The 51,789-nt window shown below is 45.7% G+C and carries 48 protein-coding genes, 1 tRNA gene and 3 other annotated features; of the genes, 40 read left to right on the forward strand and 9 right to left on the reverse strand.

Translation table 11 applies throughout. The features are described from left to right. The 6 genes from ffh to trmD all read left to right on the forward strand — a co-directional run. Positions 1-1,279: signal recognition particle protein (gene ffh / locus ACJMLT_RS04715; RefSeq protein WP_405727338.1), on the forward strand; the 1,279-nt coding region annotated here is incomplete at its 5' end. Between the two features lie 86 nt (positions 1,280-1,365). Beyond that, positions 1,366-1,614 (forward strand): 30S ribosomal protein S16, encoded by a 249-nt coding sequence (rpsP, locus tag ACJMLT_RS04720; RefSeq protein WP_405727341.1) that lies wholly within the window; start codon positions 1,366-1,368, stop codon positions 1,612-1,614. A gap of 25 nt (positions 1,615-1,639) precedes the next feature. Then, positions 1,640-1,870 (forward strand): KH domain-containing protein, encoded by a 231-nt coding sequence (locus ACJMLT_RS04725; RefSeq protein ID WP_405727344.1) that lies wholly within the window; start codon positions 1,640-1,642, stop codon positions 1,868-1,870. 116 nt (positions 1,871-1,986) lie between these two features. Then, the gene (locus ACJMLT_RS04730) at positions 1,987-2,199 is read left to right on the forward strand and encodes a hypothetical protein (protein ID WP_405727347.1); all 213 of its coding nucleotides are present in this window, start codon (positions 1,987-1,989) and stop codon (positions 2,197-2,199) included. Between the two features lie 12 nt (positions 2,200-2,211). Then, positions 2,212-2,721, forward strand: a complete 510-nt coding sequence (gene rimM, locus ACJMLT_RS04735; RefSeq protein WP_405727350.1) for a ribosome maturation factor RimM — start codon at positions 2,212-2,214, stop codon at positions 2,719-2,721. Then, complete coding sequence (trmD, locus tag ACJMLT_RS04740) at positions 2,722-3,462, forward strand: tRNA (guanosine(37)-N1)-methyltransferase TrmD (RefSeq protein WP_405727353.1); 741 nt, start codon at positions 2,722-2,724, stop codon at positions 3,460-3,462. A 9-nt stretch (positions 3,463-3,471) separates the two neighbouring features. Here the strand turns inward: trmD and ACJMLT_RS04745 are convergent, their stop codons facing one another. Beyond that, positions 3,472-4,044 (reverse strand): TetR/AcrR family transcriptional regulator, encoded by a 573-nt coding sequence (locus ACJMLT_RS04745; protein WP_405727356.1) that lies wholly within the window; start codon positions 4,042-4,044, stop codon positions 3,472-3,474. Positions 4,045-4,190: 146 nt separating this feature from the next. Here ACJMLT_RS04745 and ACJMLT_RS04750 point away from each other — a divergent pair, with 146 nt between their 5' ends. Continuing rightward, positions 4,191-5,039, forward strand: a complete 849-nt coding sequence (locus ACJMLT_RS04750) for a DegV family protein (RefSeq protein WP_405727359.1) — start codon at positions 4,191-4,193, stop codon at positions 5,037-5,039. A gap of 72 nt (positions 5,040-5,111) precedes the next feature. Here the strand turns inward: ACJMLT_RS04750 and ACJMLT_RS04755 are convergent, their stop codons facing one another. Continuing rightward, the gene (locus ACJMLT_RS04755; protein ID WP_405727362.1) at positions 5,112-5,774 is read right to left on the reverse strand and encodes a helix-turn-helix transcriptional regulator; all 663 of its coding nucleotides are present in this window, start codon (positions 5,772-5,774) and stop codon (positions 5,112-5,114) included. A gap of 334 nt (positions 5,775-6,108) precedes the next feature. On the opposite strand from ACJMLT_RS04755, the gene ACJMLT_RS04760 reads away from it, so the two are divergent. The 17 genes from ACJMLT_RS04760 to rbr all read left to right on the forward strand — a co-directional run bounded on the left by ACJMLT_RS04760 (position 6,109) and on the right by rbr (position 25,914). Further along, a complete protein-coding gene (locus tag ACJMLT_RS04760) occupies positions 6,109-6,426 on the forward strand; it encodes a DUF6514 family protein (protein WP_405727365.1) in 318 nt (105 codons plus the stop codon). Positions 6,427-6,657: 231 nt separating this feature from the next. Then, complete coding sequence (locus ACJMLT_RS04765) at positions 6,658-8,766, forward strand: glutamine synthetase III family protein (RefSeq protein WP_405727368.1); 2,109 nt, start codon at positions 6,658-6,660, stop codon at positions 8,764-8,766. 487 nt (positions 8,767-9,253) lie between these two features. After that, positions 9,254-9,934 (forward strand): hypothetical protein, encoded by a 681-nt coding sequence (locus ACJMLT_RS04770; protein ID WP_405727371.1) that lies wholly within the window; start codon positions 9,254-9,256, stop codon positions 9,932-9,934. A 29-nt stretch (positions 9,935-9,963) separates the two neighbouring features. After that, on the forward strand, positions 9,964-10,179 hold the full coding sequence (locus ACJMLT_RS04775; RefSeq protein ID WP_405727374.1) for a 4Fe-4S dicluster domain-containing protein: 216 nt from the start codon (positions 9,964-9,966) through the stop codon (positions 10,177-10,179). A 19-nt stretch (positions 10,180-10,198) separates the two neighbouring features. Then, positions 10,199-11,257, forward strand: coding sequence for a 3-methyl-2-oxobutanoate dehydrogenase subunit VorB (locus ACJMLT_RS04780; RefSeq protein ID WP_405727377.1), 1,059 nt, complete (start codon positions 10,199-10,201; stop codon positions 11,255-11,257). Continuing rightward, the gene (locus tag ACJMLT_RS04785; protein WP_405727380.1) at positions 11,257-12,009 is read left to right on the forward strand and encodes a thiamine pyrophosphate-dependent enzyme; all 753 of its coding nucleotides are present in this window, start codon (positions 11,257-11,259) and stop codon (positions 12,007-12,009) included. The genes ACJMLT_RS04780 and ACJMLT_RS04785 overlap by 1 nt, the downstream gene beginning before the upstream one ends. Position 12,010: 1 nt before the next feature. Beyond that, a complete protein-coding gene (locus ACJMLT_RS04790; RefSeq protein ID WP_405727383.1) occupies positions 12,011-12,562 on the forward strand; it encodes a 2-oxoacid:acceptor oxidoreductase family protein in 552 nt (183 codons plus the stop codon). Positions 12,563-12,719: 157 nt separating this feature from the next. Continuing rightward, the gene (locus ACJMLT_RS04795; protein WP_405727386.1) at positions 12,720-13,121 is read left to right on the forward strand and encodes a cell division protein ZapA; all 402 of its coding nucleotides are present in this window, start codon (positions 12,720-12,722) and stop codon (positions 13,119-13,121) included. 96 nt (positions 13,122-13,217) lie between these two features. Further along, on the forward strand, positions 13,218-15,644 hold the full coding sequence (locus ACJMLT_RS04800; RefSeq protein ID WP_405727389.1) for a U32 family peptidase: 2,427 nt from the start codon (positions 13,218-13,220) through the stop codon (positions 15,642-15,644). Between the two features lie 5 nt (positions 15,645-15,649). After that, entirely contained in the window at positions 15,650-17,041 is a 1,392-nt protein-coding gene (locus ACJMLT_RS04805; protein WP_405727392.1) for an FtsW/RodA/SpoVE family cell cycle protein, read from the forward strand. Further along, on the forward strand, positions 17,034-18,434 hold the full coding sequence (locus ACJMLT_RS04810) for a peptidoglycan D,D-transpeptidase FtsI family protein (protein WP_405727395.1): 1,401 nt from the start codon (positions 17,034-17,036) through the stop codon (positions 18,432-18,434). Before ACJMLT_RS04805 ends, ACJMLT_RS04810 begins: the two co-directional genes overlap by 8 nt. A gap of 11 nt (positions 18,435-18,445) precedes the next feature. Continuing rightward, positions 18,446-19,531 carry a patatin-like phospholipase family protein gene (locus tag ACJMLT_RS04815; protein ID WP_405727398.1) on the forward strand — a complete coding sequence of 362 codons (1,086 nt, stop codon included), beginning with the start codon at positions 18,446-18,448 and terminating at the stop codon, positions 19,529-19,531. Positions 19,532-20,242: 711 nt separating this feature from the next. Beyond that, a complete protein-coding gene (locus ACJMLT_RS04820) occupies positions 20,243-21,019 on the forward strand; it encodes an acyl-CoA dehydratase activase (protein WP_405727401.1) in 777 nt (258 codons plus the stop codon). A 17-nt stretch (positions 21,020-21,036) separates the two neighbouring features. Further along, positions 21,037-22,302 carry a 2-hydroxyacyl-CoA dehydratase subunit D gene (locus ACJMLT_RS04825; RefSeq protein WP_405727404.1) on the forward strand — a complete coding sequence of 422 codons (1,266 nt, stop codon included), beginning with the start codon at positions 21,037-21,039 and terminating at the stop codon, positions 22,300-22,302. An 18-nt stretch (positions 22,303-22,320) separates the two neighbouring features. After that, complete coding sequence (locus tag ACJMLT_RS04830) at positions 22,321-23,451, forward strand: 2-hydroxyacyl-CoA dehydratase subunit D (protein WP_405727406.1); 1,131 nt, start codon at positions 22,321-22,323, stop codon at positions 23,449-23,451. 115 nt (positions 23,452-23,566) lie between these two features. After that, on the forward strand, positions 23,567-25,147 hold the full coding sequence (locus tag ACJMLT_RS04835; RefSeq protein ID WP_405727409.1) for an acyl CoA:acetate/3-ketoacid CoA transferase: 1,581 nt from the start codon (positions 23,567-23,569) through the stop codon (positions 25,145-25,147). 167 nt (positions 25,148-25,314) lie between these two features. Further along, positions 25,315-25,914, forward strand: a complete 600-nt coding sequence (rbr, locus tag ACJMLT_RS04840; protein ID WP_405727412.1) for a rubrerythrin — start codon at positions 25,315-25,317, stop codon at positions 25,912-25,914. Between the two features lie 29 nt (positions 25,915-25,943). Here rbr and ACJMLT_RS04845 read toward each other — a convergent pair whose 3' ends face one another. Next, the gene (locus ACJMLT_RS04845; protein WP_405727415.1) at positions 25,944-27,173 is read right to left on the reverse strand and encodes a DUF4317 domain-containing protein; all 1,230 of its coding nucleotides are present in this window, start codon (positions 27,171-27,173) and stop codon (positions 25,944-25,946) included. 155 nt (positions 27,174-27,328) lie between these two features. Between ACJMLT_RS04845 and ACJMLT_RS04850 the strand changes: the two genes are divergently transcribed. The 4 genes from ACJMLT_RS04850 to ACJMLT_RS04865 all read left to right on the forward strand — a co-directional run bounded on the left by ACJMLT_RS04850 (position 27,329) and on the right by ACJMLT_RS04865 (position 31,547). Beyond that, positions 27,329-27,401: transfer RNA gene (locus tag ACJMLT_RS04850), tRNA-Thr, on the forward strand. 229 nt (positions 27,402-27,630) lie between these two features. Beyond that, a complete protein-coding gene (locus tag ACJMLT_RS04855) occupies positions 27,631-28,500 on the forward strand; it encodes a DMT family transporter (protein WP_405727418.1) in 870 nt (289 codons plus the stop codon). A 96-nt stretch (positions 28,501-28,596) separates the two neighbouring features. Then, positions 28,597-29,481 carry a DMT family transporter gene (locus tag ACJMLT_RS04860; protein WP_405727421.1) on the forward strand — a complete coding sequence of 295 codons (885 nt, stop codon included), beginning with the start codon at positions 28,597-28,599 and terminating at the stop codon, positions 29,479-29,481. Between the two features lie 245 nt (positions 29,482-29,726). Next, the gene (locus tag ACJMLT_RS04865) at positions 29,727-31,547 is read left to right on the forward strand and encodes a choice-of-anchor I family protein (protein ID WP_405727424.1); all 1,821 of its coding nucleotides are present in this window, start codon (positions 29,727-29,729) and stop codon (positions 31,545-31,547) included. 50 nt (positions 31,548-31,597) lie between these two features. On the opposite strand, the gene proS is transcribed toward ACJMLT_RS04865, so the two are convergent. After that, on the reverse strand, positions 31,598-33,034 hold the full coding sequence (gene proS, locus ACJMLT_RS04870; RefSeq protein ID WP_405727427.1) for a proline--tRNA ligase: 1,437 nt from the start codon (positions 33,032-33,034) through the stop codon (positions 31,598-31,600). A 198-nt stretch (positions 33,035-33,232) separates the two neighbouring features. Then, positions 33,233-33,435 (reverse strand) — a binding site (T-box leader). 177 nt (positions 33,436-33,612) lie between these two features. On the opposite strand from proS, the gene ACJMLT_RS04875 reads away from it, so the two are divergent. The 4 genes from ACJMLT_RS04875 to ACJMLT_RS04890 all read left to right on the forward strand — a co-directional run bounded on the left by ACJMLT_RS04875 (position 33,613) and on the right by ACJMLT_RS04890 (position 37,816). Next, positions 33,613-34,710 carry a hypothetical protein gene (locus ACJMLT_RS04875; protein WP_405727430.1) on the forward strand — a complete coding sequence of 366 codons (1,098 nt, stop codon included), beginning with the start codon at positions 33,613-33,615 and terminating at the stop codon, positions 34,708-34,710. 82 nt (positions 34,711-34,792) lie between these two features. Then, positions 34,793-35,323, forward strand: a complete 531-nt coding sequence (locus ACJMLT_RS04880) for a cysteine hydrolase family protein (protein ID WP_405727432.1) — start codon at positions 34,793-34,795, stop codon at positions 35,321-35,323. A 10-nt stretch (positions 35,324-35,333) separates the two neighbouring features. After that, complete coding sequence (locus tag ACJMLT_RS04885; protein WP_405727435.1) at positions 35,334-36,452, forward strand: aminopeptidase; 1,119 nt, start codon at positions 35,334-35,336, stop codon at positions 36,450-36,452. 251 nt (positions 36,453-36,703) lie between these two features. Next, positions 36,704-37,816, forward strand: coding sequence for a C40 family peptidase (locus tag ACJMLT_RS04890; RefSeq protein WP_405727438.1), 1,113 nt, complete (start codon positions 36,704-36,706; stop codon positions 37,814-37,816). Positions 37,817-37,888: 72 nt separating this feature from the next. Here ACJMLT_RS04890 and leuB read toward each other — a convergent pair whose 3' ends face one another. Genes leuB through leuA form a run of 4 tightly spaced genes read right to left on the reverse strand, consistent with a single transcriptional unit; the run spans position 37,889 to position 42,428 of the window. Beyond that, positions 37,889-38,965 (reverse strand): 3-isopropylmalate dehydrogenase, encoded by a 1,077-nt coding sequence (gene leuB / locus ACJMLT_RS04895; RefSeq protein ID WP_405727440.1) that lies wholly within the window; start codon positions 38,963-38,965, stop codon positions 37,889-37,891. A gap of 11 nt (positions 38,966-38,976) precedes the next feature. Next, complete coding sequence (leuD, locus tag ACJMLT_RS04900) at positions 38,977-39,474, reverse strand: 3-isopropylmalate dehydratase small subunit (protein ID WP_405727443.1); 498 nt, start codon at positions 39,472-39,474, stop codon at positions 38,977-38,979. Beyond that, complete coding sequence (gene leuC / locus ACJMLT_RS04905) at positions 39,474-40,748, reverse strand: 3-isopropylmalate dehydratase large subunit (RefSeq protein ID WP_405727446.1); 1,275 nt, start codon at positions 40,746-40,748, stop codon at positions 39,474-39,476. The genes leuD and leuC overlap by 1 nt, the downstream gene beginning before the upstream one ends. Positions 40,749-40,769: 21 nt before the next feature. Then, positions 40,770-42,428, reverse strand: a complete 1,659-nt coding sequence (gene leuA, locus ACJMLT_RS04910; RefSeq protein WP_405727449.1) for a 2-isopropylmalate synthase — start codon at positions 42,426-42,428, stop codon at positions 40,770-40,772. A gap of 86 nt (positions 42,429-42,514) precedes the next feature. Next, positions 42,515-42,771: a binding site (T-box leader), on the reverse strand. A 197-nt stretch (positions 42,772-42,968) separates the two neighbouring features. Between leuA and ACJMLT_RS04915 the strand changes: the two genes are divergently transcribed. Genes ACJMLT_RS04915 through queA form a run of 5 tightly spaced genes read left to right on the forward strand, consistent with a single transcriptional unit; the run spans position 42,969 to position 46,460 of the window. Beyond that, positions 42,969-44,570, forward strand: a complete 1,602-nt coding sequence (locus ACJMLT_RS04915) for a SpoIID/LytB domain-containing protein (RefSeq protein ID WP_405727452.1) — start codon at positions 42,969-42,971, stop codon at positions 44,568-44,570. Positions 44,571-44,572: 2 nt separating this feature from the next. Continuing rightward, positions 44,573-44,833 carry a hypothetical protein gene (locus tag ACJMLT_RS04920; protein ID WP_405727455.1) on the forward strand — a complete coding sequence of 87 codons (261 nt, stop codon included), beginning with the start codon at positions 44,573-44,575 and terminating at the stop codon, positions 44,831-44,833. A gap of 3 nt (positions 44,834-44,836) precedes the next feature. After that, positions 44,837-45,139: a hypothetical protein gene (locus ACJMLT_RS04925; protein WP_405727458.1), complete on the forward strand. Its 303-nt coding sequence runs from the start codon at positions 44,837-44,839 to the stop codon at positions 45,137-45,139. 14 nt (positions 45,140-45,153) lie between these two features. Next, complete coding sequence (locus ACJMLT_RS04930) at positions 45,154-45,429, forward strand: hypothetical protein (RefSeq protein ID WP_405727461.1); 276 nt, start codon at positions 45,154-45,156, stop codon at positions 45,427-45,429. Continuing rightward, complete coding sequence (queA, locus tag ACJMLT_RS04935) at positions 45,426-46,460, forward strand: tRNA preQ1(34) S-adenosylmethionine ribosyltransferase-isomerase QueA (RefSeq protein WP_405727464.1); 1,035 nt, start codon at positions 45,426-45,428, stop codon at positions 46,458-46,460. Before ACJMLT_RS04930 ends, queA begins: the two co-directional genes overlap by 4 nt. Positions 46,461-46,511: 51 nt before the next feature. On the opposite strand, the gene ACJMLT_RS04940 is transcribed toward queA, so the two are convergent. Further along, positions 46,512-47,834 carry a sodium-dependent transporter gene (locus tag ACJMLT_RS04940; RefSeq protein ID WP_405727467.1) on the reverse strand — a complete coding sequence of 441 codons (1,323 nt, stop codon included), beginning with the start codon at positions 47,832-47,834 and terminating at the stop codon, positions 46,512-46,514. Between the two features lie 197 nt (positions 47,835-48,031). Here ACJMLT_RS04940 and ACJMLT_RS04945 point away from each other — a divergent pair, with 197 nt between their 5' ends. The 3 genes from ACJMLT_RS04945 to pheT all read left to right on the forward strand — a co-directional run. Next, positions 48,032-49,351, forward strand: a complete 1,320-nt coding sequence (locus tag ACJMLT_RS04945) for an AAA family ATPase (RefSeq protein WP_405727470.1) — start codon at positions 48,032-48,034, stop codon at positions 49,349-49,351. 66 nt (positions 49,352-49,417) lie between these two features. Continuing rightward, positions 49,418-49,630, forward strand: a binding site (T-box leader). Positions 49,631-49,693: 63 nt separating this feature from the next. Beyond that, on the forward strand, positions 49,694-50,713 hold the full coding sequence (pheS, locus tag ACJMLT_RS04950) for a phenylalanine--tRNA ligase subunit alpha (protein ID WP_405727473.1): 1,020 nt from the start codon (positions 49,694-49,696) through the stop codon (positions 50,711-50,713). 36 nt (positions 50,714-50,749) lie between these two features. Further along, on the forward strand, positions 50,750-51,789 hold a 1,040-nt coding region (gene pheT, locus ACJMLT_RS04955), incomplete at its 3' end, for a phenylalanine--tRNA ligase subunit beta (protein ID WP_405727476.1).

The raw sequence follows: 51,789 nt of genomic DNA on the forward strand, positions 1-51,789 counted from the left end.
GACAGAAGCAGATGTTAAGGCTGCCATGCGAGAAGTAAAGATCGCTCTTCTGGAGGCCGATGTTAACTTCAAAATCGTAAAAGATTTTATCAAAAAAGTAACTGAACGTGCAGTAGGTACGGAAGTGCTGCAGGGTCTGAATCCCGGTCAGCAGGTGATCAAGATCGTAAATGAAGAACTGATCGCGCTGATGGGTTCCACACAGGCACAGCTGACATTTTCCAGAAAACCACCCACCGTATTTATGATGGTTGGTCTGCAGGGTGCCGGTAAAACAACAACCAGTGGTAAACTGGCAGGTCAGCTGCGTAAGCAGGGCAGAAATCCTCTGCTGGTAGCCTGTGACGTTTACAGACCTGCTGCTATCAAACAGCTGCAGGTGGTTGGTAAAAACTATAACATTCCCGTGTTTGAAATGGGCACAGAAGTAAGTCCCGTTGAGATCTCTAAAAAAGCACTGGAATACGCTGCGGAAAAACACCACGACGTAATCCTGATCGATACCGCAGGCCGACTGCACATCAACGAAGAGCTGATGCAGGAACTGCAGGATATCAAAGCGACAGTCAAACCACAGGAAATCCTGCTGGTTGTAGACGCTATGACAGGTCAGGACGCGGTAACCGTTGCGGAAAGCTTTGACGGTCAGCTGGGTGTTGACGGTATCATCCTGACAAAACTGGATGGTGACGCACGAGGCGGTGCGGCTCTTTCCGTAAGAAGCGTAACAAACAAACCCATCAAATACATCGGTATGGGCGAAAAAATGGAAGACCTTGAGCCTTTCTATCCCGACCGTATGGCATCCAGAATCCTGGGTATGGGCGATGTGCTTTCCTTGATCGATAAGGTACAGTCCAACATCGACGAACAGGAAGCCATCGAAATGGCAAAGAAAATGCGTTCCAACGACTTCACGCTGGAAGATTTCCTTGCACAGATGCAGCAGATCAAGAAAATGGGCCCTCTGAAAGACCTGCTCGGTATGCTGCCCGGTATTCCCGGTGTGGGCAAACTGGATATGGACGCACTGGGCGGTGTGGATCCTCAGAAGGAAATGGCAAAAACAGAAGCCATCATCCAGTCCATGACGAAGGAAGAAAGACAGAACCCTTCCATTCTGAACGGCCCCAGAAAGAAAAGAATCGCTGCAGGCTGCGGCCGCAGTATTGCTGATGTAAACCGTCTGCTGAAACAGTTCGAAGATATGAAGAAAATGATGAAGCAGATGAACAATATGACAAAAGGCAAGAAAGGCAAGATGCCCTTTTTCCGCTAAAAATGGATTTTATTCCGCAAGGAATCAATAGATAAATCAAAACTAATAACCAATAAACATTTTTAAACATTTAGGAGGACAAAATCATGGCAGTAAGAATCAGACTGAAAAGACTGGGCGCAAAAAAAGCACCTTTTTACAGAATCGTAGTAGCAGATTCCAGAACATCCAGAAACGGTAAATCCATCGACGAAATCGGTATCTACGATCCTACAAAAGAACCCGCTGTTCTGAAAGTAGACGCAGAAGCAGCTAACAAATGGCTGACAAACGGTGCACAGCCTTCCGATACAGTAAAAGCTCTGCTGAAAAAAGCTGGCGTAATCGCTGAATAATTCCGAGTAAGCGGAGGCCTCGATTATGAAAGAACTTTTGGAAGTTATTGCAAAAAGACTTGTAGAACATCCCGAGCAGGTAGTTGTGACAGAAACAAACAACGAACGCGCTTTGGTTCTGGAACTGAAGGTTGCTCCTGAGGATATGGGTAAAGTGATCGGCAAACAGGGCAGAATCGCAAAGGCGATCAGAACTGTTGTGAAGGCTGCTGGTATCCATGAAGACAAGAAAATCATCGTAGAAATCGTGCAGTAAGCAAGACGGCTACGAAACAGGCGGTGGGAGTTCTCCTGCCGCCTTTTTTATCTGTAATATAAAGATTGAATTTGAAAATACAAACAGTTTTGTTTTTGAAATAAAGGAGCAAAAGCATGAAAAAAGGATTCATTTTAATGTGCATCATCATGAGCCTTGTCTGTATGATGGCCTGTGCGATGACACTGGCAATGAAAACACAGGGGATCTCTGTGATGGTGTTTGGCGTCTCTGCAAATCCTTCTCTGGTAGGCGGTCTGATGATGCTGTTCGCTGTGCTTTTCCTTCTGCTGGCAGCAAGAGTGGCAATGAAAATGAGAAAGAAATAATGGAGGCGGAATATGGAAAATTATTTTGAAATCGGTAAGATCACAGGCACCCACGGCATCCGCGGCACTATGCGTGTATTCCCCACCACACAGGATCCTACACGTTTTGAAAAACTGAAAGAGATCATTGTGGAAGTACGCAACAAACAGGAAGTGTTCCACATCAAAAAAGTGGCATATCAGAAAAACATGATCCTGCTGACAGTGAAGGAAATCGATGATATCAACGTAGCAGAACTGTACAAAAACGGCAGAATCCTGATTCCCGATGCAGTGGCAATCCCTCTGGAAGAGGATGAATACTATACCCGCGATCTGTACGGCATGAAAGTTGTGACAGATGAAGGGGAAGAACTGGGTGAACTGGTGAAAATCTACGAAACGGGCGCAAATGATGTGTATGCAGTGAAAAAAGCAGAAGATAAAAAAGAACTGCTGATCCCTGCCATCAAGGACTGTATCCTGAAGGTAGATATCAAAGAAAACACCATGACTGTACATCTGCTGGAAGGATTGAGATAAATGAAGCAGTTTTTCGTATTAACATTGTTCCCTGAAATGATCGAACAGACCCTTTCCCACAGCATTATGGGCAGAGCCCAGAAGGAAGGGCATATCTCTGTGGAAGCAGTCAATATCCGTGATTTTACGCTGAATAAGCATAAACATGTAGATGATTACCCCTATGGCGGCGGCGCAGGTCTGGTTATGCAGGGACAGCCCATTTATGACGCCTACCAGAGCCTGATGCCCAGAGCGGAAGGGGCAAGGGTAGTCTTTATGACCCCGCAGGGCAGACCCTTTACCCAGCGTATTGCGGAAGAACTGGCCCAGGAGGAAAATCTGGTGTTCCTTTGTGGCCATTATGAAGGGATCGATGAACGCCTGATCGAAGAGATCGTAACAGATGAAATTTCTTTGGGGGACTTCGTTCTGACCGGCGGCGAACTGGCGGCCATCACCATCATCGATGCGGTGTCCCGTCTGGTGCCCGGTGTATTGGGCAAAGAGGAATCCTTCGAGGATGAAAGCTTTTCCGATGGTCTGCTGGAATACCCTCAATATACCCGACCTCCTGTTTTTATGGGCAGGGAAGTGCCGGAGGTGCTTCTGAGCGGTCACCATGGAAATGTGGCGAAGTGGAGAAGAGAACAGGCTCTCCTGAGAACAGCAAAAAAACGTCCGGATCTTTTGAAAACGGCGGAGCTGACAAAAAAAGACCTGAAATTCCTGCAGGAGCAGGGCATCGAAATAGAAAAATAAAAAGACCCATCAGGGTCTTTTTTCTTTTTCGTATGGAAGCTGGGAATGAGGGAACATGATGCGGAAGGTGATCTCTGCCATATTTTCTTCGCTTTCCTGCATGCCGTCCTTCAGCCATTGGATATACAGATTATAGAGCGCTCCGGCATAGGCGTAGGTTTTGCATCGTTTGGAAAATTCTGCGTTGGGCGGCAGGATATACATATCCATATATTTATTCAGCCCATCCAGCAGAATGGAAGAAAGATTGGCGCTATGCAGGCAAAGGGCAAAGCGGCTGTGGTTGCGGAAAAAGCGAAAGGCATAAAGCAGCTGCTCATAGCCATGGTCTTTTCCCAGATAGCCTTTCTTTTCTCCTTCGATGCGAAAACGACGCACGATGGTCTGCAGGTGTTCTTCCAGAATATTTTGCTTGGAGGTGAAACTGCGATAATAGCTCATGCGGGAAACCCCCGCTTTTTTGGTTAATTCGGTGATAGAGATTTCTTCCAGAGGCTTTTTTTCCATCAGATCCATCAGAGCATAAGCCAGATAAGCCCCAGCGGTATCTGGCAGAGAAACTCTTTTTTTATTGATATACATAGGATTCCTCCTTGGAATATCGACGAAATGTGACACTTCAATTGGTTTTGTAAATTGTAACATAAATTTGCAAATGGTACAATATCATGTGGTAATTGAAACTATGTATTTCGGTGAAGAAACTTTCCTTGGAGGGACATATAATTATGAAGAAAAAGATCCTGGTTGACTCCAGCTGCTGTATGATGTCTATTGAAAATCTGGCAGAAGGTATCGAATTTGCAAAAGCGCCCCTGAAGATCATGGTGGGGGAGAAAGAATTTGTAGATGATGAAAATCTGGATGTGGCGCAGATGATCGACGAAATGTATGCATACCCCGGCAAAACAAGCTCTGCCTGCCCCAGCCCTGAGGAATATGCAGCCCATTTCCGTGAAGCAGACGAATGTTATGTGGTCACCATCATCAGCACATTGTCCGGCAGCCATAACGCGGCAGAAGTGGCAAAGCAGATGGTTCTGGAAGAATGTCCCGATAAAAAGATCTATATTCTGGATTCCTGGTCTGCCGGCATGCAGCTGACGCTGATGGTGCAGAAGCTCCATGAACTGATCGCATCCGGTCTGCCCTTTGAAGAAGTGTGCAAACAGTCTGATGACTATGCAAAAAACCACACAAAGCTGGTGGCAGTGCTTTACAGCATTGAAAATCTGGTGAAAAATGGCCGTGTTCCAAAAATTGTCGGTATGGCAGCAAACCTTCTGAATCTGCACCTGATCGTGAATGTCAGCGAAGATGGTCAGATCGTACCCATTGCAAAATCCAGAAACAGAAAGAAGGGCGCAGGTCTTGTGCTGGCAGAAATGGAAAGTAAGGGCTACAAAGGCGGGAAGGTTATCATTTCCCATTGTCAGAACCCAGCAGGCGTGGAACTTTTGAAAGATACGATTTCTGCAAAATACGAAAATGTTGTATTTGAATCCATGGAAACCAGAGGCCTCTGCAGTTATTATGCAGAAAGAGGCGGTCTGATGATCGGTTATGAAATCGACTGAGAAAGAAAAAGAAAGACGGACGGAAATCCGTCTTTTTTTATGCAAAGAAAAAAGAGCCGTAAGGCTCTTTTCTTATTTGTTCATATTTCTAATATGCATGTAAACCGTGTTTTTGGAAATACCCAGGTGGTTTGCAATGGTGATGACAGAATCCTTCAGGTTGAAAATACCTTTCTGATACAGGATCGCCACGATTTCCTTGTTTTTGTTGGAAGAAGAAATGGCAAGGTTATCATAAACGGATTTCTTTGCTTCTTCTAGTGCATTCAGCATCAGTTCTTCTGCATTTTCTACAAATGTTTCAGAGATGTTTTCGGTTTCTGTTTTGGTGTTGGGGGTAAAGTTCTGCAACAGGGACAATAGGGAAGCTGTCAGATAAAAATTGATACAGAACAGACCGATGATATTGCCGTTTTCCCCTTCGATGGCGGAAATAGAAGCCTTGAATGCCTCTCCGCGTTTGTTTTTGGCAAAATAAGTTACATGGCGCAAACCGGGATTTGCCAGCATTTTGTTGGCAAAGGACAGTGTTACTTCGGAAATGGGGGAACCTGCCTGTCTGCCGGAAAGATGTCCGTTGACGATCTTCATAACGGAAGCATCCAGTCGGGAAAGGTTATGAATAACAATTTCACAGTTTTCTCCCATGAATTCCGCAGTGCCGTCGGCCACAGGGAGATAAGAATTTAAAATCGCCTTGTCCTTTTCGGTCAGGATGGTGATCGCGTTTTCCATAATGTACCTCCAGAAATCAAAATAGGTGCATGGTGTCATAAGATCAATTTATACTATATATAGTATAAATGACAGACAAGATATTTTTCAAGAGAAAAACAGTAAATGAGTGAAAAATTTTTCATCGATTTATGGATTTTGAACACTAAGTGTAAAAAAATGGAAGAAGTGGGTGCGAAATCCAATAAAATTGATGTTAAGAAAGTACGGAGTAAACCATCTTAACACCACCTTTATACAATTTGCCCGTATAATTTTATCAGGTAATATGGTGCGAATAATTTTCAGGGGATGGAAAACAGGCAGACAAAAAGAAGGAAGAGGGGGAGCATGAATGGAAAAACTGAAATATGATACAGAACGTTTTATAGATGAAAGGGATGTGCTGTATCGATTGGAATATTTTTTATTGATTCATTCTGTGGGATCAGGATGTGTATATGGCGTTGAGGTTCGGAAAATCGACGTTGCAGGCAATGTGGAAAAAGATGTGGTGGAAGGCTTGTGCGAAAGCAGGGACGAGGCAGAGGACTTTCTGCGCAGACTGGCAAAAGGACGGGCACTTCCGGTTGAATTGGCCGCATTATGTGATGATCATATTTTCTGGAGAGAGTCTGAAAAAAAGCATAAAATGGTACAGGCGGCATCCTGAGTTTGGATTTGATTTTGCTTAAGTCTTGAATCGAAAGATTCGAGACTTTTTTGTATGAATTGGTAAAAAAAATAGACAATTGTTCTCAGATTTCTCCAATTCGCCAAGGGCAAAATCGTTGCAAAGAAAAGTTCCGACCGTTATAATGAGAACATGAATGGATATAAAAAATGCAGTGATGCATATAGAATTAAGGAAGAGATTCAGTTTTACAAAAGAAAGGAATAATTTATGAAGGAAAAGATTTCTGTACCCGAAATCTTCGGGATGAATGTATTTAATGATGCCATGATGCGTGAGCATCTTCCTAAAAAAGTATATGAAGAATTAAGAAGTACTATTGAGCAGGGCGCGATGCTGAATTCCGAGATCGCAGATATCATTGCAAATGCAATGAAAGACTGGGCGATTGAACGTGGTGCGACTCATTATACCCATTGGTTCCAGCCCATGACAGGGATCACAGCGGAAAAACACGATTCCTTTCTGGCGCCTCCTTCCAACGGCAAAGCCATCATGGAATTTTCCGGCAAGGAACTGATCAAAGGGGAATCCGATGCTTCTTCTTTCCCCTCCGGCGGTCTGCGTGCTACTTTTGAAGCCCGCGGCTACACTGCATGGGACTGTACTTCTCCTGCATTCCTGCGTGAAGATGCCGGCGGTATTACATTATATATCCCTACAGCCTTCTATTCCTATACAGGGGAGTCTCTGGATAAAAAAACACCTCTGCTGCGTTCCTGTGAAGCAGTCAGCAGACAGGCTATGCGTATCGTTCGCCTGTTCGGCAATTATAATGCGAAAAAGATCACGGTCAGCTGTGGTGCGGAACAGGAATATTTCCTGATCGACAAAGAACTGTATCAGCAGAGAAAAGACCTGATCTTTGCAGGCCGTACATTGTTTGGTGCTGCTCCTCCCAAAGGGCAGGAAATGGATGACCATTATTTCGGCAGCATCAAAGAAAGAATTGCATGCTTCATGCATGAACTGAATGTAGAACTGTGGAAACTGGGTGTGCCTGCCAAAACACAGCATAACGAAGTTGCACCTGCCCAGCATGAACTGGCGCCTATTTTCGAAGACTGCAATCAGGCGACAGACCATAACCAGCTGATCATGGAAGCGATGAAACGTATCGCCAGCCACCACGGTCTGGCATGTCTGCTCCATGAAAAACCCTTTGCAGGGGTAAACGGCAGTGGTAAGCATAACAACTGGTCTCTGAGCACAGATGATGGCCAGAATCTGCTGGATCCCGGTAAAACACCCCATGAAAATGCTCAGTTCCTGGTATTCCTCAGTGCCATCATCAAAGGTGTGGATGAATACCCTGAATTGCTGAGACTCTCTGCTTCCAACCCTGGCAATGACCACCGTCTGGGTTCTCAGGAAGCGCCTCCTGCTATCGTTTCTATTTTCCTTGGCGACCAGTTGCAGGATATTTTCGACCAGATCGAACATGGGGAAGCAACCAGCTCCCTGCAGGGCGGCAGAATGCGTGTCGGCGTAAACACACTGCCCGCACTGAAAAAGGACGCAACAGACAGAAACAGAACTTCTCCCTTTGCTTTTACAGGGAATAAGTTTGAATTCCGTATGCCTCCTTCCAGCGGTTCTATCTCCGGTCCAAACTTTGCGCTGAATACCATCGTTGCGGAAGAACTGAGAAAATTTGCCGATGAGCTGGAACAGGCGGAAGATTTCAGTGCGGCTGTTCATGAACTGGTTCGCAGAACCTATGTGGAACATAAGCGTATCATCTTTGATGGTAATGGTTATTCCGATGAATGGGTACAGGAAGCAAAACGCAGAGGTCTGCCCAATATCACAAATTCCATCGATGCGGTAGATGCTTTCCTGGAGGATAAGGTAGTAGAACTGTTCGGCAGACATGGCGTACTGAATAAACTGGAACTGCAGTCCCGTGCAGAGATCAGATACGAAAACTACGTAAAACAGATCAATATTGAAGCAAAAACAATGATCGATATTGCTTCCAGACAGATCAGACCTGCTGTGGTGAAATATGCAGGGGAAGTTGCAAAATCCGTTGCGGCGGTGAAAGCCATCGGTGTGGATGCTTCTGCGGAAGAAGAACTGATGAATGAAATTGCGGAAAATCTGAATCAGTTCCATGAACGCCTGAAAATTCTGACAGAGGTGACAGAACAGGCAAACCAGCTGCAGGGTGACAGCAAATCTCAGGCGATCTTCTGCCGTGATTATGTATTTGCTGCCATGAAGGAACTGAGAGAACCTGCGGATAAACTGGAAATGCTGGTAGATGAAAACAGCTGGCCTTTCCCTACTTACGGCGAACTGCTGTATAACATCTGATAGATGTATGACAAATAAATAAAGGTAAAATAAAGCCTCCTTTCGTATGACGGTGAATGTTGTCGGAAGGGGGCATTTTTTCGGCCTTTCTGGATGGTTTTGGCATGGACAAAAGAGGGGGTTCTTGTAAGACAAATAGCGGAATTTTAGAAAAGTGGGGCAAATTCGATCAAAAAACTATAAAATTCATACAAAGAGAATTTTGGCTCATTAGAATAGTTTTCGAATTTCATGGCAAAAAATGTGTTTTTTTTGAAATACAAAATAAAAAATTTATATAATTTCTTGCAACGGTGGAAAAGTTGCGCTATAATGTATTGGAGTTGTAATGTGGAATTTTCAAAAAAATATCTAAAATCTGATTAAAATGGATTCCTGTTTTATTGAAAGTATCCATAACTGATTTCTCACCATTTCATATTTGTTTGCTATATATAACAAAATGGGGGTGGGGAAAGCAACAAAAACTGTATGGAGGCGAAAACATATGGTAACTGATGATAAAAGAATCAGAATTATTACAGGTCACTACGGCAGCGGCAAGACAGAATTTTCTGTCAATTACATCAAAAAACTGCGTGAAAGCGTAGAAGGTAAAGTCGCAATTGCCGATTTGGATATCGTAAACGTTTATTTCCGTTCCCGTGAAAAGAAGGCAGAAATGGAAGAGATGGGCATTCAGGTGATTGCATCCAATCTGGATACTGCAGTTGCTGACGTACCTGCTGTTTCCGGCGCAATGACAATGCCTGTTCAGAACAAGGAATATCAGTATCTGATTGACCTTGGCGGCAACGATGTAGGTACATTGGTGCTGGGCAGAATCAAGCCTTTGATCGACCATTCGGAAACAGACTTTTTTATGGTAGTCAATGCATATCGTCCCAATACCTCTACACCTGAGGGTATCATTGAACAGATGGAAATTCTGGAATATGCTGCAGGGATGAAGGTGACTGGCTTCGTCAATAACACAAACCTGGTAAGAGAAACGACAGCAGAATGTCTGCTCCACGGGGATGAAGTGTTAAAAGAAGTAACAAAACGCACAGGTGTACCTGTGAAGTACGTAGCCTATGTCAAAGAACTTTTGACAGAGGATGTACCCGAAGGACTTTCTGGGGAACTGTTCCCTATGGAGTTTAATATGAGGAAAACCTGGATGTAAATTCAAATATTTATGGAGGTGTATTTTGAATGGCAAAAGGTAAAGTAACTATCAATGAAGTAATCTGTAAGGGTTGCGGACTGTGTGTATCTGTTTGTCCTAAAAAGGTACTGGAACTGTCCAAAACAAAAATCAACCCCGCAGGTTACAATCCCGCAGAAATGATCAGCGACGACTGTATCGCATGCACAAGCTGTGCGAAAATGTGTCCTGACTGCGCGATCGTAGTAGAAAAACTGGACTAATAGAGAGGAGGAAATTTCAATGGCAAAAGTTTTGATGAAAGGCAACGAAGCAGTTGGTAAAGCGGCTATTGAGGCAGGTTGCAGATATTTCTTTGGCTACCCCATCACTCCTCAGTCCGAAGTACCTGAATATTTATCCAATGAATTACCTAAAGTAGGCGGCACATTCGTTCAGGCTGAATCTGAAGTAGCTGCTATCAACATGGTATACGGCGCAGCAGCAGCCGGCGCAAGAGTTCTGACAAGCTCTTCTTCCCCCGGTATCGCTCTGAAACAGGAAGGTATTGGTTACATCTCCAACGCATCCCTGCCCGCAGTTATCATCAACATGATGAGAGGTGGCCCGGGCCTGGGTACAATTCAGCCCGGTCAGGCAGACTATAACATGGCAGTTAAAGGCGGCTCCAACGGTGACTACCATGACATCGTTCTGGCTCCCGCATCCGTACAGGAAGCTGTAAACATGGTTATGGAAGCATTTGATATCGCTGATATCTATGGTGTACCCGTAATCGTTCTGGCTGACGGTCTGATCGGTCAGATGATGGAACCCGTAGAATTCAACTATGTTCCTAGACCCAACGTTCCTGAAAAACCTTGGGCACTGGTTGGTAACTGGGGCGCAGAAAGATCCAACATCAAAAACCTGGTAATCGATCCCGACGATTGCGAAGCTTGGAACCACGACCACTTCAAAGTATACGCTGAAGTAGAAGAAAAAGAACAGGCTTGGGAAGAATACCTGCTGGATGACGCTGAATATGCATTCGTAGCATACGGCACAGCTTCCAGAGTTGTTAGAACAGCTATCGGCTACCTGAGAGCTGAAGGTTACAAAGTAGGTATGCTGAGACCTAAAACACTGTGGCCTTTCCCTCAGAAAGCATTTGATAAAGTTAACGACAAAATCAAAAAATTCCTGGATGTAGAAATGTCCATGGGTCAGATGGTACCCGACGTTGCATTTGCATGTAACGATAGAAACAAAGTAGTATTCCACGGCAGAACAGGCGGTAACGTTCCTACTGTTGATGAAATCGTAGCATTCGGTAAAGAAGTAATGGGAGGTGACAAATAATGGCAGTTGTATTTGAAAAAACAAAAGGTCTGACAGACGCTAAATTGCATTATTGTCCCGGTTGTGGTCACGGTATCGTACACAGACTGGTAGCAGAAGTACTGGAAGAAATGGGCGAACTGGGTAACTCCATCACATGTGTACCCGTAGGTTGTGCTGTATTTGCTAACAACTACTTCAACATCGACGCAATCCAGTGTGCACACGGTCGTGCTCCCGCAACAGCAACAGGTATCAAGAGAGTTCGTCCTGAACAGCTGGTATTTACATATCAGGGCGATGGTGACCTGGCTTCCATCGGTACATGTGAAATCGTTCACGCAGCAGCTCGTGGCGAAAAAATCACAACAATCTTCATCAACAACGGTATCTACGGTATGACAGGCGGCCAGATGGCTCCTACAACACTGCCCGGCATGAAAGCTACAACAGCTCAGAAAGGCCGTGACCCCAAAGTAAACGGTAACCCTATCCGTGTTTCCGAAATGCTGGCTACACTGACAGGTCCCGCATACATCGAACGTGTATCCATCTCTACACCTGCTCAGGTTGCTGGTGCAAAAAAAGCAATCAGAAAAGCATTTGAAATCCAGAAACAGGGTCTGGGCTTCACATTTGTTGAAGTTGTATCCACATGCCCTACAAACTGGGGTGTAACACCTGTTAAAGCTATGGAATTTGTAAGAGAATCCATGATCCCTTACTATCCTCTGGGCGTATATAAAGATATCACAGTAGAGGAGGGCAAATAATATGAGTAACTTTTCTTCTATCATCGCAGGCTTTGGTGGTCAGGGCTCTCTGCTGATGGGTAAAATTATGGCATATGCTGGCATGCTGGAAGGCAAACAGGTTTCCTGGTGCCCTTCCTACGGTCCTGAAATGCGTGGTGGTACAGCTAACGTAAACGTTATCATCTCCGACGAAACAGTAGGTTCTCCTGTTGTTACAAAAGATGCTGACTGTATCGTAGCTCTGAACCAGCCTTCCCTGGACAAATTCGCTCCTGTTGTTAAAGTTGGCGGTTCTCTGGTTATCAACTCCGACCTGTGCACAGCTGGCGAAGTAAAAGAAGGCGTTAAAGTATACAACATCCCTGCTAACACAATCGCTACAGACAACTTTGGTGGTTCCAAACTGGCTAACCTGGTTATGCTGGGTGCTGTAGTTTTCGCTACAGGCGCTATTGATGTTGCTGGTATGGACGATACATTCGCTCATGTATTCGAAGGCGGCAAAGCAAAATTCATTCCCGATAACAAAAAAGCTTTTGAACTGGGTTATGAATTCGCTAAAAACCTGTAATCTAAATTAGAATTGATTTAAATTACATTATCCCTCTGAAGATTTTCCTTCAGAGGGATTTTTTCGTTGTAAACCTATTCCTTATAAAAAGCATTTGTGGTATACTTACAGATAAGTATGTAACCGTGAAAAAATTCCGTGAAGGGGCGTGCAGTATATGAAAAACAGAGTGAAGATCTCCATTGATGGCAAGAGCTTTACGCTGGTAGGCGAAGAAACAGAAGAACACATGCGTCAGGTGGCAGAATATATTGACCTGAAGATGACAGAGATCCGTCAGAAGGCTGTCGCTGTTACGCTGGACTCCAGCCTTGCCTATGTGCTGACTTCTATCAATGTGGCTGATGATTATTTTAAGGAAAAGGCATATACTGCAGAACTGGAAGGCAGACTGCTTGGTTTGACAACAAGAATGCAGGAACTGGCAAACAGACTGGAAGAAGCGGAAAAAGCGAAGGAAGAAGCAGAAGCAAAGTTGGATGAATATGCACTTGCCATGGAAGACGGCATGGGCGTGCAGTTGCAGATGACTTCTGCAAAAACAAAAAAAGGTAAATAAAAACGAGAGTACATAAAAAGAGTGGAACGTCGGGCATACGCTTGAAATCTGCTCTTTTCTTTCAATGTAAAAGTTTGGAAAAGGAAGGGGAATATTATGACGATGATGAAACCGGAACTGCTTTCTCCCGCAGGCTCTATGGATAGCCTGAGGGCGGCGGTGAACAGTGGCTGCGATGCCGTTTATCTGGGTGGGAAACAATTCAGCGCCAGAGCGTATGCAGGCAATTTCGATCTGCAGGAACTGGAAGACGCCTGTGATTACTGCCATCTGAGAGGCGTAAAAGTATATGTAACGGTAAATACCGTATATAAGGATGAAGAACTGAAAGGTTTGCTGACATACATCAAGGCTCTTTATGAAATGGGGGTAGATGCCCTCATCATGCAGGATGCTGGCGCTGCAAAACTGGTGAAGGAACATTTTCCCGATTTCCCTCTCCATGCCAGTACACAGATGACCTGTAATTCGCTGGCGGACGTAAAATACTGGGAAAGTCAGGGGTTCAACAAAATCGTTCTGAGCCGTGAACTTTCTGTGGAAGAAATCAAGCACATCACAGAAAATGTGGATGCGGAAATTGAAACCTTCGTTCATGGCGCCCTGTGTGTCTGCTATTCCGGTCAGTGTATCATGAGCAGTATCCTTGGGGGTAGAAGCGGTAACCGCGGTCGCTGCGCCCAGACCTGCCGCCTGCCTTATACCTTATATAAAGGGTATGAAAATATCGAAGAAGGTCATCTGCTTTCTCCCAAAGATGTGATGACAGTCAACATTCTGCCGGAACTGATCGAAGCGGGGATCGCTTCTCTGAAGATCGAAGGCAGAATGAAGAGCCCCGAATATGTAGCCGGTGTAACAGGCATTTACAGAAAGTATATCGACCTGTATTTCGAAGATCCCGAAAACTACGAAGTGGACAAGGAAGATATCAAAGCGCTGAATCAGCTGTTTAACCGCGGCGGTTTTACAGAGGGTTATTACACTTCTTTTGCCGGCAGAGATATGATGAGTATCGAACGTCCCAAGCCTTGGGGGCTGAAGGTGGGGATCGTTGACAAATATCTGCCCAAGCATAAGAAAGTAACGATCCGCACCAGAGAACCTCTGGTGCCCGGGGATGGTCTGGAAGTATGGACACAGGAAGAACCCCATGTTGGTACCAATGTTTCCAAACATTCCAAGGCCGGTGAAGTGATCACCATCACCATGGAAGGGGAAATCAATAAAAACGATGTGGTTTATCGTACCTTTGGCAAGGCTCTGAATGATGAACTGAAAAAATTCTATGAAAGAGATACCAGAAAAATGCCCATTTCCGGCATGCTGCGTGTAAAAGAAGGGGAACCTATTTCCCTGCAGCTGTGGGATAACGGCGGCAACAGCGTATTTGTCAGCGGTGCGGTGGTGGAACCTGCAGGTTCTTCCCCTATGCTGCCCATGAAGCTGAGAGAACTGGTGAATAAAATGGGTGCAACGCCTTTTGTACTGGAAAATCTGGAAACAGAGATCGATCAGTATATTTTTGTCAGTGTCAGCGAAGTGAACCGTGTACGCCGTGAAGCCTGTGAAGCTTTGGAAGCATCTATTCTGAAAAAATCCAAACGCAAGGCAAAATCCGAAGCAGTTTACGCAAAAGCAGAAAAAAGACCTTTCCAGCTGCGGAAAAAACTGACTGCACTGGTGATGAATCTGGGTCAGCTGGATGCAGTGCTGAATGCAAAGGGCATTGTACGTGTTTATTATGAATGTTCTTCCGAACTGGAAAAGAATCTGGATAAGATCATCGAAAGATGCCAGAAAGCGGGCGTAGGTCTGTATATCGCTCTGCCCAGAGTGGCAAGAGAATGGAATGCGGAAAAAGAACAACCCATGATCGATATGCTGAAAAACAGTGCCATCGATGGTTTTTTGGTACGTTCCGCAGGTCAGTTCGATCAGGTAAAGGACAGCGGTAAGAAGATCGTTGTGGATTATAACCTGAATGCCATGAACCGTCAGACAGTGGAATACTGGAAGGAACAGGGCGCAGACAATGTCTGCCTGTCCGTAGAAGCAAATCTGCAGGAAATCAATCAGATGGGTGACAGGGACTGCGAAATGGTGGTTTACGGCTATCTGCCACTGATGAAAACCCAGCAGTGCCCTATCGGTAACTATACCGGCGGCAAGGACGGTCATAAATACTGTTCCGAAAGAAACAACGAAGACCTGTACTTTCTGAGAGACAGAAAAGGCGTGAAATTCCCTCTGATGACAGACTGCGAACGCTGTGTCTGCACGATTCTGAATGGGAAACCTCTGTTTACACTGAAATTCTACGATGAAATTCTGGAAAGTACGACAGGTTATGTTCGTCTGGACTTTACAAAGGAAGGCCCCGGCAGAACAGAAAAAATTGCCAGAGCTTATGGGGAAATGACAGCCGATGTGGAACGCATCAGCCCTGCGACCCGTAACCTTTTGGGAGAAATGAGCGAAAAAGGCAATACGAAAGGACATTTCTTCCGCGGAGTGGAGTGATTTGAATGTTTGATCTGATCATTATGCTGAGCCGATATGCATTTATCGTCTATATCGTTCTGTTCTTATGGCAGGGCATCGTTTACGTTGCCTATGAACAGGGCGGTTATCTGGGTAACCCCTATACGGCGGTATCCATTCAGCGTCGTCTGGTGGTGCTGATGCATATCACAGCGTTTTTGATTCTTTCCTATAATAGAGAGACCCATTTGTATGATATCCCGACGCTGATTTTCGCGGCGGTATCGCTGGTATTTATATTGTTTGCGGTCAAGCTGCTGGACAGATTCTTTTACGAAGGCTGTCCGCTGATCTGGACGGGGATGCTGTTTCTGATGGATCTGAGTCTGATCATGCTGCAGAGAGTGGAACCTTATCTGGCTCACAGACAGCTGATGTGGATGTGTGTCGGGTTGGCGGGGATGTCCTTTTTGCCCACCTTCTTTCGATTTATTCCACGGTTTGAAGTATTTGAATGGGTCTATATCATCGTCTGCTACGGGCTGCTCCTCTGCACCAGATTGTTTGGCATTGCAAAGGGCGGTTCTACCAACTGGCTGTCTTTTGGTATCGGTTCTATCGATATCACCTTTCAGCCTTCGGAAATTGCGAAATTCCTGTTTATCTTCTACCTGGCCAGCGTGTTCCGCAAAAGGGTGGAATGGAAACAGTTTCTGACAACAGCGATTTTAAGTGCAGGTCTGGTTTTTCTGCTGGTACTGCAGAAAGACTTAGGCAGTGCGCTGATCTTCTTTATGACTTATATGGTCATGCTGTATATTGCCACATCCAATGAATTTCTGTTCTTTCTGGGGATGGGGGCAGCCAGCGGGGCTGCTATGGTTGCCTATAAGCTGTTTTCCCATGTCCGTGTCCGTGTGGCAGCATGGCAGAATCCATGGGCAGATATCGATACCGGCGGTTATCAGATCGTCAGTTCCTTGTTTGCCATTACCACTTGGGGGCTGTTTGGCAGCGGCCTAACCAAAGGGATGCCCAAAAGTATCCCTGTTGTGGAAAGTGATATGATCTTTGCGGCTATCTGCGAAGAATTTGGCGTGATTTTCGGTGCAGGGGTCATCAGTATCTTTATTATGATCCTGTATCGCGGGGTTCGCATTGCGCTGGACTGCAACCGCAGATATTACAGCATCCTTGCGGCAGGGGTGACAACGATGATCTCCTTCCAGACCTTTGTGATCCTTGGCGGCGTCATCAAACTGATCCCACTGACCGGGGTAACGCTTCCCTTTGTCAGCTACGGCGGCAGTTCTGTTCTGGTCAGCCTGATGATGATCGGACTTTTGCAGTGGGTATGTGTTTACTGCGAACAGCAGAGCCGTGAGGAAGAAGAACGGATGATGACACTGCAGATGGGAGGTGGCCGGAATGAGTAATATGAAGCGGAGCATGCGCCGTGTGTTCTGGCTGCTGGCGCTGTGTTTTTTCCTTTTGCTGGGCTATCTGGGAAAACTGGTTCTGGTGGATCGGGATGAGATATCGGGCAATGCTTACAATCATCGCCTGCGCTATGTGGATGAAACCATCCGCCGCGGAGATATTCTGGACAGGGACGGCGAAGTTCTGGCGACCAGTGTTCTGCAGAACGACGGCACCTACAGCAGAGAATACCCCCGTGCCCGCATGGCAGCTCATATCACAGGCTACAGCAGTGTAGGGAAAAGCGGTGTGGAAGCGGCAGAAAACTTTACGCTGATGGCTCTGAAAAATGAACTGTTTCAGCGTGTCAGTGGTATTATCAGAAAAACGGAATTGATGGGCAATAGTGTTGCCCTGACTGTAGATATGGATATCCAAAGTACTGCGGGAAACCTTCTGGGCAGTGCAAAAGGGGCTGTTGTTGTGATAGAACCTTCCACGGGCAGAGTCCTTGCCCTGCAGGCATATCCTGATTTCAACCCAAACAGTGTGGAAAGTCAGTGGGAAACACTGAAAGACCATGAAGACAGCCCTTTGGTCAACAGGGCAACACAGGGCTTATATCCTCCTGGTTCTACCTTTAAAACGGTAACGGCTCTGGCGGCAATGGAACATCTTCCCGACTGGCAGAGTTTTACGGTTGAATGTACGGGGGAAATGGATTTTGAGGATAAGGTCATCCATTGTTACAATAATAAAGCCCATGGTACAGTGGACATGAAGGGGGCTCTGGCAGCTTCCTGCAACTGTTATTTTGCGGCGCTGGCAAAAGAGATTGGCGCAGGCAATCTGGCAAAGACGATGCGTCAGGTGGGGATGGATGCCTTCAGTCATTTTGAACTGGAAACCAGCGGAAACAATATCTATCTGGAAAAAGGAGCAACAGAAAGTGAACTGGTGGAAACGGCCATCGGACAGGGCAGAACAGGTGTGACCCCCCTATATATGGCTATGCTGGCTTCTGCCATTGCCAATGACGGCATGATGATGCAGCCGTATATTGTCGATCATGTATTGTACCCTGATGGGAATATGGGAAAACATACAGTTCCCCAGAAGCTGATGGAAATCTGTTCTGCAGAAGAAGCTTCTATATTAAAGGATATGATGACAGAAGTTGTGACCAGCGGTACAGGTACGGCGGCGGCTGTCAGCGGCGTGACAGTAGCGGGCAAAACAGGTACAGCGGAAAATGCCACAGGTAACGACCATAGCTGGTTTATTGGCTTTGCCCCTGTGGAAGACCCCAAGGTGGCGGTGGCGGTGCTGATCGAAAATTCTAATTATGGCAGCGCAACACCCATTGCGGGAAAAATGATCCGTGCAGCTCTGGCTGAACTTGGAGAGTAAGAGGTGGTCAGATGGAACTGAAATTTGACACATCAAAAACATACGCTATTGTGCTGGAAGGCGGCGGTGCGAAAGGCGCTTATGAAGCCGGTGTATGGAAGGCGTTGGATGAAGCAGGTGTAAAATATAATGCCGTTGCGGGAACTTCTGTCGGTGCATTGAATGGTGCCATGATGGCGGCGAAAGAACTGGATACGGCGATCAGCCTTTGGGAAAATGTGAAATTTTCTCAGGTCTTCGATGCAGATGATGCCCAGATGAAAAAGATCTACGATAAAGATCTGGATGGTCTGGATGTGAAAGGTCTTCTGCGGGATGTTGTGGGGATTCTGAAGGATGGCGGTCTGGATATCGAGCCGCTGAGAAAAATGATGGAGACGTATATAAATGAAGAAAAAATTCGAAACTCAGACGTGGATTTTTTCTTTGTGACATACTCCCTGACAGATATGGAAGAGGTGGAACTTTCTGCAAAGGAACTGGAAGAAGGCAAACTGATCGATATGCTTCTGGCCAGCGCCTATGTTCCTGTATTTCAGAGGAAGAAGCTGGATGGTAAAGATTATGTGGACGGCAGCGTTCAGAATATCGTCCCCATCGATTCTCTGTTAAAAAGAGGATATCGAGATATCATCATGATCCGTATTTATGGTATGGGCTTTGAAAAAAAGATACAGATACCGGAAGATGTCAATGTGATTACCATTGCACCGAAGGAAAAATTGGGCGGCATCCTGCAGTTTGATGCAGAAAGTACAAAGCGGGATATGATACTGGGATACTTTGACGGTATGCGGATGCTTTACGGTCTGGCGGGAGAAAAATATTATATCGACCGCCAGTGGAGCGAAATGCAGGCGTATTTTGTGCTGAAAAACATGATTGAACGGCTGATCGGAGAAGAAATTCCCCTCAGAGATATGAATGAAAGGCTTCTCCCCAGATTTGCAAGAAAGATGAAGGCAAAAGACGGGGATTATCATGAGATGCTGCTGCGTTTTCTGGAAAAGAATGCAGAGCAGGCAGGGATCTCTCCTTTTAAAATTCGAACAGAGGAGGAACTTTTGCAGGAGATTTTAAAATATCAGAAGATTTAAAAAATATATTGCAGACCTTTTTGTTATCAAACAGCAGAAGGTCTGCTTTTTATTTTTTTAACGAAAAAATGTACAGCGGCTAAACGATTAAACAGTTGGAAAAAGGCGGATTTACAGGAAAAACTGTATACAGTGGGGAAAAAGGGGAAAAGCATATTCTGTACGATATTGCATATAATTTAACAAAGTAAGGGGCAGAAAGGGGGAGGAAGGAAACCCTTCAATGCCGATAGGATTAAATTTAGGGGGAGCGGGAGGAAATGCCGGTTTTGGAATTTATACGAAAATTGGGGCTTGCGCGAGTGTATTTTACAAAAACGAAAGAAAAAATAAGAAAAAATAAGACTCTTTTTACAAAGGTGATTGAAAAATAGGTAGCATGCGAAATGATTTGTATACAAAAAAGTGGTTTTTTTGTATGTTGGGGCGATTTTTGACACTTTTTCCAAAATAAAAATAAATTTTTAACAATTTGGGTTGAAATGTCAAAACATTGATGTTATAATCAAGGCAGTACAGAAGGACTATGTCTGAATACCTGTGCTGATGAATGACTGAACTTATATTCAGAAAGGGAAGGATATAGGTTTTTTATCATGTCGTTCAACGGGTGATTCGCAAAAAGGCAACACGGGGACAGCGGATCACGCCCAACATTCTTCATGATTGTTTATCGCATGGTCAAATATACGATAGAGGAGGGAAACGAGGATGTATACAATGGGCATTGACGTCGGCTCCGCTTCTTCCAAGGTAGTTATCTTGAAAGACGGTAAAGACATCGTTGCGGCAGAGGTTGTACAGGTTGGTACAGGCTCTACAGGTCCCAAGAAAGCAATCGAAGCAGCTTTCGAAGCAAGTGGTCTGAAACAGGAAGACATTGCTTTCACAGTTGCTACGGGCTATGGCAGATTCTCTCTGGATGCTGACAAACAGTTCTCCGAGATCAGCTGCCATGCAAAAGGTATTTTCTTTTTGGTACCCACTGCACGTACGATCATTGATATCGGCGGTCAGGACGCGAAAGCGATCCGACTGGATAACAAGGGTGGTATCAAGCAGTTTTTTATGAACGATAAATGTGCGGCAGGTACAGGTCGTTTCATTGAGGTTATGGCCAGAGTTCTGGAAACAACACTGGATGAAATGGCTGCACTGGACGAACTCGCAACAGAAACAGCACCTATCAGCAGTACATGTACTGTATTCGCTGAATCTGAAGTTATTTCTCAGCTTTCTAAAGGGACAAGCAGAAATAACATTGCAAAAGGGGTTCACATGTCCGTAGCTAGCAGAGCGTGCGGTCTCGCTTACAGAGGCGGCCTGGAAAAAGACGTTGTCTTCACAGGCGGCGTTGCAAAAAATGCAGGCGTAGTTAGAGCAGTTGCTAGCGTATTGAAAACAGATGTAATTGTGGCACCCAATCCACAAACAACAGGCGCTCTCGGTGCGGCACTTTTCGCATACGAAGCGGCAACAAAAAAATAAAAGAAAGAGGGATTAGAATGAGTTTAACACAAGGCATGACAGCAAAAAAATTGTTAGGCTACTACCAGAACAAAGCTGACCAGGACGCAAGAGAAGCTAAAGCAAGAGGCGACCTTGTTTGTTGGTCCGCATCCGTAGCTCCTTCCGAATTCTGCGTAACAATGGGTATCGCTATGATCTACCCCGAAACACACGCAGCTGGTATCGGTGCTAGAAAAGGTGCTATCGATATGCTGGACGTTGCAACAAGAAAAGGTTACAACATTGACTGCTGTTCTTATGGTAGAGTAAACATGGGTTACATGGAATGTCTGAAAGAAGCAGCTATCACAGGCGTTAAACCCGAAGTACTGGTTAACTCCCCCGCAGCTGATGTTCCCCTGCCCGACCTGGTAATTACATGTAACAACATTTGTAACACACTGCTGAAATGGTACGAAAACCTGGCTGCAGAACTGGATATCCCCTGCATCGTAATCGACGTACCTTTCAACCACACAATGCCTATTCCCGAATATGCTAAAGCATATATCGCTGATCAGTTCAGAAACGCTATTTCTCAGCTGGAAGTAATCTGCGGCAGACCTTTCGACTGGAAAAAATTCAAAGAAGTTAAAGACCAGACACAGCGTTCCGTATACCACTGGAACAGAATCGCTGATATGGCTCAGTACAAACCCTCTCCTCTGAATGGTTTCGACCTGTTCAACTACATGGCTCTGATCGTAGCTTGCCGTTCCCTGGACTATGCTGAAATCACATTCAAAGCATTCGCAGATGAACTGGAAGCTAACCTGAAAGCTGGCGTATATGCTTTCAAAGGCGCAGAAAAAACAAGATTCCAGTGGGAAGGTATCGCTGTATGGCCTCACCTGGGTCACACATTCAAAACAACAAAGAACCTGGGTGCTATTATGACAGGTACAGCATACCCCGCTCTGTGGGATCTGCACTATGATGCAAACGATGAATCCCTGCACTCCATGGCAGAAGCTTACACAAGAATCTACATCAACACATGCCTGTCCAACAAAGTTGAAGTTCTGCTGAACATCATGAACAAAGGCCAGATCGATGGTACAATCTACCACCTGAACAGATCTTGTAAGCTGATGAGCTTCCTGAACGTAGAAACAGCTGAAATCATCAAAGGTATCAACGGCAAACCTTACGTATCCTTCGATGGTGACCAGACAGACCCTAACGTATTCTCCCCTGCACAGTACGAAACACGCGTACAGGCTCTGGTAGAAATGATGGAAGCAAACTTGGCAGCAGAATAATTTGAGGAGGAGAAAACGATGAGTAAAGTAGAAGCTATCTTATCCCAACTGAAAGATGTTGCAGCTAATCCTAAAAAAGCAATGGATGACTATAAAGCTGAAACAGGTAAAGGCGCTGTAGGTATCATGCCTATCTACGCTCCCGAAGAAATGGTACATGCAACAGGTTACCTGCCTATGGGTATCTGGGGTGCTCAGGGCAAACAGATCTCCAAAGCACGTACATACCTGCCCGCATTCGCATGCTCTATCATGCAGCAGGTTATGGAACTGCAGTGTGAAGGCGCTTATGATGAACTGGCAGCAGTTCTGTTCTCCGTTCCTTGTGACACTCTGAAATGTCTGTCTCAGAAATGGAAAGGCGCTAACGCTGACAAAGTTATCGTATTCACACACCCTCAGAACAGAGGCCTGGAAGCAGCTAACAAATTCCTGGTAACAGAATACGAACTGGTTAAAGCTCAGCTGGAAGCATACCTGGGTGTTAAAATCACAAACGCAGCTCTGGAAAACTCCATCGCTGTTTACAACGAAAACAGAGCAGTTATGCGTGAATTCGTTAAAGTAGCAGCTGACTACCCTCAGGTTATCAGCGCTGTTGACCGTCACGCTGTATTCAAAGCAAGACAGTTCATGCTGAAAGAAAAACACACAGCACTGGTGAAAGAACTGATCGCTGAAGTAAAAGCTATGCCCGTACAGCCTTGGGATGGCAAAAAAGTTGTTGTTACAGGTATCATGCTGGAACCCAACCAGGTTCTGGAAATCTTCGACGAATTCAAACTGGCTATCGTTGATGACGATCTGGCTCAGGAATCCAGACAGATCCGTGTTGACGTTCTGGATGGCGAAGAAGGCCCTCTGTACAGAATGGCAAAAGCATGGCAGCAGATGTATGGTTGCTCCGTTGCAACAGATACAAAGAAAGGCCGCGGCAAAATGCTGATCAACAAAACAATCGCTACAGGTGCTGACGCTGTAATCGTAGCTATGATGAAATTCTGTGATCCCGAAGAATGGGATTACCCTGTAATGTACAGAGAATTCGAAGAAAAAGGCGTTAAAAACCTGATGATCGAAGTTGACCAGGAAGTTACATCCTTCGAACAGGTTAAAACAAGACTGCAGTCCTTCGTAGAAATGCTGTAATTTTTCCTACTGCATTTGCTTTGATGGAAATGTAATTTAACGGGGGTAGGAGACTACCCCTGTTCTTCTAATATTGTGAAGCAAAACAAGAAATTTTTATAGGAGGTCTAACATAATGGCTAGACAGGTAAAAATTATTACTGCTGCTGAAGCTGCTGCGCTGATCAAAAACGGCGATACAGTTACAACTAGCGGTTTCGTAGCATCTGCTATTCCCGAAGCTCTGGACAGAGCTGTAGAAGAAAGATTCCTGGCAACAGGCGAACCCAGAGATCTGTTCTATGTATACTGCGGTTCTCAGGGTAACAAAGACGGTCGTGGTGCTGAACACTTCGCACACGAAGGTCTGCTGAAAAGATTCATGGCTGGTCACTGGGCAACAATCCCCGCTATGCAGAAACTGGCTCTGGACAACAAAATCGAAGCTTACAACGTATCTCAGGGTGCTCTGTGCCACCTGTTCAGAGATATCGCTGCTCATAGACCCGGCTACCTGACAAAAGTAGGTATGGGTACATTTATTGACCCCAGAAACGGTGGCGGTAAAGTAAACGCAAAAACAACAGAAGATTACATCAAACTGGTTAACTTCGAAGGCGAAGACTATCTGTACTACCCTGCATTCCCTATCAATGTAGCTATGATTAGAGGTACATACGCTGATGAAGCTGGTAACATTTCCTTCGAAAAAGAAGTTTCTCCTCTGGAAGGTACATCCGTATGTCAGGCTGTTAAAAACAGCGGCGGTATCGTTATCGTTCAGGTAGAAAAAGTTGTTAAAGCTGGTACACTGGATCCTCGTCTGGTTAAAGTTCCCGGTATCTATGTTGACTACGTAGTAGTTGCTGATCCTAAAGATCACCAGCAGACATTGGATTGTGATTACGATCCCGCTCTGTCCGGTGAAATGAGAAACCCTGACGTTGCTCCCGCTCCTCTGCCTCTGGACGCTAAGAAAATCATCGGTCGTCGTGGCGCTCTGGAACTGGAAAAAGACGTTGCAGTTAACCTGGGCGTAGGTGCTCCTGAATATGTTGCTTCCGTAGCAAACGAAGAAGGCATCGGCGACTTCATGACACTGACAGTAGAAGGCGGCGCTGTTGGCGGCGTACCCGCTGGCGGTATCAGATTCGGTGCTGCTTACAATGCAGACGCACTGCTGGATCAGGGCTACCAGTTCGACTTCTATGATGGCGGCGGTCTGGATCTGTGCTACCTGGGTCTGGCTGAATGTGACCCTAAAGGTTGCATCAACGTTTCCAGATTCGGTCCTCGTATCGCTGGTTGCGGTGGTTTCATCAACATCACACAGTGCACACCTAAAGTATTCTTCTGCGGTACATTTACAGCAGGCGGTCTGAAAGTTAAAGTTGAAGACGGCAAAGTTGTAATCGTACAGGAAGGTAGACAGAAAAAATTCGTTAAATCTGTTGAACAGATCACATTCAATGGCGACATCGCTAACGAACGTGGTCAGCAGGTTATGTACATGACAGAAAGATGCGTATTCGTTCTGAAAGAAGACGGCCTGCACCTGACAGAAATCGCTCCTGGTATCGATCTGCAGACACAGATCCTGGATCAGATGGAATTCGAACCTATCATCGATAGAGATGAAAACGGCGAAATCAAACTGATGCCTGCAGCTCTGTTCGCTCCCGAACTGATGGGTCTGAAAGAAATGAAACTGGGCTAATCTTTCGAGATTAACTGATTTCTGAATTTCATATAAAAAATGGCTCCTGCCTTATGGCAGGGGCCTTTCTTTATTTTAACAAGTTTTTGTTCGTACGGAAAATGCGCGAAGGCGATATGACGGGTATAAAACCTTTGATATGAACCATACTAATTCCAAAAGGAGGAATGGATATGGATTTTAAACAAAGCGAAACAAAGGACAACCTGATGAGGGCCTTTGCGGGAGAAAGCCAGGCAAGAAACCGCTATACCTTTGCGGCAGAGCAGGCAAAGGAACAGAAATTGCATGTGATCGAAGCAGTCTTCAAGTTTACCGCCGGTCAGGAGCAGGAGCATGCAGAGATTTTTTATAACCATCTGAAAGAGCTGGCAGGGGAGAATGTGCATATCGATGGCAGCTATCCTGTAGATATTTATGAAACAGTGCTGGAAGTACTGCGGGCAGCGCAGCATAATGAATACGAAGAGTATGATCCCGTTTATAAGGCCTTTGGTGATAAGGCTATGGAAGAAGGGTTTCCGAAGGTGGCAGCATCCTTTCATCATATTGCGAATATTGAAAAGGTTCACGGTGACCGCTTTGGAGAACTGGCGGATCTGCTGGAACAGAACAAATTGTTTATCAGTGATGTAGAATGTAAATGGATGTGTCTGAACTGCGGTTATGTGTATGAAGGCAAGAAGGCACCGGAGCAGTGTCCTGTCTGTCAGCATGAAAAAGGGTATTTTATCCGTCTGGAACTGGCGCCCTATACAAAAGTATAAAAATAAGCCCCCATCAGGGGGCTTTTCTGTTAGAAAGGAACATCGTTCAATTCGCTGCCATTGATAGTCGCGTGTTCATCTTCTTCCAATGGAATAACAATACATTTTTTACCGTCGATGATCTCTGTTTTGATCACGGGAAGTTTTTCAGGAGAAACCTGCAGGACGATTTCTTTTTCCGGAATTTCTGCAGGTGCTTCTTTTTCCTCCAGTTTTTGCTTCAGTGTTTCCACTTCCAGTGCCAGTGTTTCTGCTTTTTTCTGAGCAGCACGGGCAGACAGTGCTTTGTTATCGATCAGATTTTCTGCAAGGGGAGGGGCATCACCGAATTCCTCCTGACAGATTTCTTCTACTTTTGCAATGATGTCTTCGGAAAGCCCTTTATCAGTCATGGCTTCGCGGATCGAGGAAGAGGTCAGGAGAACAGGTTCGTTTTCAAATACATTTTTATGCTCGTCCACCATATCGCTCAGATTTTGTTGAATATCCAGAATGATATCTTTTGCATCTTCCACTTCCGCAGAAATAACTTCCTTCAGAATAGCATGAAAAGCTTTTTTCTCTTCGGCTGCGGTACGTTTGGGTTCACAGCCCAGAACTTCCCGCATGAAATCGGGCTGTGCTTTTTTTGCATCTTTTACGAAATAACCCATAGCATTTACGTCGCTGCTTCTGTCAGAGAATGCAGGGAAGAGAAATCCTGTTTCCGGCACGGAAACCACCCAGTCACGGATACGAGGGGCGATCACGTTTTTGTCCTTATGATAGCCCAGACCTGCTTTAGTCAGTTCTACAGGGCAGATAGCACAGAGGATATATTCGTAAACCTCCTCCGACTCATCCAGTTTATTGTTGTCAGTTGTTTTGGTCATAACGTCATAAGCATCATGGAAGAGCAGGATCAGATAATTGCCGGCATAGTCATATTCTTTGATGATACGTTCATAAAGAACATCTAACAGACCGTCCGCCTTCAGCCTGCTGTCTCGCAGACCCAGAAAGAATTTCTGCGCTTCGGTACCGGCTTCTTCCTTTAGGAAAGAAAGTTCCAGAAGATTATTGCCGATGGTACCGGAAAGGGCTTTCTTTGCAATTTCCAGATATTTATAAAATTCTTCCTCATCCAGATTCAGGAAGGTTTCATTTATATGTAATACGATATTTTTCTGGCTGTCTACATAGCAGCCACGCATTTTCGTAAACGTACAGCCATCTTTTTTCAGACGGCGTTTTAATTCAAGGATATCTTTTTTATTCATGGTGCGTTCCTTTCTTTGGTTAAAATCATTCCAGAAAATATTATAATGATTTTTTTCTCTTCCTGCAAGGGCGGAAAAGGGATGGATTTGTCGGGTGGTTTCTCCATAAAAATCTTGCATTTTTGAGTGGGGTATATTATAATGTCTGTTGTTAAGCTGATATGGCTCAGTTGGTAGAGCAATTGATTCGTAATCAATAGGTCGCGGGTTCGAGTCCCGCTATCAGCTGTAAGCCCGAAGATTCAGGATCTTCGGGCTTTTTTTGTGTAAAGAGTATCTCTGAGCTTTGTAAAATATAACGAACGGATGTTATTGCATTATTTACAATCGTATGTTATAATGTACAGGAAAGCGGAGTGATTATTTCATAAGGCTCACGGCTCGATCCTTATGTTTTTTCTTTTCCTTCCTCCGCTTTTTCCTAAGTAATTTCTATCGTTTTTTAGGAGGCAGTAAAATGACTAGCAATAAGAAAAAAGTATTTGGTCTTGCGTTTATGACAGTGTTCCTTTGGGCATCTGCTTTCCCTTTGACAAAGGTTGCCCAGGAGCAGTTTACATCTATCCCTCTGGGCTTTCTGCGTTGTTCTGCGGCAGCAATTTTTCTATTGATCATTGGGAAGATGGCAAAAATCAGATTACCACAGAAGAAACATATTCCTCTGTTTTTTGTATCCGGCGGCCTTGGGTTTACCCTGTATATGATCACATTTAATACAGGTATTTTAACGCTGACCTCTGCCACATCCAGTATTATCATTGCGGTTACCCCGATTTTGACAGCCGTGGTAGCATCGAAACTCTATCAGGAAAAGATCAAACCCATTGGCTGGTGCGCCATTGGTTCTGCTTTTATCGGCGTTCTGATCCTGCTGTTGTGGGAAGGTGTTTTTTCCATCAATATTGGCCTGATCTGGACATTGGGCGCATCTCTGGTGTTCTGCGGTTATAATATTATGACAAGAAGACTGGGGGCTATGGGCTATAATGCGCTGGAAATAGTTACATACAGCATGATCTGCGGTGCGATCTTGCTGGGCTTCTGGGCGGGAGAGGGCTTCCGTCAGCTTTCCGGTGCCAGCATGAGCCATATTGTTGCACTGATCTATCTGGGGGCGTTCCCCAGTGCCACAGCATATTTCCTGTGGGGCAAGGCCATGAGTTTTGCGGAAAGAACCAGTGAAGTAACGAACTTTATGTTTGTGACACCGCTGCTGTCTACGATCATGGGATTTATCATTCTGAGGGAAGTGCCCAATGCGGGTACCTTTATCGGTGGTGCCATCATTATCAGCAGTATCGTTGTCTTCAACCTGAAAGGGAAATAAAGAAAAAGGGAACCAAATGGTTCCTTTTTTGTTGCTTTTTGTTGAAAAAAGGCGTATCTTGTTTGATGGAGAATCAAGAAGAAAAGAGATGAAAACATGACAAAACAGAAGAAAAAGGTTGTAGCATACAGCCTGTTTACCATATTTCTCTGGGCGTCAGCTTATCCGCTGACGAAAATCGCTCAGACCCATTTTACACCGGTCCCTATTTCCTTTGTTCGCAGTTTTATTGCCGGCTTTTTCATGCTGGCTGTGGGCAGAATGAAAGGCATGCAGCTGCCGAAGAAAAAACATATCCCGTTATTTCTGCTTTCCGGTGCTTTCGGCTATGTGATTTATACGGTTGCTATGAACATTGGCCTGCAGACACTGCCTTCGGCCACCTGCAGTCTTTTGGTTGCCACATCGCCCATTATGACGGCGATCATTGCATCAAAGGTCTATAACGAAAAGATCAATCTCATCAGCTGGCTGGCGATCCTGATCGCCTTTGCGGGGGTAGCGATCCTGCTCCTGTGGGATAGTGGGGGAGCCTTTACGATCGATGCTGCTATGCTTTGGATGCTGCTTTCTGCTGCTTCCTGGGCAGGGTATAATATTATAACAAGAAAATTGGTGGCGCTGGGTTATACGTCTGCGCAAATCACCTGCTTCAGTATGATCGCAGCGGCATTCTGGCTTTCTTTCTGGTCTGTGGATGGTTTCAGAGAAACCTTTACGGCAGAAAGGATCCACATTCTGGCTTTGCTGTATCTGGCGGTGATCTCCAACGCGGCAGGCTGTATCCTCTGGGGAAAAGCCATGGCTTACGCGGAAAAAACCAGTGAAGTGGCAAACTTTATGTTTTTGTCGCCACTGATGTCTGCTCTGATGAGTTTTCTCCTTCTGGGGGAAGTGCCCGGCATGGGGACTTTCATAGGCGGCGCAGTTATCATTGGTGGTCTGCTGTTGTTCAATTTAAAAGGACAGAAGAAAGAATAGGAAAAATACAAGCACAGGATCAGAGAAATCCTGATAAGAAAAACCGAAAGAAACCTTTGATTAAAAGGTTCCTTTCGGTTTTTGATTTCTGCGGAATGTTTTCTTAAGCCACTGCATTACCTGTATTGATTGCTGTTTCAAAAAACGCTCTTAACAATGCTTTACAAAGTTTTTACAAAGGAAGATAGTGGATTTTACATTTCTAAGAGAAAATAAAGGCACTAACAGAAAAGGAGAGATCAATGATGAAACAAATGAAAAAAGCAGTATCCATGATGCTGGTTTCTGCGGCTGTACTGAGCTGCAGCCCTCAGTGTTTTGCGGCAGAGGTGGCAGCAAAAGGATTGGAAAATGGAAAAGCAGTAGATCTGGTGAAAATTGGCGGCTATGATACCGGCTATTCCAATAAGGATGGCGGTGTAGCGGAAATCATTTCCTATGACAAAGTAAAAAATCAGGCATGGGTAGTCAATGGTACGACTGGCAAACTGGATATTCTGGATATGCAGGATGTCACAAATGGTCTGTCTCAGAAAATGCCTGTAAAATCTCTGGATATTCCTGCTATCATCCAGAAGGCTGCTCCTGATTTTCATTATGGCGATATGACATCTGTAGCAGTTAACAGTGATAAAGGGATTGTTGCTGTGGCACTGCAGGATGCAGATTACAGCAAACACGGCTATGCAGCGATCCTGACAACAGACGGTGAACTTCTGACAATGGTGGAAGCAGGCTGTCAGCCCGATATGGTGACTTTCACACCCGATGGCACAAAGATCCTGGTAGCGAATGAAGGGGAACCCAGAGAGGGCTTTGGAGAAGGTATTGTAGATCCTGCAGGCTCTGTAACAGTGATCACTTTAGATGCAGCGGATGTAAAGAAAAGTACCGCGATTACCGTTGGTTTTGATGCCTTCGACAGCCAGAGAGAAACGCTGATCACAAATGGCGTTATGATGGTAAAAGACAATCTGCCTTCCGCGGATTTTGAACCAGAATATATCGCAGCAACAGATCGGAAAGCTTATATTGCTCTGCAGGAAAATAATGCGATTGCGGTATTGGATCTGGAAACAACAGAATATTGCGGCGTATATCCTATGGACTATAAAGATTTGAATGATGCCGAAAATGCACTGGATCTGGTGGAAGATGGTGCATACGAAGCAAAAACCTATGATGCTGTGGGGGCATATATGCCTGATGGGGTGGCTGTTTATGAAGCAGACGGAAAAACATACCTCCTGACTGCAAATGAAGGGGATGCCCGTGAGTGGGGCGATTATTGCAACGAAGTGAAGGAAACACTGACAGCAGCAGACGGTACAGAAGCAAAAAAAGTACGTGTTATTGATGCGGCAGTGACAGATGGTATGCCAGAAGGAAAAGCAGTTCTCTACGGTGGTCGTTCCTTCTCTATCTACCGTGTAGACCAGAATGGACTGACACAGGTATTTGACAGCGGCAATGACTTTGAAGAAAAAACAGCGGCATATTTCCCTGCATATTTTAATGTGTCCAATGATGACAATGCCTATGATAGCCGTTCTCCCAAAAAAGGTCCTGAGCCTGAAAACGTAACGGTAGGCAAGATAGGGGACAAGGTATATGCGTTTGTCGGACTGGAACGTATCGGCGGTATCATGGTGTATGATATCACAAATCCCGAAAAAGCAGATTTCTGCAACTACATTAACACAAGAGATTTCAACGAAGATCCTGAGACTGCCGAAAAACTGACAGGAGATATTGCTCCCGAAGGTCTGACATTTATCTCTGCAGAAGATTCTCCTTCCAATACACCAATCCTGCTGGCAGCATTTGAAGTCAGCGGTACAGTAGGCGCATACGCAGTCGGTGAACAGCCTGCAGCCCCTGAAAAAATGGTGAAACTGGAAATTGGCAGCAAAGAGGCAGCAGTAGATGGTAAAACTGTGGAACTGGATACGCCTGCCTTTGTGAAAGATGGCAGAACATTCCTGCCCATCCGCTTTATTTCCGAAGCAATGGGAATGAATGTGGACTGGGATGCAGCAACAAAAACAGTAACGATCTGGAATTAAATAAAAGAAAGGCGTGGTAAATACCACGCCTTTTTATGTGCTTTGCAATATCAGTACGCTCTGCCCCAGTAAACCATATGTTTCGCAGGTTTACCACAGCATACGCATACATCAGAAACTTCTTCCTGTTCGAAAGGAATACATCTGCTTGTTGCAGCTGTTTTTTCTTTGATTTCGTCTTCGCAAGCCTGATCGCCGCACCACATTGCTTTGATGAAGCCGGGTGTTTCGTTGATGGTCTTGTCGAATTCTTCCATGTTTTTCGCAACGTATGTTCTTGTGTCTCTGTGTTCTTTTGCTTTTGCCAGCAGGTTTGCCTGAATTTCATCCAGCAGAGCAGGGATCTTTGTTTCCAGTTCATCCAGAGAAACGAAGATCTTTTCGCCTGTATCACGTCTAGCCAGTACGCACTGGTTCTGTTCGATATCTTTGGGGCCGATTTCCAGACGGATGGGAACACCTTTCATTTCGTATTCAGAGAATTTCCAGCCGGGTGTCTTATCGGAATCATCCAGTTTCACGCGGCAGATGTTTTTCAGTTTGTCTTTCAGTTCGCCTGCTTTTTCCAGAACGCCTTCTTTTTTCTGCATGATAGGAACGATAACAACCTGTGTGGGTGCGATTCTGGGAGGCAGAACCAGACCGCTGTTGTCGCCGTGAACCATGATCACAGCACCGATCAGACGTGTTGTCATACCCCAGGATGTCTGGTGAACATACTGCAGTTTATTTTCTTTATCGGAATACTGGATGCCGAAAGCTTTTGCGAAGCCGTCGCCGAAGTTGTGAGATGTACCGGACTGCAGAGCTTTACCATCGTGCATCAGGGATTCGATTGTGAATGTGTGAGCTGCGCCTGCGAATCTTTCTTTTTCTGTTTTTTCGCCTTTTACTACGGGGATTGCCAGTACTTCGTGGCAGAAATCAGAATATACATTCAGCATCTGGATGGTTCTTTCCTGTGCTTCTTCTGCTGTAGCATGGGCTGTATGGCCTTCCTGCCACAGGAATTCCATGGATCTCAGGAAAGGACGTGTTGTTTTTTCCCAACGAACAACGGAGCACCACTGATTGTACAGTTTAGGCAGGTCTCTGTGGGACTGGATGATGTTTGCGTAATGTTCGCAGAACAGTGTTTCGGAAGTGGGGCGTACACACATACGTTCTTCCAGTTTTTTGTCACCGCCGTGGGTTACCCAGGCTACTTCGGGAGCAAAACCTTCTACGTGGTCTTTTTCTTTCTGCAGCAGGCTTTCGGGGATGAACATGGGCATATAGCAGTTTTCAACATCTGTTGCTTTGAAACGAGCGTCCAGATCTTTCTGGATCAGTTCCCAGATGGCATAACCGTAGGGACGGATTACCATGCAGCCTTTGATGCTGGAGTATTCTACCAGTTCAGCTTTTTTTACAACGTCAGTATACCACTGGGGAAAATCCAACTCCATATCGGTGATGGATTCTACAAATTTCTTATCTTTTGCCATTTTTGTTTCCTCCTTTGGAATGATATTTTTTACTCGCAGAGATTCGTTGCACAAGTGCAACTCATGCGTTTTGTCGCACAATATTTTCGCAATAAAAGCAATAGCTTTGTGCAAGCACAAGCAGTGCTTTTCTTACGAAAATGCTCTGCTCGTTATTATCGCAAAATAAAAAAATCCCTGCTCCCTCTGCAAATGCAGAAAAGGGACCAAGGTCATTCGGCGGTGCCACCCTTATTGATGATCATATGACCATCCTCTCGAAATCGTTAACGCCGAACATACGCCGCATTTTCCCTGCGGAACTCAAGGGGCAGGTTCAAAAAGGTTTGCCGAGGCTCGCATCAACCGCCTGTTTTCTGGAGACAAATGACTTTTCTACTATTCCCTGTCATTGTTTTTATACAGTACTTATGATAACTCGAAAACGGCTGTACTGTCAAGGCGAAAGGCGGAAAAGGAGCAGAAAATCTTAAGAAAGTCTTAGGACTTTTGTTACGGTGCTGTAACCTTGGAGTGGTATGATGGGGGAAACGAGAACTGGAAGAAAAAGGGACAATGACAAGAAGGAGGAAATGAGTATGAAGCGGTTTTTTGCAATGATGCTGACAATGACGATGATGGGGACAACAGCCTATGCTGCTGAGGAAAGAGAAAAAGTGACGGCAATTCCAAAATGGCAGGAAGTGACTTTTGATGGGCACAGTAAAGTGATGCAGTGCTATAACATCGATGGATATAACTATTTCCGCCTGCGTGATATGGCACAGGAAATCACAGACCACATTGATAAGCATAGGCACCATTTTGGTGTTTCCTATGATAATGAAGAAAAAAGCATTAACATTCTCAGAACGTACGACTATGAACCAATTGCAGGAATTAAGGAATATTTGATTGGTTCAGAGGCGAAAGATGCTGTCCTTGCAAATACACGCTTGAAAGTAAATGGTGCGAAACTGCCGGTAGATTACATGAAAGGCTATGTCGTTGAGGGGTATACCTTTTATAAACTACGGGATCTGGCTGAACTACTTGGTTTGAGTGTTGAATGGTGTGCGGCGGATAAAGTGATTGAATTGACAGGGGAGACTCCAACTTATACAGACAGCAATGGCAATTCTATTTCGGCTGCGAGAAAACCCGTTATCTACCTCTATCCCGAAGAAACGACAGACATTTCCGTGGAACTGGAATATGACGGCAATCTGACTGTGACCTATCCTGCCTACAACGAAGGCTGGAAAGTAACAGCGGAACCTGATGGTACCCTGACCAACCACGCCGACGGCAGGGAATATTCCTATCTCTTCTGGGAGGGCGAAGGCTATGGTGAAATGGACTTTTCTGAAGGCTTTGTGGTAAAAGGAGAGGATACCGTTTCCTTCCTGCAGGACAAGCTTTCTGCCATGGGCATGACCCCCAGAGAATACAACGAATTCATCGTTTATTGGCTGCCTTATCTGCAGGACAATGCCTATAATCTGATTTCCTTCCAGTGGGAAAATTATGATGAATCCGCAAAACTGAACATCACCCCTGAACCCGATAATATGCTCCGTGTATTCATGGCATTCAAAGCCATTGATGAACCCATTGAAGTGCCCGAACAGAAACTGCCTGTGCTGGAAAGAGAGGGCTTTACCGTTGTAGAATGGGGAGGCACAGAGGTGCATTGACACCTGTCTTGAAAGAAGTTTTCTGCTATGGTAAAATAAATCAATTAGACAAATTTTACTGTAACAGAAAGGAAGAACGAGCATGAAAAAGATTTTGATCGTTGTAGATATGCAGAATGACTTTATCGACGGCTCTCTGGGTACACCCGAAGCAGAAGCCATCGTAGATAACGTAGTGGCAAAAATGAACACATACACAAAAGATTGTATTTACGTTACCAGAGATACCCATCAGGATGATTACCTGATGACCCAGGAAGGCGAAAAACTGCCTGTTGCCCATTGCATCGAAGGCACTCACGGCTGGGAGATCAATGATAAGGTAAAAGCAGCCATGGGCAGCGCTGTTGTGGTGAATAAACCTACTTTTGGTTCTCTGCAGCTGGCAGATATGATGGTGATGGAATTCATGGGCCATGAACTGTCTGAATGCGAGATCGAACTGGTTGGTCTTTGCACAGATATCTGCGTGGTTTCCAATGCGCTGATCTTGAAAGCAAGACTGCCCGAGGTAAAGATCAGTGTGGATGCCTCCTGCTGTGCAGGGGTAACCCCTGAAAGCCACGAAGCGGCACTGAAAACGATGCAGATGTGCCAGATCGAAGTAAAGTGAGGACAACTCTATGAGAGATGAAAGACTGGAAAAACTGGCGGATGTGCTGGTGAATTATTCCACAAAAGTAAAAAAAGGCGACCGCGTTGCCATTTCCGCAGAGGATGCGGCGCTGCCTTTCATCAAGGCTGTAGCCCGTGCAGCAGTAAAAGCCGGCGCAATGGTAGATTACTATGTGGACATGCCTGATGTGGATGCGGAAATTTTGAGAAACGGCACGGAAGAACAGTATGCCCGTGAAAATATCCGTTTTGGTGCCTGTGCGAAAAGCGATGTATGGATCAGTGCATGGGGCAGCGAAAATACAAAGACCATGCAGTCTATTGATGGCGAAAGACTGAAACAGAAACGTCTGGCCAATAAAGAAAACAGAAAAATTTATTCCGATCGTATGGGCACAGGGGAACTGCGCTGGTGCGGCACCCAGTTTCCCACCAACGGCGATGCCCAGAATGCAGGCATGAGTCTGGAGGAATATGAAGATTTCGTATATGCTGCGGGTTATCTTTATGAGGCCGATCCCGTTGCAAAATGGGAAGAAATGGCGGCGTGGCAGGAAAAATGGGTCAATTATCTGGACGGGAAAAAAGAACTGCATATCCTTTCCAAGGATACGGATATCAGAGTAAATATTGCAGGCAGAAAATGGATCAACTGCTGCGGGGATGCCAACTTCCCCGACGGCGAAATTTTTACTTCTCCTATAGAAGATGGTATCGATGGTTATATTACATTTTCCTATCCCTCCATTATGAACGGCAACGAATTCTATGAAGTGCGCCTGACGGTGGAGCAGGGGAGAATTACTGACGTTTCCTGCAAAAATATAGAAATGCTGGAGACACTCCTTTCTTATATTGATACGGATGCAGGCTCCCGTTATTTCGGTGAAGTTGCCATTGGCACCAACTACGGCATCCAGCGTCATACAAAGAACATCCTCTTTGATGAAAAGATCGGCGGATCCATGCATATGGCCATTGGGGAAGCCTTTCAGGAGGCTGGCGGCAAAAATGAATCTGCCATCCATTGGGATATGATCAATGACATGACAAAGGGAGGCAAAATCTATGCCGACGGAGAGTTGTTTTATGAAAATGGCAGATTCCGGGAAGAACTCCTAGAATAATAGTGCAATAGAACTTCATAAAGATGTAAAAAAAGCAGATTTCACAGAGGGGAAATAAAATAACAAAGGTTATGTGAACGGTGGGGCAGAAAAGGATAGATTTTCTGCCCCTTTTTGTCGAAAAATTGGATAAAATTATGCAAACTGGTTAAAAAAGTCGTTGACAAATTTATTACTCTTTCGTATACTAATTGTAACAGATTTGTAACAAATTCGGTAGAACGATTGAAATAAGTTTGGAGGAGAATCCAATGTTTTTTAAAAAAGCGATCAAACATGTATGCCTGACCGCTCTTTTTGCTGTTTTGGGCACAGTAACAGTAATGGCTGCAGATGCTGGACAGGCTTCCGGCACAAACGTAAATGTACGTGCAGCAGCAACAACAGATGCGAATGTATTAGGCAAGATCAATAAAGGCACAGAATACGAAATTTTAGATAAAGACGGCAGCTGGTTTAAAATTTCCTATAACGGAAACAGCGGCTATGTATCCAAAGACTATTTTGAAGTTACAAAAGCGGATGCACATATCGATGGCTCCAGTGTAAACTGCAGAGAAAAGGCTTCCACATCTGCAAGCTCTCTGGGCAAATTCGCTGACGGTGACTATGTATGCGTGACAGGTCAGAATGACAGCTGGTACCGCATTTCCTACAAAGGCGGCGCTGCTTATGTAAGTAAAGATTATGTAGATGGCGACTATGTAAAATATACAGCAAAGATCGCAAATGAAGCGGCAGCAGAAGAATCCAAAGTGACTGTTTATGGTGTAGTTACAGCGGATGGCGGTCTGAAACTGAGAAAAGAAGCATCTCTGAATTCTGTTGTACTGACAGTTCTGCCCAAAGGTACAGAAGTAAATGTGGACAGAGTGGGTCAGGAATGGGTCAGAGTTGTTACTGACGGCGGCCAGAAAGGCTATGTCAGCGCAGAGTTCCTGTCCGTAAGAGAAGGTGTGAGAACAACACGTTCCACAGGTTCCGGCAAAGGTGCAGATGTGGTTGCATATGGCAAACAGTTCATCGGTACTCCCTATGTATGGGGCGGCACAAACCTGAGAACAGGCGTTGACTGTTCCGGTTTCGTATATTCTGTATACAAAAACTTTGGCATTACGCTGAACAGAAACTCCGCAGCAATGGCAAGCAATGGTGTAGAAGTATCCAAATCCAACCTGCAGGCAGGCGATCTGGTATTCTTTAACACAGGCGGCGACAGCAAGATCTCCCACGTTGGTATCTACTGCGGCGACGGTACATATGTACATTCTACAGATGGTAAAGGTAATGGTGTTACAGTTACAGATCTGAACAGCAGCTACAGCGCAAAAACATACGTAACAGCAAGACGTGTATTAAGATAACGAATTTAACGCAAAAATAAACCCCTTTGCAAATGAAAGATGCAAGGGGGTTCTTTTTGTCTGAAAAAGGGATCAGATCGCTTCGCAGATCAGTCTGCCCATTTCTTTTGTGCCGACTTCTTTTGTATCAGCGCTGAAAATATCGGGAGTACGATAGCCGGCATCCAATACTTTTGTAACGGCATCTTCGATGGCCTGAGATTCTTCTGTCAGGCCGAAGGAGAATTTCAGCATCATTGCCGCAGAAAGGATGGTTGCGATGGGGTTCGCCATATCTCTGCCTGCGATATCGGGAGCAGAGCCGTGGATGGGTTCATACATACCGAAAGCGCCGTCTGCCAGGCTGGCGGAGGGCAGCATGCCGATAGAACCTGTGATCTGGCTGGCTTCGTCGGAGATGATATCACCAAAGATATTGGAAGTTACGATGACATCAAAATGTTTGGGATTTCTGACCAGCTGCATGGCTGCATTGTCTACATACATGTGATCCAGTTCTACTTCAGGATAATCTTTTGCCACTTCTGTAACGACTCTGCGCCACAGTTTGCTGCTTTCCAGTACGTTTGCCTTATCGATGCTTGTCACGCGTTTGCTGCGCTTCATGGCAGCCTCAAAAGCCTGTACGGCAATGCGTTTTACTTCGTATTCGCTGTAAGCTTCTTCGTCGTAGGCTTCCATACCGTATTTGCCTGTTCTGGTGCCGCGTTTGCCGAAGTAGATACCGCCTGTCAGTTCGCGTACAACCAGAATGTCCAGACTGTCACCGATGATCTCTGTTTTGATGGGGCTGGCTGCGCTCAAAGCCTTATGGATGATAGCGGGGCGCAGGTTTGCATACAGACCGAGAGAGCTTCTCAGTTTCAGCAGGGCACCGGCTTCCGGACGCAGGTTTGCAGGCAGATGATCCCATTTAGGGCCGCCAACGGCACCCAGCAGGATGGCATCGCTGTTTCTGCATGCTTCCAGTGTTTCGTCGGGCAGGGGTTCGCCGTATACATCATAGGCGCAGCCGCCTGCTAATTTTTCGTTGAAATGAAAACTGTGACCGTATTTTTCGCCGATACAGTTCAATACGTTCATGGCTTCTGCGACGACATCGGGGCCGATGCCGTCACCTTTTAATACTGCAATATTATAAGATCCCATTTTTTCTCACCTTATCTTTCGATTTTTTCTTTTGTATATGTGACTAAGCCGCCGGCAGCCATGATCTTCTGCATGAAAGCAGGGAAGGGTTCTGCCTGATAAGTCTTGTTTTTTGTTTCGTTTGTGATGATACCTGTATTGAAATCTACAGAAACGGTATCGCCTGCATCGATATTGTTGGCTGCTTCTTCACATTCCAGAATGGGCAGGCCGATGTTGATGGCATTTCTGTAGAAAATACGGGCGAAAGTGGAAGCGATGACGCAGGAGATACCTGCGCATTTGATGGCCAGAGGTGCGTGTTCACGGGAGGAACCGCAGCCAAAGTTTTTCGTTGCTACCATAATGTCGCCTGTTGTTACGTTGTTTACGAAATCTGCATCGATATCGATCATGCAGTATTTTGCCAGTTCTTCGCCGCTGGATACGTTCAGATATCTTGCGGGGATGATCACGTCTGTATCTACGTTATCACCATATTTGAATACTTTACCTTTTACTGTTTCCATTATTTCATCCCTCCTGCGATTTCTTCGGGGTCTGCGATGTAACCTGCAATAGCGGAAGCCGCTGCAACCGCGGGGCTTGCCAGATATACTTCACTTTCTGTATGACCCATTCTGCCGACAAAGTTTCTGTTCGTTGTAGAAACACAACGTTCGCCTGCTGCCAGGATGCCCATATGGCCGCCCAGGCAGGGGCCGCAGGTAGGGGTGCTGAAGATGGCACCGGCTTTTACGATGTCTTCTGCATATCCCAGTCGGATACAGTCCAGATAGATCTGCTGTGTAGCGGGGATGACGATGGTACGAACCTTGGGATGTACCTGTTTGCCTCTTAACAGATCAGCAGCGATCTTCATGTCGTTCAGTCTGCCGTTGGTGCAGGAGCCGATCACAACTTGATCGATGACAACTTCGCCTGTATTATCGATGGTTTTTGTGTTTTCGGGCAGGTGAGGGAAGGCTACAGTAGGTCTTAATGTGCTCAGATTGATGGTATATACTTCATCATATTCTGCGTTTGCATCTGCTTCGTATACAACGGGTTCTTTTGTGGAGTGTTCTTTTACATATTCCATTGTTTTTTCATCTACGGGGAAGATGCCGTTCTTTGCGCCGGCTTCAATGGCCATATTTGCCATGGAGAAACGATCATCCATGGTCAGATACTGGATGCCGTCGCCAACGAATTCCATGCTGCGGTACAGGGCACCGTCTACGCCGATCATACCGATGATGTGCAGGATGATGTCTTTGCCGCTGACCCATTTTGCGGGTTTTCCTGTCAGTACGAACTTGATGGCACTAGGTACTTTGAACCATGCTTCACCGGTAGCCATACCGATCGCCATATCTGTGGAGCCGATCCCTGTGGAGAATGCACCCAATGCACCGTATGTGCAGGTATGAGAGTCAGCGCCAATGATGACCTGACCAGGCACAACGATGCCTTTTTCGGGCAGAAGGGCATGTTCAATGCCCATCTGGCCTACATCGAAAAAGTTTTTGATTTCCATATCATAAGCGAAAGTACGACAGGCTTTACACTGTTCTGCCGCTTTGATGTCTTTGTTCGGTGTAAAGTGATCCAGTACAACGACTACTTTATCCTTATCAAATACTTCTTTCGCACCTGTTTTCTTAAATTCTTTCAGCGCAACAGCTGTTGTGATGTCATTCCCCATAACAACATCCAGTTTTGCCTGAATCAGCTGTCCTGCTTTTACAGTTTCTACCCCTGCGTGAGCCGCAAGGATTTTTTGTGTCATTGTCATTCCCATGGTATTTTTCCCCCTTAACATTTATGCGATGATCTTGTTTGTTGTGCTGATTACGGCACGCAGACCGGATTTTGTGATATTGCTGGATGTGCCTGCGCCAAAATACATGCCGCCGTTGCTGTCAGCGATCTGGATATAGGAGATCGCTCTGGATTTTGTGCCGTGGGACATGGAGTGTTCGCGGTAATCTACAACTTCCATAGAGATGTCGAATTTTTCTTCAATTGCACGGCAAAGTGCAGAGATGATACCGTTGCCTTCCCCTGTGATGGTAATGGATTTGCCTCGGAAGTTGCATTTTGCTTCGATGGCAACGTCTTCGTGGTTGGTGCGGACGATTTCTTTGTAGCTTACCAGTTCCAGAGGCGCTCTGCCGTCTACGTAATGATCTACGAAGGCTTCGTAAATATCCGCAGGAGTCAGGTCTTTATGACGCTTGTCGCTCATGCTGGTTGTGATCGTGCTGAAATCCTGCTGGAATGCTTTGGGCAGGAACAAACCATAATTCTGTTCCAGAATGAAAGCGACGCCGCCTTTGCCGCTCTGGCTGTTGATACGAACGATCGGGTCGTAGTTTCTGCCAACATCCATGGGATCGATGGGCAGATAAGGCACTTCCCATCTTTCGGGATGGGTTTTCATTGCTTCCATACCTTTTCTGATCGCATCCTGATGAGAGCCGGAGAAGGCGGTATATACCAGAGAGCCTGCATAAGGATGTCTGGGGGAAATAGACATTCTGGTGGATTTTTCGTAAATTTCAACGGCTTTGTCGATCTGTGTGAAATCCAGTTCGGGATCGATGCCCTGAGAGAAGATGTTCATGGCAACATTCATGATATCTGTATTACCGGTTCTTTCGCCGTTACCGAACAAAGTACCTTCCACACGGTCAGCCCCTGCCAGAATCGCCAGTTCTGTAGCTGCTACTGCTGTGCCGCGGTCATTGTGGGCATGCAGGCTGACATGGATGCTGTCTCTGTATTTCAGATTTTCGCAGCAGTATTCGATCTGGTCTGCGTAAACGTTAGGTGTTGCCATTTCTACCGTAGAGGGCAGGTTGATGATGGCTTTGTGGTCGGGTGTGGGTTTCCATACATCCAGCACTGCATTGCAGATTTCAACAGCGAAAGGCATTTCTGTGCCTGTGAAGCTTTCGGGAGAATATTCGAAGAAGAATTCTGTTTCGGGCATTTTTGCCGCTTCTTCCAGAATCAGTTCTGCACCGGAAACAGCCAGATCGATGGTTTCTTGCATGGAATTGCCGAAAACGACATCTCTCTGCAGTGTGGAAGTAGAGTTATACAGGTGAACGATGGCTTTTTTCGCACCTTTCAGGGATTCGAATGTTTTTTTGATGATATGAGGTCTGCTCTGTGTCAGCACCTGGACGACGACGTCGTCGGGGATCAGATTGTTTTCGATCAGACATCTTGCAAATTCAAATTCTGTATCGCTGGCTGCGGGGAAACCGATTTCGATTTCTTTAAACCCTGTTTTTACAAGGAACTGGAAAAATGTCAGTTTTTCTTCCAGATTCATGGGGATTTCCAGAGACTGATTACCGTCTCTCATATCTACACTGCACCAGATGGGTGCTTTTGTGATCGTATTGTTTGGCCATTTTCTGTTTGGCATCTGCATGGGGGGATAAGGTCTGTACTTTGTGTAATTCATCATTTGTGTGTCCTCCTTGGTTTATCCTTTGTATTTTTTGGTGCATGTTGGTGCATTTTTTAGTAAAAAAAGACCTTTCATCTCTGTCATTAAGAGACGAAAGGTCTTAAACTTCCGCGGTACCACTCTCATTTATCCCCCAAAGGGGATACGCTTTACAAATACGGGCAAAAAGCCGATATTCTGTCGGGGTAACGGTCGACTGCCGGTTCTACCTACTTTATATGGTTATCTTTCAGCGAACCACTCGGAGGCCAGTTCAAAAATCCTTTGCTGCCTGCTCACACCAGCCGCAGACTCTCTGAAAACATTGGGATGATCTACTATTCCTCTTCATAGTGTTTTATCTTTTGTATCGTAATGGAAACAATTTAAACACTGAATTGTATTTTTGTCAATACAATTTTTGGAAAAATTTTAAAAATTAGAAAAGGAAAAGAAAATGGAAATATCATTGTCGGATACTATGCTTTTGTGATATAATTCTATGATAGAATATGCAAGGACTGCATATTGCAATCTCCAAGAATGGGAGGATATAAGATGAAGATGAAAAAACAGCTTGCTTCTTTGTTGGCGTGCAGCATGCTGCTGGCGGCTGCCCCAGGGGAAGCAATGGCATACGAAACGCCGGAAATCGTTCGTGTAGGTCTGGAATCTGTCTGCAAAAACGTTTCCTCCGCCACCATCGGTGTGTGGGATCTGTATGTAGGCATGGTCTGGGATGATGCCTTTGAAGAAGGCGGCAAAATCACATCCAGCGGTACATTCACAGCAAAACCTGCGGTAGGCGAATATGTAATGATCGAAAGTGAAATGGATCTGGATGAGGCTGTCGATCTGGCAAAAGACCTGACGAATCAAGGCTATGATGCATATGCATATTATCTGATGGATCAGGAGTGGACAGTGGCGGTAAAAGGTGCTTCCCGTGCAGATGTGGAAGAGGCATCTGATGAACATGCATCGAAAAAATCTCTGGAAGCCTTCAGTGTGTCCGGCGGCGAGGTGAAACTGCTGCTTTCTGAAGATGCGGTTCTGATGGGCGGCAATACCGATGATACGTTTAAACTGAACGGCAACCCTTATCGCGGCATGCTGACTTTTTCAGTCACAGGCAATACGATGACAGCGGTCAATGTCATTGGTCTGGAAGAATATCTGTATGGTGTTGTTCCTTCCGAAATGCCTAAAAGTTATGAAACAGAAGCCCTGAAAGCCCAGGCGGTAGCAGCAAGAACTTACGCCATGACAAAACTGGGTGCCCACACAGGCAGCGGCTATCAGCTTTGTGATAGTACAAATTGTCAGGTATATAAAGGTTACAGCAACGAAGGGGCCACAACCACAGCGGCGATTGATGATACAGCAGGGGAAGTTGCATGTTATAACGGCAGCCCTATTGAAGCCGTATTCTCTACTTCCAGCGGCGGTTATACAGAAAACAGTGAAAATGTATGGTGGGCAGCGGTGCCTTATCTGCGTGCTGTGCCGGAATTTGGGGAATATAATAATAATGCATGGAAAAAAGAGCTGACATTGGATGAACTGACAGATCTGCTGGAAACAAAAGGGGAAAATATTGGTTCTGCCAAGGACATTGTGATCACGAAACTGTCTACCGGCGGTCGTGTGCAGGAAATGCAGATCGTTGGTACGGCAGGAACAAAAACATTAAATAAAGAAAACATTCGTACCTATTTCTCCGGAGCCTGCGGCAGTCTGCCCAGCAAGATGTTCACCATCAACGGCAAGGGCGGAGAAATTGGACAGTATGGCGCAGAAGTGGTGAAAACAGAGACCAAAGCGCCGACAAAAGGCGGCGGTCTGCTGGCGGCGGCAGCCAATCAGGGGATTATTGCAAAGACAAATGGAAAACTTTCTCATCTGAACGGAAAGAATATTTCTCTGGATGTGGAAGTGAAAGAAACCTCCAAACCTTCTGTTTCCATAAGCAATGGTGACTACGAAGTATATTCTGTCAATATCAGCACAGTGAAAGACGGCAAATTTGTATTTGAAGGCGTTGGTGCAGGCCATGGTGTCGGCATGAGCCAGAATGGCGCGCAGGCTATGGCACAGATGGGCTATGATTATAAAGAGATCCTGAAGCATTATTATACCGGGATCACCATCGAGGACTGATTATGAAGGATTTTAGAACATTCCTGCTTTCCAGAAACGGCTGGCAGGATGGAAAAGGGAATACAGTGGTTTTTTCTGACAGAGGGCTGTTTGGCGAACCGAAAGAGGGGGAACTCTGGCTGTTTCTGGATGAAGGTCTGCGCTGCGGCGGGATGAATCGTCCCATCGCTCCTGCCTTGGAAGCAGTTCGCGAAGCTCTTTGCGGTGTCGGGAAAAACGAACTTTGGGCTGCCATTGAAAGAGACTGGAACGAGGAGGTATGAGAAATGTTTTTTGAAAAACTGACGGAAGAACAGATCAGAGAAGTCATGAATGTGATTTCCGATGACGGCGAATTGACGATCCTGAAGATCCGTACATACGATCAGAGCTTTGAAGATGCGGTTGCGGTGTCCAATGTGCCTGAGGTAACGGCAAAGTTTAGGGAGGATATCGAAACATATCAGCTGTATGATTATAATATCCGCGGCAAAAACCGTGCCGGCGCAGGTTCTGACTATGTATACAGAAGTTTGATGTACAAATGGTTTGGCGATGAATATGCTATCAAATATTTATTGGAATTCTAAGGGAGGGAATAGAGATGTTTGTAAAGAAACTGAAAGACGATGAAATTTTACAGATCATGCGTGCTATTTCCGATCCCGAATGTGAGATCGTAAGCATTTTCCGAAAGGTAACAGATCCTGAGGTCATCATCAATTCTCAGGATATGGAAGAGCATTATGTGCTGCACGATTTTGATATCGAAGGGTTTGATTACCTGCCCGACGATGCAACCGTGACATACCGTAAGGAAATGCTGAAAATTTTTGGCGTAAAATATGCAGAAGATTATATGTTTAGGGGAACAAGATGAAAACAAGTGATTTTTACTTTGATCTGCCGGAAGAACTGATTGCTCAGGAACCCCTCAAGGACAGGGCTTCCAGCCGTCTGATGGTGGTACATAAAGACAGCGGCGAAAGAGAACACCGACATTTCAGAGATATCAAAGAATATTTAAAAGCAGGGGACTGCCTTGTGATTAATAATACAAAGGTACTTCCTGCCAGATTATATGGCGAACGCGTGGGCACAGGCGCAGCCATGGAGATCCTTCTTCTGGTGAGAAGAGATATGGATACATGGGAAGTGCTGGTGCGTCCCGGTAAAAAAGCCCGTCCCGGGGATAAAATCTCTTTTGGCGGCGGTAAACTGGTGGCGGAAGTGCTGGAGGTCATCGAAGGCGGCAACCGCATCATTAAATTCGAATATGAAGGTGTATTTGAAAACATTCTGGACGAACTGGGGGAAATGCCACTGCCTCCTTATATCACCCATAAACTGGAGGATAAAAACAGATATCAGACTGTTTATGCAGAACATGAAGGTTCTGCGGCAGCACCTACGGCAGGTCTGCATTTTACACCGGAACTGCTGCAGGAAATTCAGGATATGGGCGTGAAAGTGGCTCATGTGACCCTGCATGTGGGTCTGGGCACCTTCCGTCCGGTTAAGGTGGATAATGTGCTGGAGCATGAAATGCATTCTGAGTTTTATGTGGTAGAGCCGGAACAGGCGACGATCATGAATGAAACAAAGAAAAACGGAGGCCGTATCATCGCTGTCGGTACGACCAGCACCAGAACACTGGAATCTGTGACAGATGAAAACGGCATCATTCAGGCGAAAACCGGCTGGACAAAGATCTTTATCTATCCCGGGTACGAATTTAAAGCGGTGGACTGTCTGGTGACAAACTTCCACCTGCCCGAATCTACACTCATCATGCTGGTTTCTGCACTGATGGGCAAGGAACTGGTTATGGAATCCTATGAAGAAGCGGTAAAAGAAAGATATCGTTTCTTCTCCTTCGGGGATGCCTGCCTGTTTCTGGCAAAAAAATAAGCAATAAAAAATCCTTACTGCAAAAGCAGTAAGGATTTATTTTTTTGCGGATTAACCAATACCGCCGTTCAGTGCACCCAAGATCAGTACGATAAAGCAGATGGGGCAAAGTATATATTTGCACAGAGGATAGAACCATGTGAACATAGGCTTGTTTCTACCTTTGTTCACTTCGAATTCCACGAACTCTTTCTTGCAGAACCAGAAGAACATCACAGCAGCCAGACCAGCACCCAGAGGGCAGATGTAGATGGAGAGAACATCCATCCAGCCGGAAACGATGCCCTGAATCAGAATGGAAACCACTGCGCCGATGACACCAATGGTCAGGCAGGCGGGAATACGGCTGAAACCGAATTTTTCCTGAAGGGTAGCAATGGGTGTTTCATACAGATTCAGCAGGGAAGTCATACCTGCGAACAGAACAGCTACAAAGAAGATGATGGCGAAGATGGAACCGCCGGGCATGCTGTGGAACAGATTCGGCAGGAAGATAAACATCAGACCGGGGCCGCCCTGATCCAGCTGAGAACCTGCGGTTGCCATGGCAGGAATGATCACCAGCGCTGCCAGACAGGCTGCCAGTGTGTCGAAGAACGCAACACGGGCTGCAGAAGCAGGAATGTTTTCGTCGTCAGACAGATAAGAACCATAGATCACTGTGCCGTTGCCTGCAATGGACAGGGAGAAAAATGCCTGACCCAGCGCGTAGATCCATGTCATAGGATCTTTCAGAGCCACAGGATCCACACGGAAGATATATTTGTAACCTTCTGCGGAACCGGGCTGCAGGGCGATGTAGATCGCCAGTCCAACGAACAGAACGTAGAACAGAGGCATCATCACTTTGTTTGCTTTTTCAATGCCCTTGCCGATACCCAGCATGGTGATGGCCAGACAGATTACCAGTGCGCCGATCTGCCATGCATTGTTGCCAAATGCACTGGCCATGCCGCCGAAAGCGCCTGCATAACCGTCTACATCAGCATAAGCCAGTGTAGCGCCGGTAAATGTACCGACTGCATATTTCAGGATCCAGCCCATAACGACAGTATAACCAATGGCCATGGCCAGTGCGCCGACCATGGGGATCAGACCCAGTGCTTCCCCCAGACTGCGCTTGCCTTTGCTTTCCAGGGCCATACCGAAAGCATTTACAGGGCCGGAACGAGCCGCGCGGCCGAAGGCCATTTCGCCGATGACGCCGGTAGCACCGATCAGTACAACAAAGATGAAATAGGGGATGATGAAGGAACCGCCGCCATAGAGAGATACTCTGGTGGGGAACATCCAAAGGTTGCCCATACCTACGGCAGAGCCAACACACGCCAGAATAAACCCTAATCTGGTGGTAAAAGAATCACGATTTTTCATAAAGTTTCTCCTTTAACAATAAAAATACTTTGAGTAGTATAACATTTTTTTATGGGAAAAAACATACCAAAATGAAAAAAATCCTTATTTTTACTGGATTTTTGCAGATACACTGCTGTTTTCTTTTTGGTTGAAATAAACGAAAATCTGCTATAAAATAAATGCATGAAAAAGTGTAAAGGAAAGTCGGTGGAAAAATGGACTTATTTGAATATAATCGCAGTCTGCAGGGAGGAAAGGATGCCCCGCTGGCAGCTCGTATGCGTCCTGTGACACTGGAGGAATTTGTAGGACAGGAGCATATCGTCGGTAAGGGGAAATTGCTTTATCGTGCCATCAAAAGTGACAGATTAAGTTCTGTTATTTTCTATGGCCCTCCCGGTACGGGCAAAACCACACTGGCAAAGATCATTGCCAATACCACAAAAAGCAAATTCCGTCAGATCAATGCTACGACGGCAGGGATCAAGGATATCAAGGAAACGGTGGAAGATGCTAAGGCTGACTTGGGCATGTATGGTGCAAAGACGATTCTGTTCATTGACGAGATCCATCGTTTTAATAAGAGCCAGCAGGATGCCTTGCTGCCCCATGTGGAGGACGGTACGCTGGTTCTCATTGGTGCAACCACGGAAAATCCCTATTTTGAAGTAAATAAGGCGCTGGTTTCCCGTTCCATCGTCTTTGAACTGCGCCAGCTGGAGGATCAGGACATCAAACAGCTTTTGAGAAGAGCCCTGACCGATGTGGAAAAAGGGATGGGGGCTTATCATGCCGAAATGGATGAGGATGCTCTGTCTTTTCTTGCCAATACGGCCAATGGGGATGCCAGAACGGCTCTCAATGCGCTGGAGCTGGCTGTGCTGACCACAGAACCTTCCAAGGACGGCAGTATCCATATCACTTTGGAGGAAGCGCAGGAATGTATCCAGAAGCGGGCGCTGAATTATGATAAGGACGGGGACAATCACTACGATACCATTTCTGCCTTTATCAAGAGTATGCGCGGTTCTGACCCCGATGCGGCTCTATATTATCTGGCGAAAATGATCTATGCGGGGGAAGACCCCAAATTCATCGCCCGCAGAGTGGTGATCTGTGCTTCTGAAGATGTGGGGAATGCAGACCCCCATGCACTGCAGGTGGCTGTGGCGGCCATGGAAGCGGTCAATTTCATCGGTATGCCGGAAGGACGTATCCCGCTGGCGCAAGCCGTTTCCTATGTGGCCTGTGCGCCCAAAAGCAATGCGGCCTATCTGGGGATCGATAAGGCACTGAGTGATGTACGGAATATCCGCATCCGTACCGTTCCGCCTCATCTGAAGGATGCCCATTACAGCGGAGCGAAGGAACTGGAGCATGGCGTGGGCTATAAATATGCTCACGATTATCCCAATCATTATGTGGAACAGCAGTACCTTCCCGATGAATTGGTGGGTACTGTATACTATGCACCAACGGATAACGGGGTGGAACGCCGTATCAAGGAACATCTGCGCCGTCTGAAGGGGGAATAAAGGGTGTTTTATAGAAATCCCCTTGACTTTCCGTTTCTATATGATAGAATATTCATGTTATATTTATGAATGACTATGAAGATGAAAAGTATGCAGTGAAACTGCCCCAGAGAGAGCGTTCCATAGGCTGGAAGAATGCTTGGTGAGAGAAACTGCAGAAGTTCCCATCGGAGTCGGCTTTCTGAACGAATAGTAGGAAAGTCCGTTTCATGCACGTTACGCATTAGAGTGCCTGTAATAGCAGGAATTTGGGTGGTACCGCGAGCCTTCGTCCCTTTGTGTGACGAAGGCTTTTTCTAATTTTAAGGGGAAACCCTCAAATAAAGAGAGGAGAAAGAAAAAATGAAGGATAAGTTGAAACTGATCCAGGAAAAGGCACTGGCAGCATTCCAGGAAGCCAAGGAAATCAAAGACATTGACGAACTGAAAGTAAAATTCCTCGGCAAAAAAGGGGAACTGACAGCCATTCTGAAAGAAATGGGCAAACTGTCTGCAGAAGAAAGACCTGTCATCGGTCAGCTGGCAAATGAAGTAAGAGCAGAGATCGAAAAAATGCTGGAAGAAAGCAAAAAACGTCTGGAAGCAGCAGAAATGGCGATCCGTCTGGAAAAAGAAAAAATCGACGTAACTATGCCCGGTAAGGAAAGACCCGAAGGTCACAAACATCCCATGAGCATCGTTATCGATGAAATCAGCGAAATTTTCCGCGGCATGGGTTATGAAGTAGCAGACGGCCCTGAAGTGGAAAAAGACTACTATAACTTCGAAGCACTGAATATCCCTGCAAATCATCCCGCGAAGGATGAACAGGATACATTCTACATCAACGGCGATATCCTGCTGAGAACACAGACATCCCCTGTACAGGTTCGTACTATGGAAAAAGGCAAACTGCCTATTCGTATGGTATGTCCCGGTGCAGTTTACCGTTCCGACGAAGTAGACGCAACACACTCTCCCGTATTCCACCAGATGGAAGGTATGGTAATCGATAAGAACGTTACTATGGGTGACCTGAAAGGTGCGCTGGAAGTATTCGCGAAGGAACTGTTCGGCGAAAATACAAAAGTACGTTTCCGTCCTCATCACTTCCCCTTCACAGAACCTTCTGCTGAAATGGACGTAACATGCTTCGCTTGCGGCGGGGAAGGCTGCCGTGTATGCAAAGGCGAAGGCTATATCGAGCTGCTGGGCTGCGGCATGGTGCATCCCAAAGTTCTGAAAATGAGCGGCATTGATCCCGAAGAATACAGCGGTTTCGCTTTCGGTATGGGTCTGGAACGTGTAGCAATGCAGAGATACGGCATCACTGACCTGCGTCTGCTGTTCGAAAACGATGTAAAATTCCTGAAACAGTTCTGATAAATTAAAATTCAAATCGAAGGGAGAGTTAAATTCATGGACGTACCTATGTCTTGGATGAAAGAATATGCACCTGTAACAGCGGATATCAAAGATTTCGTGGAAGATATCACACTGACAGGTTCCAAAGTAGAAGGCTATGTAACTGTAGCCGGTGAAATCAAAAATGTAGTAACAGGTCTGATCAAAGAGATCGAAAGACACCCCGATGCAGATAAACTGGTGATCTGTAAAATCGACGCAGGTCAGGGCAGAGACCTGACTATCGTAACAGGCGCACCTAATGTAAAAGTAGGCGACTATGTGCCCGTTGCACTGGATAACTCCGTGATTGCAGGCGGTAAAGAAATCAAAACAGGCGAACTGCGCGGCGTAGTTTCCGAAGGCATGCTGTGTTCCGTAGAAGAACTGGGCTGCGATGCTCACGACTTCCCCGAAGCACCTGAATACGGCATCTATATCTTCCCCGAACCCGTTGAACTGGGTAAAGATATCGTAGAAGTGATGGATCTGAAAGATGAAGTAGTAGAATACGAAATCACATCCAACAGACCCGACTGCTTCTCCATTCTGGGTATCGCAAGAGAAGCTGCTGCAACTTATGATATTCCCTTCAATTATCCTGAAATCACTGTGAAAGAAGAAGCGGAAGGCAAAGCAGAAGACTTTGTGAAAGTTACAATCGAAAATCCCGAACTGTGCCCCAGATACGTGGCAAGAGTTGTGAAAAACGTAAAAATCGGTCCTTCTCCCAGATGGATGAGAAAGAGACTGCGTATGGCAGGTGTTCGCCCTATCAACAACATCGTAGATATTACAAACTATGTAATGATCGAAATGGGTCAGCCCATGCACGCATTCTCCATCGAAACAATCAAAGACAGCCACATCATCGTTAGAAACGCAAAAGAAGGCGAAAAAATCACAACACTGGACGGCGTAGAAAGAAATCTGGATCCTTCCATGCTGGTGATTGCAGACCCTGAAAAAGCAGTTGCCATCGCAGGTGTTATGGGCGGCGAAAATTCCATGATCGTAGAAGGTTCTCAGGCAGTTCTGTTTGAATCTGCAAACTT

Source organism: Anaerotignum sp., assembly GCF_045122575.1.
GTDB lineage: Bacteria > Bacillota > Clostridia > Lachnospirales > Anaerotignaceae > Anaerotignum_A.

Excerpts from the sequence above, each read along its gene's own strand:
- rpsP (WP_405727341.1), top strand. The coding sequence starts at position 1,366 with ATGGCAGTAAGAATCAGACTGAAAAGACTGGGCGCAAAAAAAGCACCT.
- ACJMLT_RS04725 (WP_405727344.1), top strand. The coding sequence starts at position 1,640 with ATGAAAGAACTTTTGGAAGTTATTGCAAAAAGACTTGTAGAACATCCC.
- ACJMLT_RS04730 (WP_405727347.1), top strand. The coding sequence starts at position 1,987 with ATGAAAAAAGGATTCATTTTAATGTGCATCATCATGAGCCTTGTCTGT.
- rimM (WP_405727350.1), top strand. The coding sequence starts at position 2,212 with ATGGAAAATTATTTTGAAATCGGTAAGATCACAGGCACCCACGGCATC.
- trmD (WP_405727353.1), top strand. The coding sequence starts at position 2,722 with ATGAAGCAGTTTTTCGTATTAACATTGTTCCCTGAAATGATCGAACAG.
- ACJMLT_RS04745 (WP_405727356.1), bottom strand. The coding sequence starts at position 4,044 with ATGTATATCAATAAAAAAAGAGTTTCTCTGCCAGATACCGCTGGGGCT.
- ACJMLT_RS04750 (WP_405727359.1), top strand. The coding sequence starts at position 4,191 with ATGAAGAAAAAGATCCTGGTTGACTCCAGCTGCTGTATGATGTCTATT.
- ACJMLT_RS04755 (WP_405727362.1), bottom strand. The coding sequence starts at position 5,774 with ATGGAAAACGCGATCACCATCCTGACCGAAAAGGACAAGGCGATTTTA.
- ACJMLT_RS04760 (WP_405727365.1), top strand. The coding sequence starts at position 6,109 with ATGGAAAAACTGAAATATGATACAGAACGTTTTATAGATGAAAGGGAT.
- ACJMLT_RS04765 (WP_405727368.1), top strand. The coding sequence starts at position 6,658 with ATGAAGGAAAAGATTTCTGTACCCGAAATCTTCGGGATGAATGTATTT.
- ACJMLT_RS04770 (WP_405727371.1), top strand. The coding sequence starts at position 9,254 with ATGGTAACTGATGATAAAAGAATCAGAATTATTACAGGTCACTACGGC.
- ACJMLT_RS04775 (WP_405727374.1), top strand. The coding sequence starts at position 9,964 with ATGGCAAAAGGTAAAGTAACTATCAATGAAGTAATCTGTAAGGGTTGC.
- ACJMLT_RS04780 (WP_405727377.1), top strand. The coding sequence starts at position 10,199 with ATGGCAAAAGTTTTGATGAAAGGCAACGAAGCAGTTGGTAAAGCGGCT.
- ACJMLT_RS04785 (WP_405727380.1), top strand. The coding sequence starts at position 11,257 with ATGGCAGTTGTATTTGAAAAAACAAAAGGTCTGACAGACGCTAAATTG.
- ACJMLT_RS04790 (WP_405727383.1), top strand. The coding sequence starts at position 12,011 with ATGAGTAACTTTTCTTCTATCATCGCAGGCTTTGGTGGTCAGGGCTCT.
- ACJMLT_RS04795 (WP_405727386.1), top strand. The coding sequence starts at position 12,720 with ATGAAAAACAGAGTGAAGATCTCCATTGATGGCAAGAGCTTTACGCTG.
- ACJMLT_RS04800 (WP_405727389.1), top strand. The coding sequence starts at position 13,218 with ATGACGATGATGAAACCGGAACTGCTTTCTCCCGCAGGCTCTATGGAT.
- ACJMLT_RS04805 (WP_405727392.1), top strand. The coding sequence starts at position 15,650 with ATGTTTGATCTGATCATTATGCTGAGCCGATATGCATTTATCGTCTAT.
- ACJMLT_RS04810 (WP_405727395.1), top strand. The coding sequence starts at position 17,034 with ATGAGTAATATGAAGCGGAGCATGCGCCGTGTGTTCTGGCTGCTGGCG.
- ACJMLT_RS04815 (WP_405727398.1), top strand. The coding sequence starts at position 18,446 with ATGGAACTGAAATTTGACACATCAAAAACATACGCTATTGTGCTGGAA.
- ACJMLT_RS04820 (WP_405727401.1), top strand. The coding sequence starts at position 20,243 with ATGTATACAATGGGCATTGACGTCGGCTCCGCTTCTTCCAAGGTAGTT.
- ACJMLT_RS04825 (WP_405727404.1), top strand. The coding sequence starts at position 21,037 with ATGAGTTTAACACAAGGCATGACAGCAAAAAAATTGTTAGGCTACTAC.
- ACJMLT_RS04830 (WP_405727406.1), top strand. The coding sequence starts at position 22,321 with ATGAGTAAAGTAGAAGCTATCTTATCCCAACTGAAAGATGTTGCAGCT.
- ACJMLT_RS04835 (WP_405727409.1), top strand. The coding sequence starts at position 23,567 with ATGGCTAGACAGGTAAAAATTATTACTGCTGCTGAAGCTGCTGCGCTG.
- rbr (WP_405727412.1), top strand. The coding sequence starts at position 25,315 with ATGGATATGGATTTTAAACAAAGCGAAACAAAGGACAACCTGATGAGG.
- ACJMLT_RS04845 (WP_405727415.1), bottom strand. The coding sequence starts at position 27,173 with ATGAATAAAAAAGATATCCTTGAATTAAAACGCCGTCTGAAAAAAGAT.
- ACJMLT_RS04855 (WP_405727418.1), top strand. The coding sequence starts at position 27,631 with ATGACTAGCAATAAGAAAAAAGTATTTGGTCTTGCGTTTATGACAGTG.
- ACJMLT_RS04860 (WP_405727421.1), top strand. The coding sequence starts at position 28,597 with ATGACAAAACAGAAGAAAAAGGTTGTAGCATACAGCCTGTTTACCATA.
- ACJMLT_RS04865 (WP_405727424.1), top strand. The coding sequence starts at position 29,727 with ATGAAACAAATGAAAAAAGCAGTATCCATGATGCTGGTTTCTGCGGCT.
- proS (WP_405727427.1), bottom strand. The coding sequence starts at position 33,034 with ATGGCAAAAGATAAGAAATTTGTAGAATCCATCACCGATATGGAGTTG.
- ACJMLT_RS04875 (WP_405727430.1), top strand. The coding sequence starts at position 33,613 with ATGAAGCGGTTTTTTGCAATGATGCTGACAATGACGATGATGGGGACA.
- ACJMLT_RS04880 (WP_405727432.1), top strand. The coding sequence starts at position 34,793 with ATGAAAAAGATTTTGATCGTTGTAGATATGCAGAATGACTTTATCGAC.
- ACJMLT_RS04885 (WP_405727435.1), top strand. The coding sequence starts at position 35,334 with ATGAGAGATGAAAGACTGGAAAAACTGGCGGATGTGCTGGTGAATTAT.
- ACJMLT_RS04890 (WP_405727438.1), top strand. The coding sequence starts at position 36,704 with ATGTTTTTTAAAAAAGCGATCAAACATGTATGCCTGACCGCTCTTTTT.
- leuB (WP_405727440.1), bottom strand. The coding sequence starts at position 38,965 with ATGGGATCTTATAATATTGCAGTATTAAAAGGTGACGGCATCGGCCCC.
- leuD (WP_405727443.1), bottom strand. The coding sequence starts at position 39,474 with ATGGAAACAGTAAAAGGTAAAGTATTCAAATATGGTGATAACGTAGAT.
- leuC (WP_405727446.1), bottom strand. The coding sequence starts at position 40,748 with ATGGGAATGACAATGACACAAAAAATCCTTGCGGCTCACGCAGGGGTA.
- leuA (WP_405727449.1), bottom strand. The coding sequence starts at position 42,428 with ATGATGAATTACACAAAGTACAGACCTTATCCCCCCATGCAGATGCCA.
- ACJMLT_RS04915 (WP_405727452.1), top strand. The coding sequence starts at position 42,969 with ATGAAGATGAAAAAACAGCTTGCTTCTTTGTTGGCGTGCAGCATGCTG.
- ACJMLT_RS04920 (WP_405727455.1), top strand. The coding sequence starts at position 44,573 with ATGAAGGATTTTAGAACATTCCTGCTTTCCAGAAACGGCTGGCAGGAT.
- ACJMLT_RS04925 (WP_405727458.1), top strand. The coding sequence starts at position 44,837 with ATGTTTTTTGAAAAACTGACGGAAGAACAGATCAGAGAAGTCATGAAT.
- ACJMLT_RS04930 (WP_405727461.1), top strand. The coding sequence starts at position 45,154 with ATGTTTGTAAAGAAACTGAAAGACGATGAAATTTTACAGATCATGCGT.
- queA (WP_405727464.1), top strand. The coding sequence starts at position 45,426 with ATGAAAACAAGTGATTTTTACTTTGATCTGCCGGAAGAACTGATTGCT.
- ACJMLT_RS04940 (WP_405727467.1), bottom strand. The coding sequence starts at position 47,834 with ATGAAAAATCGTGATTCTTTTACCACCAGATTAGGGTTTATTCTGGCG.
- ACJMLT_RS04945 (WP_405727470.1), top strand. The coding sequence starts at position 48,032 with ATGGACTTATTTGAATATAATCGCAGTCTGCAGGGAGGAAAGGATGCC.
- pheS (WP_405727473.1), top strand. The coding sequence starts at position 49,694 with ATGAAGGATAAGTTGAAACTGATCCAGGAAAAGGCACTGGCAGCATTC.